Below are 43,832 nucleotides of genomic sequence, written 5' to 3'. Positions count from 1 at the left end.
CCCGGCCGCCGGCGCGCCTGCTGGCCGCCCGCCCCCTGAGGGGGGTGCTTCGCGCATCCGCCGGTGCTTAGCCGATGCACTTCGGACCTCACCTGCTCCTCGCCGCCCTCGAAGGCCTCGTTACCTCCGCCGTGCTGGCGCTGACGGCGCTTGGGTTGTCGCTGGTGTTCGGCGTCATGCGCGTCGTCAATGTCGCGCATGGCGAGTTCTTCATGCTGGGCGCGGTGCTTGCCTGGGCGATCTCTACGGCGATATCCGGCCATCCGGCGCTCGGCTTCCTGGCCGCCCTGGTGCTGGCGCCATTGATCGTCGGCCTGATCGCGCTGGCCGCCGAACGGCTGGTGCTGCGCCGGCTCAACTACAATCCGGAAGCCACCATCGTCGCCACCATCGGCATGCTCTACATCATCCAGCAATTGGCGCTGACCTTATACGGCCCGGAGGCGCGGCCGGTCGAGCCGCCGTTCAGCTACCGCATCGTCCTGCCATGGTTCGGCTATTCCGGCTACAAGCTGTCGATCATCGCCGCGTCGGCGCTGCTGCTGATCGCGACCTGGCTGGTGCTGACGCGCACGAAAATCGGCCTCGTCATGCGCGCTACGCAATATGACAGCGAGACGGCGCAGGCCTTCGGCATCCCGGTGACCAGAGTCTATGCCGGCGTTTTCGCGCTCGGCGCCATGCTGGCGGCTGTGGCCGCCGTGCTGATCGTGCCGATCAGCCAGGCGCATTATCTGATGGGGCAGGACCCGCTGCTGCTCTCGTTCATCGTCGTCATCATCGGCGGCCTCGGCTCGTTGCGCGGCACGGTACTCGCCGCGGTGCTTATCGGCCTGTCCGACGGCATTATCTCGGTGTTCTTCTCGCCGACGCTGGCCAAGATCATAGCCACCTTGCTTGTCGCCATGGTGCTGGTGTTCCGGCCGCAGGGCCTGTTCGGGACAGCATCGCGATGAAGGATGCTTCGCCGGCAAAGCCATATGCGCTGCACCTCGGCGTCATCGCCCTGCTTTTCGGGCTTAGTTTTGTCCTGCCGGAATATCATCACGGCCTGCTCGCCCGCATTATGGTGCTGGCGGTCTTCGCCATGGGCTACAATCTGCTGTTCGGCTATGTCGGGCTGCTCAGCCTCGGCCATGCCATGTTCTTTTCAGCTGGGCTCTACGGCGCCGGCCTTGCCGTCATCCATCTCGGCTGGAGCGTGCCGGCCGCCTTCGCAGCCGGGCTTGCCTGCGGCGCCCTGCTTGCGCTGGTGATCGGGCTGCTGGCGCTGCGCACCTCCGGCGTCGCCTTCATGATCGTCACCATGATGTTCGCTCAGGTATTTTATCTCCTCATTCTTTATTTCGCCGCCTGGACCGGCGGCGACCAGGGCTTGGTGGTGCCGCAGCCGATGCGGGTCCTTGTCTTGGGCAGTACGTCATTCGACCTCACCAACCCGACCGTGCGCTATATGAGTGCGCTGGCACTGTTCTCGATCGTGCTGCTCATAATCCTGGCGATAGTCCGCTCCGGCTATGGCCGTGTGCTGGTCGCCATCCGCGAGAACGAGGAGCGGACCAAGATGCTCGGCTACGACACGTTCTCCAGCAAGCTTGCCGCCGTCGTCATCTCCGGCAGCATCTGCGCGGCTTCCGGCGCCGCCTATGCGCTGCTGTTCGGCTATGTCGGCTCGAGCTTCGCTTCGGTGCAGTATTCCATCCTGCCGCTGCTCTGGGTGCTGCTAGGCGGTGCCGCCACCACGCTCGGTCCGCTGATCGGCACGCTGTTCATGTATTATGTCATCGACATCGCCAGCGGCTACACCTCGGCCTATCTGCTGATCGTCGGCATAGCGCTCATCCTGCTGGTGCTGTTCTTCCCGAGAGGCATTCTCGGCAGCATCCGCCAGCGCTGGCTCGGGTGGTTGCCATGATGCCGCTGCTTACCACCAAAGGCTTGTCGCGCAGTTTCGGCGGCTTGCGCGCCGTCGACGGCGTCGACTTCGCGCTGATGCCGGGCGAGATCCGCGCCATCATCGGCCCCAACGGTGCCGGCAAGACCACCTTCGTCAGCTTGGTCAGCGGCCGCATCCAGCCCTCGTCGGGCATGATCGTCTTCGACGGCGCCGACATCACCAGCCTGCCTGCTTACGCCAGGGTTCGCCTTGGCATCGCCTACACGTTCCAGATCACCAGCGTCTTTGCCAATCTCAGCGCCTACGACAATGTTGCCCTGCCGGTGCAGCGCACGCTGACCGACGGCCGCTCGAAGGGCGCGGTTCACACCGGCGTCATGGCGGCTCTCGAGCGCACCGGCCTTGCCGACCGGGCGCAAATGCCGGCCGGGCAATTGTCCTACGGTCACCAGCGGCTGCTGGAAGTGGCAATGGGACTGGCACTGAAGCCGCGGCTGCTGATCCTCGACGAACCGACGCAAGGGTTGGCCGATAGCGAGATCGACAATTTCATCGAGCTGGTGCGCGAGATCGCCGATAGTGCCACCGTGCTTTTGATCGAGCACAACATGCCGGTGGTCATGCAACTCGCCGACCGCATCACCGTCTTCAACGCCGGCCGGATCTTGGCTGAAGGCACGCCCGAGCAGATCCGCGCCAATGCCGCGGTGCAGGACGCCTATCTGGGGACCACCCATGGCTGAGGTCCAGTCCAAGGCTCAGTCCAAGGCCCAGTCCAAGGCGTTGGCCATATCCGGGCTCGATTGCTTCTATGGCAAAGTCCAGGTGCTCTATGGCTTGGATCTTGTGTTGAACGAGGGCGAGGTGCTCTGCCTGTTCGGCCGCAACGGCGCCGGCAAGACGACGACGCTGAAGGCGATCATGGGCCTGGTGCCGGCAAGCGCCGGCTCGATCCGGCTCGAAGGCCGGGAATTGACCGGTCTGCCGGCACATGAGGTGCCCAAGGCTGGCGTCGCCTACGTGCCGCAGGGCCGGCGGCTGTTCGCCGAGATGACCGTGGCGGAAAACATCGAGATCGGCCTGATGGCCCGCAACAAGGGCAAGGCGACGCGCGAGAACGTGCTCGATCTTTTCCCGCTGCTGCGCCAACGCCTCAGGCAGCGTTCCGGCACGCTGTCCGGCGGCGAGCAGCAGATGCTGGCCATGGCCCGCGCCCTGTGTCTGGAACCGCAGGTGCTCCTGCTCGATGAACCGACCGAAGGGCTGATGCCGTCGATGATCGCCAAGATCCGTGAAACCGTGTCGAAACTGCGAGCGCTCGGCGTGTCGACAATTCTTGTCGAGCAGCGCGTCGATGCCGTGCTCTCGGTCGCAGACCGCGTTTGCTTCATCGAAAACGGCCGCAACCGCGAGACGGTCGATGTCGAGGAACTGCGTGCCGATCCCTCGGCGGTCCGTCGCTATGTCGGCGTCGGCTGATCAGGCAAAAAACAGCAGGCCGGCGAGCAGGAAAGTCGGGATCAGCACGGCGCCCGACCACGCCATATAGCCAAAGAAGCTCGGCATCTTGATGCCGCGATGCCTGGCAATGGCGTAGACCATGAAATTCGGCGCGTTGCCGACGTAGGTGTTGGCGCCCATGAACACCGCGCCTGCCGAGATCGCCGCCAGCGTCGAGGCGAGCTCGGTCATCAGATGCTGCGCATCGCCGCCGGCCAGTTCGAAGAACACCAGATAGGTCGGCGCATTGTCGAGGAAGGATGACAGCGCCCCGGTCAGCCAGAAATACGCGAGATTGTCGGGCGCGCCGGTCGGCGAACTGACCAGCAGCACCAACGGCGCCAGCGCGCCATCGAGGCCGGCCCGCAATATGGCGACGACCGGAACGATGCAGATGAAGATGCTGGCGAACAGCTTCGCCACCTCGGCGATCGGCCCCCAGCTGAAGGCGTTTGCGCCGCGAAACTCCTTCGGCGAGACGACAAGCGACATGAAGGCCAGTATCAGGATGACGGCGTCGCGCACCAGATTCTGCAGCTCGAGGCTGACGCCCTGAAAAGCGAAACTCACTCCCGGCTTCCAGGCAGCAGAAATCAGGATCGCGGCGATTACACCGGCCAGCAGCGGGATGTTGGCCAGGCCGCGGATGCGCACCTTGCTGTCGGGCGTCGGATCCTTGATCTTCGGCGCGCCTTCCTCCCGATGATGCATGATGATGTCGATCGCCAGGAAAACCACCAGCACCACGCCGGCGACGAACAGCGTCTCGGGCAACAGGTGAACTGTCGTCCAGAAGAAATCGACGCCGCGCAGAAAGCCGACGAACAGCGGCGGATCGCCGAGCGGCGTCAGCGAGCCGCCGATGTTGGACACCAGGAAGATGAAGAAGATGACGACATGGGCGTTGAAGCGCCGGTTATCGTTGGCGCGGATGAGCGGCCGGATCAGGATCATCGAGGCGCCGGTTGTGCCGATGATCGAGGCAAGCACCGCCCCGCCCAGCAACAGCCCGGCATTGACCAGCGGCGTGCCGTGTATGTTGCCGGCAACGAAGATGCCGCCCGAAATGGTGAACAGCGCAAACAACAGGATGATGAACGACATGTATTCGGTGAGCAGCGCATGCAGCACCGCCTGCGTGGCCGACGGGATGCCGAAGGCGATTGCCAGCGGCCCGGTCACCAATGCCGCCCAGAAGGCAGCGATCTTGCCGTAATGGTGCTCCCAGGCATGATGGAACAGCAGCGGGCCGGTCGCGATGCAAAGCAACAGCCCGGCAAACGGCAACACCCACCACAGCGACATGGCGGCGCCCGGCAATTCGTGCGCTTCGGCCGCGAGAACCGCTCCTGGAGAAAGGATTGCGGCAGTAAGTGCAGCACTTGCCGTCAACGCCGCAAACCGCATGAAGCCCCTCAAAAGTCCGTCAGGTTCGGCTGGATGACGTTCAAATCAGTGCCACGCCGGCATCGCGCATCCGGCCCAGCATCGTCTCCATGGAGCCGTTGAGATCGATGCCGCGGCAGGCGTCGAGCCGCACTGATGTCGCAAAGCCGAGCTTGACCGCGTCGAGTGCCGAAAAGGCGACGCAGAAATCCGTCGCCAGGCCGACCAGGGTCAGCGTATCGATATTTCGCTCCCGGAGATAGCCGACAAGGCCGGTCGGCGTCGTCCGGTCGTTCTCGAAGAATGCCGAATAGCTGTCGATTGCAGGACGGAACCCCTTGCGGATCACCAGCTCGGCCTTGCTCCAGGCCAAGCCGGAATGGAAGTCCGAACCAAGGCTGCCCTGGATGCAGTGATCAGGCCACAGCGTCTGCTCGCCATAAGGCATGTCGATCGTTTCGAACGGTCGCTTGCCGGGGTGGCTGGAGGCAAAGCTCGAATGGCCGGCAGGGTGCCAGTCCTGCGTCAGCAGGACGTGCTCGGTCCGCCGGATCAGATCATTGACCAACGGCACGATTTCGTCGCCACCGGCCACTTCCAGGGCGCCACCTGGGCAGAAATCGTTCTGCAGGTCGATAATGACAAGCGCTTCGTCGGCCATGGAGCCTCCTTATTTTCTTCGTCCTGAGCTTAGGCTCCAATGAAAACGCGACCGGACGCAGAAACTTGACCAGATGGCCGGCTGCGTCAACCTCTCACGGCATAACAAATGCGTTCCGGGCGCACCGGTGCCAACAGCCGTGCAAACTCTGGCTTTGACAATTCCTGCCGGCTTGATATCATTTGCATACGAATGAATTTCCTGCCTTGAATGCTCGGGAAAGTCTTTCGGCAGGATCCCCTCTCGGGAAGCCCATTCTGGGAAGGCAAAGCGTGATCCGTTACGCAAAACCCACCACGGTCGACGACGCCCTCGCGTTGCTGGGCGAAGGGCAATGGCGCATCCTTGCCGGTGGTACCGATTTCTATCCGGCTCAAGGCAGCAAGCCTTTCCGCGACAATATCCTCGACATCAATGGCTTGGCGGCATTGCGCGGCATTGCCGAAGCCGAGAACCATTGGCTCATTGGCGCCCGCACCGCCTGGACCGATCTCATCCGCCATCCGCTGCCGGCGGCCTTCGATGCGCTGAAGCAGGCGGCGCGGGAAGTCGGCTCGGTGCAGATCCAGAACGTTGCCTCGATTGCCGGCAATCTCTGCAATGCCTCGCCGGCCGCCGACGGTGTGCCGGCGCTGCTGGTGCTCGATGCCGAAGTCGAACTGCGTTCCTCGGTCGCGACCCGGCATCTGCCCCTTGCAAAGTTCATCCTCGGCAATCGTCGCACGGCTCTGCAGTCCGGCGAAATGGTGACGGCAATCCGTATTCCCAAACCTGCGACCGCCGGCGGCTCCGCCTTCGTGAAACTCGGCGCGCGGCGTTATCTCGTCATCTCCATCGCCATGGCCGCCGCACGCCTGGCCGTCGAAGATGGTATCGTCAGGAACGCGGCCGTCGCCGTCGGGTCCTGCTCGGTCGTCGCCAGGCGCCTGGCGAGTGTCGAGGCGGCACTGCGCGGCCTGCCCGTCGGCCCCGCGCTGGCCAGTGCGATCCAATCCGCGCCGATGGACGAGCTGTCGCCGATCGGCGACGTGCGCGGCAGCGCCGAATATCGGCTGGATGCGGCGCGCGAGATCGTTGCCCGTGCTGTGCTTGGTGCGGTGGGCGCAGTCCCTGGGGAAAGGGCGGCGGCCTGATGGGGATGGAGCGCGCCGACATCGCCTTCGAGGTCAACGGCGCCGCCGTTAGCGTTTGCGTGCCGCCGGTGCGGCGGCTGTCCGCGGTGTTGCGCGACGAGCTGCGGCTGACCGGCACCAAGATCGGTTGTGATGCCGGCGATTGCGGCGCCTGCACGGTGCTGGTCGACGGCGAGCCGGTCTGCGCCTGCCTGATGCCCGCGGCTTCCGCCTCGGGCACCGTGGTGACGACCGTCGAAGGTCTCGGCAATGGCAGGCTGTCGGCACTGCAGGCCTCGTTCCTCAGCCATGGCGCAGCACAGTGCGGCGCCTGCACGCCCGGCCTGCTGGTCGCCGCAACGGCACTCCTGGACAGGACGCCTTACCCGAGCGAGGCTGAAACGCAGGATGCGCTCGGCGGTGTACTCTGCCGCTGCACCGGCTACCGCAAGATCGTCGCGGCGGTGATGGATGCCTGGCGCCACGACGGCGGTCTCGATCAGCGCATGCCATCCTCTGGCCATGCCGTCGGCTCCTCCCCGATCCGCCTCGATGGCGTGCCGAAAGTCACTGGCGGCGAAAAATTCGGCGGCGATTCCTTCCCCGCCGATGCGCTGTCCGTGCTGGTGGTCCGCTCACCGCACTATCATGCCGCCTTCAGCTTCGGCGATCTCGGCAGCTGGGTGAAATCCCGTCCCGGCATTGCCGGCGTCTTCACCGCCGCCGACATTCCGGGAAAGAATTGTTTCGGCGTCATCGCGCCCTTCGCCGACCAGCCGGCGCTGGCCGAAGGGGTTTCGCGCTTTCGCGGCGAGGCGGTGGCGCTGGTTGCCGGCGAACGCGAGGCTATCCTCGATCTCGACCTAGCCGATTTCCCTGTCAGTTGGACCGAGTTGCCGCATTTTCTGGAAACTGGCGAAGCGCAGGCCGGCGGCGCGTCGCTGGTCCATGAAAACCGGCCCGCGAACCTGCTCACCTCCGGCTTTGTCGAGCGTGGCGACCCCGAAGCCGCGCTTGCCGGTGCGGCTTTCGTCGTTTCTGGCGCCATCGACACCTCCTATGTCGAGCACGCCTATATCGAACCGGAAGCCGGCTATGCCTTCATGGACGGCGACACGCTGGTCGTCGTCGCCTGCACGCAGGCGCCCTATATGGACCGTGACGACACGGCAAAAGTGCTCGGCCTTACCCCGGAAAAGGTGCGCATCGTGCCGACCGCGACCGGCGGCGGCTTCGGCTCGAAGCTCGACGTCTCGCTGCAACCGCTCATCGGCCTCGTCGCCATGAAAACCGGCCGACCGGCGGCGCTCGCCTACAGCCGCACCGAATCGATGATCTCGACCACCAAGCGCCATCCAGCCCTGATGAGAGCGAGCATCGGCGCCAATGCCGACGGCCGTGTCACCGGCATGGTCTTCGCCGGCGATTTCAACACCGGCGCCTATGCCAGCTGGGGGCCGACGGTCGCCAGCCGCGTGCCGGTGCACGCCTCCGGCCCCTATGCTACGCCGAACTATCGCGCCGAAGGCCGTGCCATCCACACCAACGGCCCGATTGCCGGCGCCTTTCGCGGTTTCGGCGTGCCGCAGGCGACGATCATGCAGGAGACCCTTTATGACGAGCTGGCCGACAAGCTCGGCATGGATCGGCTCGACTTTCGCCTGAAGAACTGCCTTCGGAACGGATCCGAAACAGTTACCGGGCAGCGGCTTGAGTCGGGCGTCGGCATCGCCGACTGCCTGGAGGCCCTCCGTTCACATTGGCAGCGTGCCGTTCGCGATGCCGAAGCGTTCAATGCCGGTAGCGGCATCAAAAAACGCGGCGTCGGCATCGCTTCTTGCTGGTACGGCTGCGGCAACACCTCGCTGCCCAATCCGTCGACCATCAAGGTCGGCATCTCGATATCGGGCGAAGTCGTCCTGCATCAGGGGGCGGTCGATATCGGGCAAGGCTCCAACACCGTCATCGCGCAGATCTGCGCCGACGCGTTGGGTCTGCCATTGGAGATGTTGCGGCTGAAAGGCGCCGATACGGCGATCACCCCCGATGCCGGCAAGACCTCGGCCTCGCGCCAGACTTTCGTCACCGGCAAGGCCGCCGAAAAGGCCGGCCGCGCCTTGCGCGAGGAGATCTTGCGTTTCGCCAATGTCTCGCAAAAGGCGGCGATTGCGCTGGACGGCACAAGCCTGAGCATCAGGGAAGGCGAAGCGACGCGCCGCATCGATCTTTCCTCGCTGAAGGCAGACGCCGAAGGTTTTGTCTTCCGGGCCGAGGAAAGCTACGACCCGCCGACGCAGCCGCTCGATGCAAAAGGTCAGGGCAAGCCTTACGCCGTCTATGGTTATGGCGCTCAGATCGCCGAACTGGAGGTCGACCTCAAGCTCGGCACCGTGAAGCTGGTAAAAATCACCGCCGCCCACGATGTCGGCAAGGCCATCAATCCCTTGCTTGCCGAGGGCCAGATTGAGGGTGGCATCGCCCAGGGCATCGGCATGGCGCTGATGGAAGAGTATATCCCCGGCCGCACCGAAAACCTGCACGACTATCTGATCCCGACGATCGGCGACGTGCCGCCGATCGAGACCATCCTGATAGAAGTTCCGGATCCGGAAGGACCGTTCGGAGCCAAGGGCTTGGGCGAGCATGTGCTGATCCCGACGGCGCCGGCGATCCTCAACGCCATCCGCCATGCAACAGGTGTGCTGGTCACCAAAATTCCGGCGACGCCGACCCGCATCCGCGCCGCCATCCTCGACAAGGAGGCGCGCCGATGAGCGAGCTTGCCGAACGTTTCGAGACACATGATCCCGGCGAGAAGCTGGTGGCCGAGAAGATCCGCTGCGATGCCTGTCCGGTCATGTGCTACATCGCCGATGGCCGCACCGGCGCCTGCGATCGCTACGGCAATGTTGGCGGCAGGATCGTGCGGATGGATCCGCTGACCATCCTCGACCACGCGGCCGAGACCGGCGCCGCAATCGTACCCTTTGCCGAGGAAGGCGAGGCATGGGACGGCGAACTGGTCAACACCGGCCGCCGCTTCGTCACCGCCATCGGCGCCGGCACCACCTATCCCGATTACAAGCCGGCGCCTTTCATCGTCAGCCAGGAGGTCGAGGGCGTCGATCTGGTCACCGTCGTCACCGAGGGCATCTTCTCCTATTGCGGCGTCAAGGTGAAGATCGACACCGATCGTCATATCGGCCCCGAAACGGCGACGGTCCGTGCCCAAGGCGAGGCGATCGGCCATGTCACCACCGGCGAATACGGCTCGCAGATGCTGTCGCTGGGCGGCGTACATCATTTGACCGGCGGCTCGAAGGCTGAAGGGCGCGCCACCTGTGACGCCATGCTCGCCCTGTGCAACCGCAAACCGGTCGAACTCGTCATCGACGGCGGCGCCACCGTCATCGTCGAAGCCGGCAAGCCGCCGGTCATCGACGGCAAGCTCGAACAGCGCATGCGCGTCGGCTGCGGTTCGGCCACCATAGGCATGTTCGCGACCCAATGGCGCGGCCTTGTTGACGAGGTGGTGGTGGTCGATGACCACATCACCGGCGTCGTCTCCGAGCATCAGGCCGGCAAGGTGCTTGGCTGGCAGGATACCGGCATCAAGATCATCGGCCGCCGTTCGACGCCGGGCCGTTATTTCAAGGTGTCGGAGCCCGGCCTCGGCTGGGGCGGCACCAGTATTTCCGACCCGCTGTCGATCCTTGGTGAATGGAACGCCAAAAAGGGTGCGCGCCCCGGCATGTCGCTGCTGATGGTCTCGACCACCGGCGAGCAATTCGCCTATTACGAGCTCGACGACGAATTGAAGCCTGTGCAGAAACCGTTCCCGGAGCGGCTGCGGAAGTCGGTTGAACTGATTGAGGACAATTGCGAGCCGGCGCTCTGCACCGTGCTTTTCGTCGGCGGCGCCGGCGGGTCGCTGCGCGCCGGCGTCACCGAGAACCCGGTCAATCTGACCCGCTCGGTGCAGGGCCTCAAGACCTATGTGACGGTCGGCGGCGCGCCGGTCTATGTCTGGCCGGGCGGCGGCATCACGCTGATGGTCGACGTCACCCGCGTGCCGGAAGGCGCCTTCGGCTATGTGCCAACGCCGGCGCTGGTGGCGCCGATCGAGTTCACCATGCGCCGCGACGATTATGTCAGGCTTGGCGGCTACGAAGCCGAAATCCGCAGCGTCGACGATATCCTGGCCAAGGGCGGCGAATATCTCAATCCGCGCCGCGGCACGGCCGCACCCCTTGACAATCCCTGGCCGCCGCTGGCTCAGTTGCGTCGCGCGGCCGCAAACGGGGCTGGGCGATGAACGGCCCGCAGGCGCATTGGCTCGAGGACGGCCGGAGGCTTCACCTCAATCATGGGCCGATCGACCTGATCGTCGAGGCCTTCGGCGAGGCGAGTGAATGCAGCGCCGCATATCATCAGGCAGTGGCGCGCTTCCAGACAATCCTGGTTGAACTGGTCGAAGAGTTGCCCGAACTGCGGCGCCCGGCCAGCTCGCGGTCACGTGCTTTCGCTGGCCCGACGGCGCGCCGCATGGAAGCGGCGGTCGTTCCGCTAGCGAAACAATTCATCACGCCGATGGCGGCCGTCGCCGGCTCGGTAGCCGACGAAGTGCTCGGGGCCCTGCTTGCCGGCCGCCGGCTCGAGCGCGCCTATGTCAATAATGGCGGCGACAGCGCGATCCATCTCGGCAACGGGCAGTCGATGACGCTTGCCATTGCCGGGACAGGTCATGGGTTGGCAGATCGTCTCACGATCCGCGCCGAAGACGGGATCCGCGGCGTCGCGACCAGCGGCTGGCGCGGCCGCTCCTTTTCGCTCGGCATCGCCGACGCGGTCACGGTGCTGGCGCGGACGGGTGCTGAAGCCGATGCCGCCGCGACCTTGATCGCCAACGCCGTCGACCTGCCCGGTCATCCAGCCGTTAGGCGCGTACGGGCGCGCGATCTCGCGCCTGACAGCGATCTCGGCGACCGTTTGGTGACGCAGGGCGTGGGGCCGCTTTCCGCCGCTGAAATCGCTATTGCACTGGAAGGTGGATTTGCCGTTGCCGAGGAGTTTCGGCGGCGCGGCCTGATTGCCGCCGCGGCGCTTTTCCTCGGCGGTCAGGCGCGCATCGCAGGTCCGATGGGGCTCGCCAATAAAGCTTTAGAGAGGGAAATTGCTCATGCCTGAGTTTCCGATCCGCAAGATCGCCGTGCTGACCGAAGAGATTTTTCACGAGGGCGGGCCGGTGGCGAAGGTGCCGCGGCGCCGCGCCGCGGCTATGGCTGTGGTCAAGAACCCGTTCGCCGGCCGTTACGTCGAGGAACTGCAGAGCGCCATGGAGGATTTGAAGCCGCTCGGGCTGCTGCTCTCGGACAGGCTTATTGCCGCATTGGGCGGCGACGTGAAACAGATCGACGGTTACGGCAAGGGCGCCATCGTCGGCATGGCGGGCGAGCTGGAGCATGGCGCGCTGTGGCATGTGCCGGGCGGCTATGCCATGCGCGAGCGGCTCGGCGACGCCAAGGCGATCGTGCCGTCGGCAAAGAAGGTCGGCGCTTTCGGTGCGCGGCTCGATGTGCCGCTCGGCCACATCAACGCCGCCTATGTGCGCAGCCATTTCGATGCCATGGAAATCGGCATCAGCGATGGCCCGCGTCCCGACGAGATCCTGTTCTGCCTCGCAATGACCTGCGGCCCGCGTGTGCACGACCGCATGGGCGGGCTGGCGGCCAAGGATATCAAGGCATGGGACGGGCTGCGGTGAGCGCCGAAGACAATCTGCTCAAGCTGGTCGAGGCCGAGGAACCTGACGAGAACGACTATCGCTTGCAGGAGCAGGTCGGCTTCATCCTGCGCAAGGCGCATCAGCGCCATGTCTCGATCTTCGCCGCACACATCGCCGATCTGACGCCGCCGCAATTTGCCGCTTTGGCCAAATTGCGCGATGTTGGCGAGACCTCGCAGAACCAGCTTGGCAGCCTGATCGCCATGGATGCGGCGACCGTGAAGGGCGTCATCGACCGGCTGAAAGCGCGTGGCTTTGTCGAACTTAGCAAACACGAAGTCGACAAACGGCGCCTGCTGGTCAATCTGACGGCCGAGGGTCGCGACGCGATCGAGCGGCTGATCCCGCTTGCCCGCGAGATCACGCAGGAAACGCTGGCGCCGCTTTCCGCCAAGGAGGCGGCCATTTTCATGAAGCTGCTGGCCAAGCTGGCTTAATCTGCTGCCTGCCGGCGTTTGATTGTTGTTCCTGCCGGGCGCTGAACGCCCGGCAGGAAGGCCTCGTCTCAGAGGCCGTTGTCCTTCAGTATCTGGGCGGCATTTTCCTTAGTGATCTTCTGCGTCGGCAGGGTGATGGTCTTTTCCACCTTCTCCCCGTTCAGGAACTTGATCGCCTGCCGCAGCCCTTCGGCGCCCGGCGTCACATAAGTGAACGTCGCCGTCAGTTCGCCATTGGCGACCAGCTGCACGCCTTCATTGGGCAGGCCGTCGATGCCGATGAACTTGATGTCCTTCTCACGTCCGACGTCCTTGGCGGCAAGATAGGCACCATAGGCCATCGGATCATTATGGCCGTAGACAAGATCGATCTTCTCGTTGTTGCGCAACGCGGTCGCCATGATGTTGTAGGCCTGGTCCTGCTTCCAGTCGCCCGACTGCTGGTCGAGCAGATATTTTATGCCCGGCTCCTTGTCGGTGAATTCATGGAAGCCGTCATGGCGATCGTGTGCCGGCTGGGTGCCCATGCCGCCCCAGATCTCGACGACGTTGCCGGCGGCCTTGCCCTTGCCCCCAAGCAGCTCGACGGCATATTCACCGGCAGCCCGGCCGATCAGCTTGTTGTCGCCACCGACGAACTGCGTGTAGTCATTGGTTTCGACGTTGCGGTCGAGCACGAAGACCGGGATCTTCGCATCGATCGCCTGCTGCACGACACCGGTCAGACCGGCGGATTCTTTCGGCGATACCAAGAGCGCATCGACCTCCTGACGGATCAGGTTCTCGACGTCGGCCACCTGCTTCTCGGTCTTGTCCTCGCCGTCGGTGATGATCAGTTCGACTTCCGGATGCTTGGCCGCTTCGGCCAGGATGTCCTTGTTGAACTGAGCCCGCCAGGGTTCGATGGTCGTCACCTGCGAGAAGCCGATCTTCCACTTCTTGTCCTGCGCATGGGCGCCGCCGGCAAGCATGGCGGTCGTGGTCAGGAGTGCCGCTGTCAGCCCGGCGAGCTTCAACAATTCACGTCGTTTCATTTCTTGTTTCCTCCAATATTCAGAGACGCGGTCTCTTGCGACGGCCGCTTTGCCGCGGCCGTTTCCTTGTGCGCTTGCCCACCGGGCAGCCGCAGATAGAAGAGAAGATCACCGGCATTGCGCTCCTGTACGAGCACGGTACCGATGATGATCATCCCCTTCAGCACCAGCTGAAGGTTCGAATTGATGTTGTGCAGCTGCAGGATGTTGGAGAGCAGCCCGAAGATCAGCACGCCGCAGAACGTCCCGGTGAGGCTGCCGCGTCCGCCCATCAGGCTGGTGCCGCCGATGACCACGGCGGCAATCGCGTCGAGCTCCAGGCCGGCGCCGGCGTCCGGCTTGCCTTGCCGGTACTGCGCGACATAGAGCACCGCCGCGATGCCGGCCAGCAGCCCTGACACGGCATAGGTGGCGATCTTCACGCGGCCTGCGGCGATGCCCGACAGCCGCGCCGCCTCCTCATTGCCGCCGATTGCATAGACATAGCGGCCGAACGGGGTGAAGCGCAGCACGGCGCCGTAGATCAGGATGGCGCCGAGGAAGAACAGGCCCGGCATCGGGATCACGCCGAATACCAGCGAGCGCAGCATTTCGAAATCGGCCGTGGCGTTCGAGCCGGTATAGACCGGCAGCACCGCATTGTTCTGGCCGGCTGTCAGCCGGGCGATGCCGAGCGCAGTAACCATCATCGCCAGCGTCACGATGAAGGGCTGCAGCCGCCCCGCGACGATGATGAAGCCGTTGAGCGCGCCGAACAGCAGGCCGACGCAAGGCGCCACCAGCAGCACGCCGAGCACGCCGAATTTTGAGCCTACCTGCGGCAGCAGGAACCACAGCACCAGACTGCACAGGATCACCCCGACAATGCCGGGCGTCACCAGCCCGCGAACGCTGTCCAGCCTGATGTCGTGCGTCGCCTGCGCGCCGGCACGGGATTTTTCGACGTTCAGCAGGATGAAACGAGTGACGAGAATGCCGAGGCAAAGGGCTGCCACGGCAACTGTCGGCACCCCAAGCACCACCGCCGGCGTCACGCCGGGGACCGTCAGCAGCATGGCACAGACCACCGTACAGATCGCCATCAGCGAGCCGACGGAAAGGTCGATACCGCCGGTAATGATCACGGCCGTCATGCCGGTGGCAATCAGGCCCGTGGTCGACACCTGGCGCAGCACGTCGAGCAGGTTGCCGTAGGACAGGAAAATGTTGTTGCCCTTGGAGCTGATCGGCGAGCCGAGCACGCCGATCAGGAAGATGGCGATCAGGCCCCAATAGAGCTTCGTCCGGGACAGGATATGCAAAATGCTCATGCGGCAGGCCTCGTCATCGTCCGTCGCGGCGCCGCAAGCCGCATGATGGCCTCCTCGCTGGCTTGCGCGCGGGACAGGATTCCCGTCTGGCGGCCGTCGGCCATGACCAGGATACGGTCGGAAAGATGCAGCAGCTCCGGCAATTCCGAGCTGATGACCGCGATCGCCAGCCCGTCTCGCGCCAGCTTGACGATGAGATCGTAGATTTCCCGCTTGGCGCCGACATCGATGCCGCGCGTCGGCTCGTCGAGCAGCAGCACCCGCGGCCTCGTCGCCAGCCATTTGCCAATGACGACCTTCTGCTGGTTGCCACCGGACAGCGTGCCGGCCGGCTGCTCGACGGTCTCGCAGCGAATGCCGAGCGCCTTGACGGCGTCCCGTGCCAGCCCTTGCTCACCAGCCAGCGAGCGCAGGCCGAACCGCGCCAGCGCACCGACCAGCGGCAGCGCGACATTGTCGGTGATCGAGGCCTCGAGATGCAGGCCTTGCGTCTTGCGGTCTTCCGTGACCAGGGCGATGCCGAGCCGGCGCGCATCGCGCGGCGAACGGATTTCTACCACCTCGCCATCGAGCCTGATCTCACCGCCGGCACGTCCGCCGCTGGACCCGAAGATGGTTTCCAGGATTTCGGTCCGGCCCGAGCCCAGCAGCCCGCCGATACCCAGGATTTCACCTGCGGCAAGATCGAAACTGACGCCGTCGAGCACGGTGCGCCAGCCATGGCGATTGGGCTTCGACAGCGACAGCTCGCTTACGGAAAGGACGGTGTTGACGCCGGGGATGCGGTGCTCCTGGGAGGAAGCAAGCAGGTTTCGCCCGACCATCGCCGAAATTATGGCGTCTTCGTCGAGCTGGTCCATCGCCCGCGTCAGGACGTGGCGTCCATCGCGGAGCACGGTGACCCGGCTGGCCAGATGCATGACTTCGTCGATGCGGTGCGAAATGTAGACGATCGCCACGCCGCTGTCGGCGAGCTGGCGGATGATGCGGAACAGCCGCTGGCATTCGGCTGGCGAAAGCGCCGAGGTCGGCTCGTCCATGATCAGAATGCGTGCCGACATCGACAGCGCCTTGGCGATCTCGACCAGTTGCTGTTCGCCGACGCGCAAGGCACCGACGCGCGCATCCGGATCGAGCTCGATGCCGAGCCTTTGCAGCAGCGCGCCGGCAGCGCGGCTGCTCGCCTTGCGGTCGACGATCAGCCCGGCGATCAGCTTCTCGCGGCCGAGAAAGATATTGTCGGCGACGCTGAGTTCGGGGACGAGATTCAGCTCCTGGTGGATGATGGCGATGCCGGCGCGCTCGGCTTCGCGGACGCCGGCAAAGCGCACCGCATCGCCATCGATACTGACCGTTCCGTTATAGTCCGTATAGACGCCGGACAGGATCTTCATCAGCGTCGACTTGCCGGCGCCGTTCTCGCCCATCAGCGCATGGACCTCGCCGCGCCGCAGTTCGAAATCGACATCGACAAGCGCGGCGATGCCACCGAAGGACTTGGAGATGTGCTCGGCGCTCAGCACGATAGCCGAGCCGTCCGCCATAACGCCTTGCGCAGGGATGGAATTGCCGTGCTGCATCACAAGGACGGCCTCCCTCCGCCGTCACCGAACACCTCAAACGCTAATCTAAACGTTTCGATCATGTCAAGGCAATATCTGGAGTCCGAGATTGATCCATTTCAATTCTTGCACAAAATCGTAAGATTCCGTACGTATTGCTGCCGTGGAGTGGTGAAACGTTTCGAAAATGACAGTGTCAGGACGAAAAAAGCAGCGCAAGTTCACTGCTCCGACCATGCTTCACGTGGCCGAGGCCGCGCGTGTTTCCGTGGCCACCGTATCGGCGCTGATCAACGGCACCGCGACCGTCAGCCCCGAGCTCAGCCAGCGCATCGAACAGGCGATCCGCGACATCGGCTATAAGCGCAACGCCATCGCCCGCAGCCTGAAGATGGGCACCACACGCACCATCGGGCTCACCGTCCCCCACATCACCAATCCGTTCTTCACCGACGTGGTTTCGGTCATCCAGCAGGCTTTCGACAGGGCCGGCTACGCCGTCATGCTGTGCTGCACCGACGAGCACCTGAACACGCAGGACGACCAGATCAGATTGCTGCTCGACCGCATGGTCGACGGACTGATCGTCGCGCGTGTCGGCGACGGCGCGATCCTCAAACGGATTGTCGACGACGCCAATGTGCCGGTCGTGCTGCTCGACCGTGTTTGCCAGGGTGTCGATACCGATGCCGTCGTTCTCGACAATCAGCGCGCGGTGTTCGACGCCATCACCTACCTGATCGATCTCGGCCATCGGCGCATCGGCTACATCTCCGGCTCTTTCGATATCTCGCCGATGCACGACCGCATGGCGGGATACCGCGAGGCCCTCCAGGCCGCCGGCCTGCCGGCCGAGCCCGAGCTCGTCCGCTTCGGCAACTTCCATGAAGTCGACGGCTACAACGCCACCATGCAGCTGCTTTCGCTGCACGACCGGCCGAGCGCCATCTTTTCGGCCAACAACCCGATGGTGATCGGCACGATGAAGGCCATTCGCGATATCGGCCTGTCCTGTCCGGAGGATATTTCGGTCGCCTGCTTCGACGACTTTCCGTGGTCGGATGTGTTCCGGCCGCAATTGACCACGGTCGCACAGCCGGTGCAGGCGATTGGCGAACAGGCGGCCAATCTGCTGCTCGACCGGCTCGCCGGAAACAGGGATGCGCCGCCGCGCAAGCTGACGCTCAAGGGACGCCTGATGATCCGCAATTCATGCCGTCCGCTAGGTGCGACTGCGCAGAGCGTCAGCGCGTAGGGCTCTGTTCAGAAACTTTGCAATGCCGGACGGACCAGCGCTCCCTCTGTCCTGCCGACCCGGGCATTCGCAGCCACTACGGGCGTTCGTCGTTCGAAAACCGAGCAATTGAAGGACGCGGCGCCGATCGAGCCAAGTGCCCAACGATCAGCCAGCCGACAGTCAGGAAAATCTTGGCAATCGAAGCGTGTCGGATTAGGAATATGACGAGATGCGGCTGATCGTTCACACGGGCGCCGGCTTGAGTCATGCGCGTGAAATCGATCCTAATCGGGCTGGTTCTTGCTGGGATGACCGTATTCTTCGGCTGCACTACCGGCGGCGCATTAAAGACTTTCCCCTCGGCCTATGGCGGCCTCACCGACGCCGGTTTTCGCGTTCCGCCGGTTCCGATCTACAAGGTTGACCCAAAGTTCCATCGGCAGACAGTACCTTATGCGACTGAAGAGGCGCCGGGCACCATCATTGTCGATACAGGAGCGAAGTTCCTCTACTACGTGTTGGGAGACGGTCAGGCGCTGCGCTACGGAATCGGCGTTGGCAAGGCGGGCTTCGAGTGGCATGGCACCGCTCACGTTGCGAGGAAGCGCGAATGGCCGGATTGGAGCGCGCCGTCTGCGATGATCGTGCGCGAGCAGAAGCGAGGCCGCATCATACCGGCCCATATGGAGGGCGGACTCATGAACCCGCTCGGGGCGCGGGCGCTCTATCTTTTCAACGAGAAAGGTGACACTGGATATCGCCTGCACGGTAGCCCTGAATGGTGGTCCATCGGCAAAGCTGTGTCGGCGGGCTGCATTCGCCTCATGAACCAGGACATCATCGATCTCTATGACCGCGCCACAATCGGCACCAAGGTGATCGTCATTTAATGGACGCCGCGTTTCCCGCAAACGGACGAGCATGAGGATCGAAAACCTCCGCGTAAAGCGCGCGAAATGTTCGCTGTGTCTTCGCACACCTGTTCGCGAGGTTCCCTGCCCAAGGCCGGCCTCGCCCGCAACTGTGGCAAGTGGCGAACCAACTCTCAGGCAGCTTCCGACAGCGATTTGTGAGCGTCGGCCAGGATCTCGAACGAGCGCACCCGCGCCGCATGGTCGAAAATCTGCGCTGTGACCATCAGCTCGTCCGCGCCGGTGCGGCGCACGAAGGCCTCGATGCCTTGCCTGACCGTTTCGGGAGAGCCGACGACGGCGCAGGAAAGCGCTTGGCCGAGCATGGTCTTGGCCATTGGATCGAGGTCGCGCTCATATCCTTCGACTGGCGGCGGCAATCGGCCGGGCCGGCCGGTGCGCAGATTGACGAAGGCCTGCTGCAGCGAGGTGAACAGCAGCCGCGCCTCGGCATCGGAAGGAGCGGCGAAGACATTGAGGCCGAGCATCACGTAGGGCCTGTCGAGCTGCTCCGAAGGCTGGAAACGCGAGCGGTAGATCTCCAGCGCATGGTCGAGCTCGGCCGGCGCAAAATGCGAAGCGAAGGCGTAGGGCAGGCCGAGCATGGCGGCAAGCTGCGCGCCGTAGAGGCTGGAACCGAGAATCCAGATCGGCACCTTTTCGCCCTCGCCGGGCACCGCGCGGATGCGTTGGCCGTCTTCGGCCGGCTGGAAGTAACCCATCAGCTCGACGACGTCCTGCGGGAAATTGTCGGCGCCAGCATCGAGGTTGCGGCGCAGCGCCCGTGCCGTGGCCATGTCGGTGCCGGGCGCCCGCCCGAGGCCGAGATCGATGCGACCGGGATGCAGAGCGTTGAGCGTGCCGAATTGCTCGGCGATGACCAGCGGCGAATGATTGGGCAGCATGATGCCGCCGGCGCCGACGCGTATCGTCTTGGTGCCGCCGGCCACATGGGCAATGACCACCGAGGTGGCGGCGCTGGCGATGCCCGGCATGTTGTGATGCTCAGCCAGCCAGTAGCGCTTATATCCCAGCCGCTCGGCATGGCGGGCGAGATCGAGCGAATTGGCGAGTGACTGCGAAGCGTTGCTGCCTTCGACGATCGGCGACAGGTCGAGAACGGAAAGAGCGGTCATCGGCGCGGGGTTTCCTGTGGGCCGAACGGATGTAGGAAGCCGTTGCCGAGGCGGCAAATTCAAAATGTTGATTGAGCACTGCAGGCACAACGGACGTGCCACCGATGCAAGGTCGTGATCCGCCCCAATCGGGGGACGTTTTTGACCTTAAGCCGCTACTTTTTCGCCTCGTGAATTTCTTCGTCCTCGATCACCGCCGTATGCTGCGCCGCGAGGAAATTGCCGACATGACTGAGGCCGTCGAAATGATCGCAGAACACCTTGATGACGACCAGCAGCGGCACCGCCAGCAAGGCGCCGACGAAACCCCACAGCCACGACCAGAAGGCGATGGCGATTAGGATCGCCACAGCGTTGATCTCGAGACGGCGGCCGACCACCGTCGGCGTCACGAACTGGCCTTCGACGACATCGCACATAAGGACGAAGGCCGGCGCCAGCAGCGCATAGGAAATCGTGTCGAAGCTGATCAGCGCGATGATCGTGACCAGCGTGATGGTGGTCAGCGCCCCGATATAAGGCAGGAAATTGAGCAGAGCCGCTGCCGCGCCCCAGACCTGCGCGTTGGGCACGCCGAGCGCCCAAAGGCCGAGCCCGATGACAATGCCGAGACATGTATTGATGACCGTGACGGTAAGCAGATAATGCGAGATTTCACGTTCGACGTCGTAGACGACGCGCAGCGCCCGCTTCTTTTCGCTGAGACTGGGGAAGGACTGGACGATCTTTTCATAGAACATCGTGCCCGAGGCGAGCAGGAACAGCGACAGGACGAAGACGATGGTAACGCTGACGCCAGCCGACAGCACATTGCCGGCCGCCTGCGAGAGAATACCGGATGGCGCCATCGCCACCCTCTGAACGCCCGGCTCCTGGGAAGTCTGTGTCAGGCCCTCGATCTGGCGCGAAATCTCCACGATCCGTTCGAACGGACGGCGCAATTGTGCCAGACGTTCGGTAAGCTGCTGGCCGATCGTGGAGGTGTTGTTGATGAGGTCGATGACCGGGCCGCTGAGCAGATATCCCGCGACGGCGACGAGGCAGAACGAAAGCAGCACCAGCAGTGTCGCCGAAATGACATCGGGCATGCCATGCTTGCGCAGGAAGCGAACGATCGGCGTCAGCGTCAGCGCCAGCAGGAAAGCCAGAATGACCGGCATGAAGAAGGCGCGGGCGAAGTAAAGCGCGTAGATCGCCATAAGGATGAAGATGCCGACGAGCAGCGAACGCATCAGATGCGCATCCGCCCGTGCCTCGACGCGCGGATCCGGGCTTTCGGCAGCGCTTGCGCCCGAAGCGGCGGGTTCGGCTTTCATTCTGACCCTCGGCGGCACACCGCGATTGGTGCAGACCGTTGGCGAAAACGCCTCTGTCGCTTCAAGGTTCCGTTAGCCGGCGTCACCGGCAAGGCCGCCTCGCGGCCTTGCCAATGAATCAGGTGACTGGGAATCAGGCAACCGGTGCCGCCACGGCGGGAACGGCCCTCGCAGTTTCCCGGCGCACGATCGGCGCCACCTGGGTGCCGTAGAGTTCGATGGCCTTCATCACCTTGGCGTGCGGCATGGTGCCGATCGCCATTTGCAGCAGGAAGCGGTCGTTGCCGAATATCCTGTGCTGGGCAATGATCTTCTCGGCCACCTGTTCTGGATTGCCGACGAACAGCGCGCCGTTTGGGCCGCGCGATTGGTCGAAATGCGCCCGCGATGTCGGCCCCCAGCCGCGCTCGCGGCCGATACGGTTCATCACCTCGGCCTGCGGCCCGTAAAAATCGTCGGCTGCCTGGTCCGTGCTGTCGGCGATGAAGCCGTGCACGTTGAGACTGGTGGCAAGGCTTGCCGGATCGTTGCCGGCGCGTCTGGCTGCATCCCTGTAGATGTCGAACAGCGGTGCGAACCGCGCCGGCTCCCCGCCGATGATCGCCAGCGCCAGCGGCAGCCCGAGCACGCCGGCGCGAGCGACGGATTGCGGTGTTCCACCGACGGCGATCCAGATCGGCAATTTGTCCTGCAAGGGCCGGGGATAGACGCCGCGATCATTGATCGGAGCGCGCAGACTGCCCGACCAGGTCACCCTGACATGATCGCGGATGGCGAGCAGCAGGTCGAGCTTCTCGGCAAAGAGCTCGTCATAATCTTCGAGATTGTAGCCGAACAGCGGAAACGACTCGATGAACGAGCCGCGCCCGGCCATGATCTCCGCCCGGCCGCCGGACAGAAGGTCGAGGGTGGCAAACTGCTGGAAGACGCGCACCGGATCGTCGGACGACAGCACGGTCACAGCGCTGGTCAGCCTTATGCGCCTGGTTCGTTCGGCCCCCGCCGCCAGTGCCACCGCCGGAGCGGAGGCAGCGTAGTCGGGACGGTGGTGCTCGCCGAGACCAAAGACGTCCACCCCGACCTGGTCGGCGAGCTCGATCTCCTCGATCAAATTGCGCAGCCGCTCGTGCGCACCGATCGCACAGGGACCCGGTTCCGGGCTTACGTCGGCGAAAGTGTAGAGACCGAGTTCCATAGTGTGTCATCCCAGCGTTTGTCCTGGCGCTGCAGGTAGCGATCAGTCCGCCGCCCCGCCAGATGCCTAGATGGTGAACAGTGCGGGTGCCTTTCAGCCGAATTCAATCGAAATGGCGTCTCCCGGCTGCAACAGATCAGAATTTCATGGCTGGCATACCGTTTTGGCGCTTGAACTCTCGGTTTTCACGCGTATGTAAGCCTCGCAAATTGACTTCAGGGAAGTGGACTTGGCTATCTATAGGGAAAAAGACGTTTTCGAGCGGCGCAATGCCGCGAACGAGGCAAAGAAGGCGCTTCTGGAGCGCTTCAAGGCAAAGCCGGCGGCAGATGATCCAGCGGTGCTGGCACGACAGGCCGAGCGCAAGGCGATCCTCGAGGCCCGCGCGATACGCGAGGCCGAAAAGGCCAGGCTGAAGCAGGAAAAGCTGGCGCGCGAAGCGGCCGAAAAGGCCGAGCGCGAGGCAGCCGCCGAAGCGGCACGCATCGCCGCCGAAGAGGCCGCACAGGCCGAAGCGAAGATCCGGGAAGCTGAAGAGAACGAGCGCATCGCCCGTTTTCTTGCCGACGAGGCCGAACGCAAGGCCAAGCGTGACGCACGCTATGCCGCGCGCAAGCAGCGCACCGGCAGGACGCCGCCCGGCTTCTCCGCGCGATAACGCCTCCGGCACTGATTCAAGCCATCGGAACGCTCCGTTTCGATGGCTTTCGGCCGATTTCTTGAATGCGTGAAATCTGTCTTCGCCGCATCGATAGGGGACGCGCGCGAGCTTAATGAACAATCATGCCGGCCGCGTTTGCGGCCGGTCGAAATAAGCCGAAACGGCCCTACTTGTCCTTCAGCTTCATCGCCTTCACCGGCGGTGCCTTCAGGGCCGGCGCCGGAGCGGGTTTCTTCGCGTCCTTCTTCGGCTTGCGGGCTTCCTTGCCTGCCTTCATCGCACCCTTAGCCATGATTCGTTCCTCCAGTTGATGTCTGGCGAAGTGAAACAAGAGAACGCGCTCGACTGCAAGAGGCCGCTGCCGTGCAGTCGCCCTGGCCGATGGCTGTCAACCGGTTTCTAATTCCCTCGTAAACCGCAGCGGTCCGTGCCAAGGTCTTCTTCGCACTGCAGCATCAGCCCTCGCGTTTCGCCGGCTGATGATCAGGCAGGCCGGTCAGGGACGACAATGCGGATCCACATCGGTTGCCAGATGAGCTTCGACTTCCCGCAGGAAACACCGCTGATCGCGATGCTAAATGTCCATTATTCGCGCGCATCCGATCTTGAGCGGCCGGACTTCCTGACGTCGAACCCGCCGGTGCCGATCGAGAGCTACCGCGACAGTTTCGGCAATTGGTGCAACCGTCTCGTTGCGCCGGCCGGGCGCTTTGCCTTCGGCACCGACGCGGTCATCCGCGACCCCGGCTCCTTCGAGACGCGCGAGCTGACGGCGTGGCAGCACGAGGTGCGCGATCTGCCGTCGGAGACGCTGCTGTTCCTGCTGCCCAGCCGTTATTGCGAGAGCGACGTGCTGTCGAATGAAGCGTGGCGGCTGTTCGGCAGCACCCCGCTCGGCATTCCGCGCGTCCAGGCGGTCTGCGACTTCGTCCATAACCACATCGTCTTCAACTATTTCAATGCACGGCCGACGCGCACCGCCGCCGAGGCCTATCGCGAGCAGAGTGGTGTGTGCCGCGACTTTGCTCACCTCGCTGTTGCCTTCTGCCGCGCCCTGAATATTCCAACCCGCTACTGCACCGGCTATATCAGTGACATCGGCCTGCCAAAGCCGTGGTCGGACATGGATTTCGCCGCCTGGATGGAGGTCTATCTCGGCGGCCGCTGGCACGCGTTCGACCCGCGCAACAACGCGCCGCGCATCGGCCGCATCCTGATTGCTTCCGGGCGCGATGCCGCTGATGTGCCGCTGACCCACATTTTCGGGCCGGGCGCGCTGGCTGGCTTCAAGGTCTGGACGGACGAGGTCGTCGAATAGCCCCGCGCCGCCCTTTTGGATAACTGACCTCGTGAACAACTCGGCGCTTCAGGCGTTGTGAGAGCTGTGGAGCGTGGGCGGGCGCTCCGCCAATCTCGGTGCATCAACCAAGGCAGCACACCGTGGCGGCGCATGGCGGGTCGAAAAAAGTGATCTATGCGGCGCTCGCCGGAAATCTTGCGATCGCACTGACCAAATTCGCCGCTGCCTTGTTCACGGGCAGCTCGGCAATGCTCTCGGAAGGCGTCCACTCGCTCGTCGATACCGGCAATGGCAGCCTGCTGCTTTACGGCATGCACCGCGCCGCGCGCCCGGCCGACCGTACGCATCCGCTCGGCCATGGCCGCGAGCTGTACTTCTGGAGCTTCATCGTTGCGCTCCTCGTTTTTGCACTGGGCGCCGGCATATCGTTCTACGAAGGCGTGACGCACATCATGACGCCGGAGCCGATTGCCAACGCCAAGGTGAACTACGCTGTCCTTGGCCTTTCCTTTCTCTTCGAAGGCACCTCTTGGCTGGTGGCGCTGAAGGAGTTCCGCCACCAAAAAGGCAGCCACGGCTGGCTCGAGGCGGTGCAGCTCAGCAAGGATCCGAGCGTCTACACCGTACTCTTCGAGGACAGCGCGGCACTTCTCGGCCTCGTTGTCGCCTTCGCCGGCATATCGGCGGCGGAACTGCTGGACATGCCGAAGCTCGACGGCGCCGCGTCGATCGGCATCGCGCTGATCCTGGGCGCAACCGCGATCTTCCTGGCGCGCGAAAGCAAAAGCCTGCTGCTCGGCGAGCCGGCTTCGCCCGAGGTGCAAATGAAAGTATTGGACATCGTCCAGCAGGACCCGGCGGTGCAGCGGGCGAATGGCGCGCTGACGCTGCATATGGGTCCGCAGGAGATCGTCGCCGCTCTGAGCATCGAGTTCGAGGACCACTTGTCGGCGCCCGAGATAGAGACCTGCGTCGAACGCCTTGAGACGCGGCTGAAAGCGGAGATGCCGGAGGTGACGCGGCTGTTCGTCAAGCCTCAGACCACCGGCACCTGGGAACGCCGGAGCAAGGCCTTGGCGGGGGCATCCGGACAAGAACCGGCCTAAGGAAAATGGCTTGAGGAAATCGATGCGCCGTCGGGCAGTCCCGGCTATGATCGCAGGCAAAAGCTCGGGAGGAACGAAGATGAAAATCGACGGCGGGTGTCATTGCGGCGCCATCACTTACGAGGCCGAGGTTGATCCGGAAAAGACCACCATTTGTCACTGCATCGATTGTCAGAAGCTAACCGGAACGGCCTTTCGCGTCACCGTGCCGACGTCCGAGGACAATTACAGGATCACCAAGGGCAAGCCGAAAATCTACATCAAGACCGGTTCGAGCGGCGCCAAGCGCGCCCAGGCGTTTTGCGGTGAGTGTGGCTCGCATCTCTACGCCACGTCGGCGGGCGAGGGACCGAAGGTTTACGGCATCAGGGTCGGCACGGCACGGCAGCGCGAGCAACTGGTGCCGAGAAAGCAGATCTGGCATCGCTCGGCGCTGCATTGGCTGCCGGAATTCGAAGGCACCACCATCATCGAGGAGCAGTAGCGCCAGACCGGGGCGAAGCGCTCGCCTCCGGTTCCGGCGTAGCTCTCAATCGTCGCCTTCGACGACCCTTAGCCTCAATTGCCCGGTTTTCGAATCGGCGACACGCGCGCTGCTTTCCGCTTTTGCTCCGCTGCCATTCGAACCAGCGGTATCCTCCGCCGGCTGCACGCCAAACTCCAGCGCCTCGATCTTTTGTCCGCGCCGGGTCACCTTCGATGTCGAGACAAGGATGTCCTCGATATCCTTGGCCGATTGACCGAAATGCGTCTGCAATTTGCGCACCCGCTCGTCGAGCCGGGAAACATCTTCCATCAGCCGGATGACTTCGCCCTGGATCAGGTGCGCCTGCTCGCGCATGCGGGCATCCTTGAGGATTGCCTGGATGACCTGGATCGACAGCATCAAAAGCGATGGCGAGACGATGACGATCCGCGATCGATGCGCCTTTTGGACAACGGCCTCGAAATTCTCATGGATTTCGGCGAACACCGATTCCGAGGGCACGAACATGAAGGCGGTGTCCTGCGTCTCGCCCTGGATCAGGTATTTTTCGGAAATATCGCGGACATGCACCTCGATGTCGCGGCGGAAAGCCTGTGCGGCGGACTTCTGCAGGTCGGCCCCTTCGGCGGCACGGATGGCGTTCCACGCCTCGAGCGGAAACTTTGCGTCGATGGCAAGTGACGGCGCGCCGTTCGGCATCTTCACCAGGCAGTCGGGCCGGCTCCCATTCGACAAGGTCGCCTGGAATTCATAGGCGCCGTGCGGCAATCCGTCGGCGACGATGGCCTCCATGCGCGACTGGCCGAAGGCGCCGCGCGTCTGCTTGTTGGAAAGGATCGCCTGCAATTGCACGACCTGGCCGGCCAGCGACTGGATATTGCCTTGCGCGATATCGATAACCGCCAGCCGTTCCTGCAGCTTGGCGAGGCTCTCATGCGTCGATCTCGTCTGCTCGGTCATGGTCTGGCCCAGGCGGCCGGTCATGGCATCGAGGCGCTGGCCGATCGACTGGGTCAGTTCCGCCTGGCGCGCCCCGAACACTTCGGCGATGGCGCCCATGCGGCCCTGCATTTCCGCCTGGCTTGCCAAGATGCCGGCCATCCGCACCTCGGCGTCACGGGCGTGGTCGGCGGCTTCGGCGGCCGCCACTGCACGCGCCTTGGCCGATCGCCAGAGCGCAACGACGAGCGCCACGAACAGTCCAAGGAACAGCATTGCGCCGAAACCCAGGGCTTGGCCGAGCGTGAGCGTGGTGGCGCCGAGGCGGGCGACAGGTTCGGACAGGATGGTGGCCAGATCGTTCATGCCAACAGCATAGATGATTCGGTCTGCCGGCACAGATCAAAACGTGAACGACCCGACCCCGTCCCGGTTGACGCTTTTCCTGCGAGGTCTTAGGTGAGACGCCATGTCGATCAAGCCTCTTATCATCCTCCCCGATCCCGTCCTGCGCCAGGTTTCAAAACCGGTCGAGCGTGTCGATGGCGATTTGCGCAAACTGGCCGGCGACATGCTGGACACTATGTATGACGCGCCCGGCATCGGCCTCGCAGCGATCCAGGTCGGCGAACCCTTGCGCATGCTGGTGATCGACCTCGCCAAGGAGGACGAGACGCCGGCACCGCACGTCTTCATCAATCCCGAAATCCTTGAAAGCTCCGACCAGCGTTCGGTCTATGAGGAAGGCTGCCTGTCGATCCCCGATTACTATGCCGAAGTCGAGCGCCCCGCCGCGGTGCGGGTGAAGTATCTCGATCGCGACGGCAAGCTGCAGGAGATCGAGGCCGAGGGGCTGATGGCGACCTGCCTGCAGCACGAGATCGACCATCTCAACGGCGTGCTGTTCATCGACCACATCTCAAAACTGAAGCGGGACATGGTGGTCAAGAAGTTCAAAAAGCTCGCCAGGGACAAGGCGCCGGGCAAGATGGTGGGATAGGGGTCGACGAATGCCCCTGCGTGTCATCTTCATGGGTACGCCCGAATTCTCCGTGCCGACGCTGCGGGCGATTGCCGGGGCCGGGCACGGGTTGACCGCCGTCTACACGCAGCCGCCGCGCGCCGGCGGCCGGCGCGGGCTCGAGTTGACGCCGTCGCCGGTGCAGCGCGAGGCGGATCAGTTGGGCGTCGAGGTGCGGACGCCGGTGTCGCTGAAGGGCGAGGCGGAGCAGGAGGCGTTCCGCGCCTTGCACGCCGACGTCGCCGTGGTCGTCGCCTACGGATTGCTTCTGCCCAAACCCATTCTCGAGGCGCCGCGGCTCGGTTGCCTCAATGGCCACGCATCGTTGTTGCCGCGCTGGCGCGGCGCTGCCCCTATCCAGCGCGCCATCATGGCCGGCGACACCGAAACGGGCATGATGGTGATGCGGATGGAGGAAGGCCTCGACACCGGGCCGGTGGCAATGGTTGAAAAATGTCCCATTGGACCCGACATGACGGCCGGCGATCTGCACGACCGGCTGATGGCCCTCGGTGCTGCGCTGATGGTGCAAGCGCTGGAGCGGCTGGAGCGAAATACGCTGACATTTACCACACAGGCGGAGGTGGGGGTGACCTACGCCAAGAAAATCGATAAATCGGAGACTCGCATAGCCTGGCTGCGACCTGCTGGCGACGTGCACAACCAGATTCGCGGCCTGTCGCCCTTTCCCGGTGCATGGTGCGAGGCCGAAATCGGCGGCCGTGTAGAACGGCTGAAACTGCTTCGCTCGACGCTCTCGCAAGGCGCCGGCGAACCGGGAGGAATTCTCGATGACCGGCTGACGGTCGCCTGCGGGTCAGGCGCGATCAGGCTGGTCGAAGTTCAACGTGCGGGCGCAAGGCCCATAGCCGCGCAGGAGTTTCTGCGCGGGGCCAAGCTCGAAAAAGGAATGAAATTGTCATGAGCATGATGTCCATACGCGCGGCGACGCCGCGGGACCGCGAGGCGATCCGCCTTGTCGAAGAACACGCATTCGGCCAGCAGACGGAGGCCGGACTGGTCGACGCGCTGGTCACCGGCGGTGATGCCGTCGTCGAACTGGTGGCGGATGAAGACGGGCAAGTGGTCGGGCATATCCTGTTTTCACGGCTTTTCGTGCAGAATGGCGGCAAGAGCTTCCCGGCGGTGGCTTTGGCTCCTTTGGCGGTCGAGCCGTCGTTCCACGGCACCGGCATCGGCGGTGCGCTGGTCCGCGAGGCGCATATCCGCCTGAAGGCTGCTGGCGAGACGCTCGCCGTGGTGCTCGGCGATCCCGCTTACTATGGACGTTTCGGTTACAGCCGCGCCCGTGCAGCGAAGTTCGAGAGCGAGTACCAAAGCGAGGCTTTGCAGGCGCTTGCCTGGGGCGAGGCGCCGGAGACCGGCAGGCTGGTCTACGCCTCGGCCTTCGGCTCAGCCCTCGCCGCCTGATTTCGCTTCGATCCGGGAATGCCGCGTTTTCGCCTCGACATCGAATATGACGGCAGTCTCTTCGCCGGCTGGCAGCGCCAGGCCAACCAGCCTTCGGTGCAGCAGGCGATCGAGCAGGCGATCGAGAAGTTCTGTGGCGAGCAGGTTTCGCTGCGCGCCGCCGGCCGCACCGATGCCGGCGTCCATGCGACCGCTCAGGTGGCGCATGTCGATCTGATCAAGGCATGGCCCGGCGACAAGGTGCGCGACGCCGTCAACGCGCATCTGCAGGCGGCCAAGGTGCGCATCGCCATCCTGAAGGCCGCCTCCGTGCCGGATGGTTTCGATGCGCGTTTCTCGGCGATCGGCCGCCATTACCTCTACCGCATCGTCAATCGCCGCGCGCCGGCGGCGCTCGACAAGGGCAAGATCTGGTGGGTACCGAAGCAGCTCGATGCCGGGGCCATGCACGAAGCGGCAAAGGTGCTGCTTGGCCGGCATGATTTCACCACCTTCCGCTCGACCCAGTGCCAAGCCTCCAGCCCGGTCCGCACACTCGACCGGCTGGATGTCAGCCGGGCGGGCGATTTCATTGAGGTCCGCGCTTCGGCGCGCTCATTCCTGCACAACCAGGTGCGCTCTATGGTCGGCTCGCTCAAACGCGTCGGCGAAGGCGGCTGGACTGTTGCCGACCTCAAGGCGGCGCTTGAGGCGCGCGACCGTGCGGCCTGCGGTCAGGTGGCGCCGCCCGACGGGCTGTTTCTCGTCGGCGTCGACTATCCGACGCCTGGCTGATCCGGAACGCTGATCCCGAGCAGCGCCTGCAGTCCGAACAGGACGATCAGCGAGGCCACGAACATGCCGGCAAAAACGGCGCTGCCGACGGCCGCACCCCTGCCGATCGCAACGTTGGTCATCCGCCAGGTCAAGACCATCGACAGCGCGAACAACAGCAGCGACACGAGTCCGGAGACTTCGTTGGCCGACGTCAGGAAAAGCCGGATCAACGCCGATGGCAGCATCATCCAGGCGATGATCGCCGAGGCCCAGTTGCTGGCCACGACATAATGGACGAAACGGCCGCCGACGCCGACCCGCGGCGCCACCAGCGCGAGGCCTATGAGCGGCAGCACCCAGGCGCCGATATCGACGGTGGCCAGGCGGATCAACATGCTGAAACGGCCGACGAATGCGTTGGGGTCGCCGATCTCGTTGGCAATACCGACCCAGCCGACGATCAGTGCCGGCGCCGCGACGACGATGGCAAAAAAGGAGTTCCAGAATCCGTCCGCCGAAAGGTCGAGCAGGCGAAATCCGTCGGCCTTGCCGAGCATCAGCCGCCAGGCACCGGCAAGCGAAGCGTAGGTTTCATCCGCTGAAAGCATCACTAGGATATGTCCTGCGCAAACCAGTCTTCAACGAAGCGCAGATAAATCTGCGTCAGCGTCTCGAGGTCGGCAATCGCCACGCGTTCGTCGACCATGTGCATGGTCTTGCCGACAAGGCCGAATTCGACCACCGGACAATAATCCTTGATGAAGCGGGCATCGGAGGTGCCGCCGGAGGTGGAGAGCGCAGGCTTCCTGCCGGTCACCGCCTTGATCGAGCCGCCAAGCGTCTCGATCAACCTGTCGTCGCGTGTCAGAAAAACGTGGCTCGGTCCGTCGCGCCAAGCGATCTCGTAGTCGACGGGCGTCGCCTTGCCGGCGCGGTATTTCTTGCGTTTCGCCGCCCGGTCGAGGCGGTTGTGGATCTCGGCCTGGATCGTCTCGGCGGTCCATGTGTCGTTGAAGCGAATATTGAAGGTAGCCGCCGCCTTCGCCGGGATGACGTTGGTGGCAGGATTGCCGACATCGATGGAGGTCACCTCAAGATTGGTCGGCTGGAAATCCCTTGTTCCGTTGTCGAAGACGGGGTGAAGCAAGGCGTCGACCAGCGTCACCAGGCCGCGCACCGGGTTGTCGGCCAGCTGCGGATAGGCGGCGTGTCCCTGGCGGCCGTTGACGACGACCGTGCCCGATAGCGAGCCGCGCCGGCCGATCTTGATCATATCGCCGAGCACGTCGGGATTGGTCGGCTCGCCGACGATCGCAGCATGCCATTTCTCGCCTTTGGCGGCCGCCCATTCGAGCAGTTTCGTCGTGCCGTTGATCGCCGGACCTTCCTCATCGCCGGTTATCAGCAGCGAGACCGACCCCTTCGGGCCGCCCTTCTGCGCGATGTGTCGCGCTACCGCCGCGACGAAACAAGCAATGCCGCCCTTCATGTCGACGGCGCCGCGGCCGAACATCTCGCCATGGGCGATGTCGGCGGCAAAGGGGGGGTGCGTCCAGGCTGTTTCATCGCCCACCGGCACGACATCGGTATGGCCGGCAAACATCAGATGCGGGCCGTTGCCGGAACGCCGCGCGTAAAGGTTCTCTATGTCAGGTGTGCCGGATTCGGAAAACACCGGGCGCTCGACGGCAAAGCCGAGCGGCTTCAACATTTCTTCCAGCGCGCTCAGCGCACCGCCTTCGGCGGGCGTCACGGAAGCGCAGCGGATGAGAGCAGCCAGATTTCTGGTCGGATCGGTAGGCAGCGTCATGGGCAAAAGCGATAGTCGAAAGCGCAGGGACTGTCACGGCCAGACATAAGGGCCAGACATGCCGCCGACATTATGGTTTTCACGTCGTATGATTGCGGCAAGGCCTCTCGACCAGGGCAGGGCCATCGCATGATCACGCATGGCAAGACAATCGTAATCGCCGGTGCCGGCAGTATCGGCTGCTACGCCGGCGGCTGCCCGATACTTGCCGGGCGAAAAATGGTTTTGCTGGCGCGGCCGCGCATCGAGAAGGCGCTGCAAGCAACGGTCAAGAGCGGCGCGATGCAAGGCATGGCCGGCCGGGCAGGAGAGAAGCGGATCGCCCTGCCTGTCGCCGGAAGCCGTCGCCGTCAGATGGTAGCCCGCACAGGTGCCCAGTAACGGCCCTTGCCGGTGCGCTTGGCTTCGTAGAGCGCATGGTCGGAACAGGTGAGCAGGATTTCCGGATCGCCGCCGTCGGCGGGTGCGAAGGCGCTGCCGACGCTCAGGCCGACATGGATGGCGGAACCGACCCCGAGGTCGAAAGGCACCGAGACCTTTTCGATGGCCCGCTTTGCCAGGTAGGTGGCCTCGATCTCCGAGGTTGCGGGCAAAAGGATGACAAATTCATCGCCACCAATGCGGAAGACAACGTCCCCCGGACGGAAGCCGCGCTTCAATCGTTCGGCCACCTTGCGCAGCAGCACGTCGCCGACGGCGTGGCCAAAACGGTCGTTGACCTGTTTGAAACCGTCGAGATCCATACTGAGCACTGCAAACGGCTTGCCGCCATTGGCGGCCGGCGCCGCAAGCTCGCGGCACATGTCGCGCAATTTCTCCTGCAGGAAGATGCGGTTTGGCAGGCCGGTCAGCGCGTCCTTGATGGCCAGGTCGCGATTGTCCAGTTCGGCGCGGATCATGCGGGCATTGATTGCGTGGTTCTGAAGCAGCACGATGATGACGCCGGCCACATAGAACGGCGTTTGAATTCCGACGATCGGCATTCCGGGCGCCGCAGAAAACAATGCACCGACCACGTAAGGCAGGCTTACGGCCAACATGACGAATATGGCGAAGCGCGGGGTCGCCGCATTGCGTGACGACACCACGCCGACGACGCCTGCGACATTCAAGGCGGCAAGTACGGAAAGCGCCATATTCCCGCTGGCAACACAGCCATAGCAGCCGAGGCCGAAGACGACCGACCAGACGCCGCTGGCTGCCATCAGGCCCGCCAGCGGCCCTTTCGAGCCGCGCGTGCGGGCCTGCTCGCATTCCCGCATCAGCAGAACGCGGACGGTGAAAAGCATCAGGTCGGCGGCAATCCAGACGTAGGGCCACCAATCCCCGGTGGCGAGAGCGGCGCTGACCGCAACCAACAGAACGCTGATGGTGCCGAACAGGACTGCGAATTTGCGGTCGAAGGTGGTGTCGAGAAGCCGGGCGCGGACAGCTTCCGGTTCCAATTTCATTGGCGAAGAGAACCAGGCAAACAGGCGAGCGGCGGCGCTCCACGTTTTGCGCGGCTCCTCGGTGATCAGGGATAGGTCGCTTGCCAGTCGAGCGCTCCGTGCCGGTCGACACAGTCTTCGCCGGCATGCTGGGCCAGGGTGATTAACATTCGCTTAGAGCATCCGGCGCAAAACCGGGCTTTCGGAACTCCCCGCTCTGCCGCTCTAGCGGATCTGCCGCCGGGTCGCCGGTTTTAGCTTGCCGGCCCCGGTCGTCTGCGGATTGCAGGCCGACGCGGCGGACCCGGCTCGGGATCGGTCTTCGCCGCACGTGCCGGCTGCCCATGAGGGGTTTCGATCAGCGTGATCTTCTGCCAGATCTTTCGCGAGAGGTTCGAAGCCAGTTTCTCGATGTCGTTGACGCCGTCGATGACCACGGCGTCATTCACCGATTGCGCGAACAGCGCGGCGATCTTGCCGGTGATCGACAGCATTTCGGAGCAGTAGTCGAGATAGCGGGCAAGGTCGGCGGCGTTGGTGATGCGGGCTGGCGAATGGGCAGTCGGCTTGAAACTGGGTGAAAGTGCGGCCGGATCCTTGGTCAGCTGGTGCATGTCGATGACATGGATCAGCGACCGCAACCCGTGGAGCTGGCGAAACACCCGCTTGCGCTTGATCCGCTCCTCGGAGCGAATCAGGGCCAGGAAGCCCAGCACCGCGAGGATGATCACGTTGAGGGAGGCTTCGATTCCTTGCACCGACTGGAAGGCATCGTGGTTTCCCGAGATGCGGCCAAGCGGCAGGATTGTGCCGACGAACAGGAACATCAGCGCTCCGGCGACGAAGGCGGCGATGATGAGGCCGCGCAGCCACCAGATCGGCGCCTCCAGCGCCTTGGCTGCCTTTGCCAGATCGCGCGACAGCGACACCAGCTCGGCGGCGACGCCGCGCAAGCCTGCATCGGGAAAGCGCTCGGCGATGCGCCCTTCCAGCCGTTCGGCGGTTTCGAGGATCAGTTTCGGATCAAGCGAGCGGTAGCGCATGACGAAATGTCCGATCGGCGCTCAGGGTTCAGCCGGGGCATTGGTGCGCTTGCCGTAGCGGTTGGGGCCGGGTTGCCCTGGAAACAGGCAAAGCACCAGGAAAGCGATGATCGAGACAACCGGCACGAAAAGCACCAGCGCCGCAACGCCCGGCTTGTCGAGGTCGTGCAACCGCTTGACCGCCAGCACCACGTTCGACCAAAGCGAGGCAATGAAGGCGATGAAGAAAATAAACGACCACATGTTGCTCTCGGTGGTGCCTTCCGGCACCAGCGTGAAACGGTAGAGCGGGAAGGCCTGTATGATGGCCACCAGCAATCCTCCAAGAAAATAGGCCGCGCGGCTGACGCGGCCCGAAGCTTTGAAGAAAAGCCAGATGAGGTCTGATCTATCAGGCAAGCGAATTCCGTCCGTATTCGTTGAGAAAGATCAATCGCGCAGCAATTCGTTGATCGAGGTCTTGGAACGGGTCCTGGCGTCGACCCGCTTGACGATGACGGCGCAGTAGAGGCTGGGGCCGGGCTCGTTGTTTGGAAAAGGCTTGCCGGGCAGCGAGCCGGCGACGACGACGGAATTAGGCGGCACCTCGCCGTAGAAGATCTCGCCGGTGGCGCGGTCGACGATCTTGGTCGACTGGCCGATGAAGACGCCCATGCCGAGCACCGAGCCTTCGCGCACAATGCAGCCTTCGACCACTTCGGAACGGGCGCCGATGAAACAGTTGTCCTCGATGATGGTGGGACCCGCCTGCATCGGCTCCAGCACACCGCCGATGCCGACACCGCCCGACAGATGCACATTCTTGCCGATCTGGGCGCAGGAGCCGACCGAAGCCCAGGTGTCGACCATGGTGCCGCTGTCGACATAGGCGCCGACATTGACGAAGGACGGCATCAGCACGGCGCCCGGCGCGACATAGGCGGAGCGGCGCACGATCGACGACGGCACGGCGCGGAAGCCGGCCTTCTCGAAATCGACGGCGCTCCAGCCGTCGAACTTCGAGGGCACCTTGTCCCACCAAACCGCCTGACCAGGACCACCCTTGATGATCTCCATCGGGTTGAGCCGGAAGGACAGCAGCACCGCTTTCTTCAGCCACTGGTTGACGTGCCATTTGCCGTCGGCCTGCCGCTCGGCGACGCGGGCGACGCCCCGGTCGAGCAGGTCGAGCGCCGATTGGATGGCCTCGCGCGTCTCGCCGCGGGTTGCGGTCGAAATCGTGTCGCGTTCCTCGAAGGCGTTCTCGATGATCTCCTCGAGGCTCGCGAGATCGTGCTTCGACATGAATTCGCTCCATTACCAAGCTGTTAAGGGCCGGCGCCTTAACCTGTTTGAAAGTCGCGCGGACCCTATGTGAAGGCTTGGGGAGGGTCAATCGCGGCAGCGTCACGGGACGGCGCAAGTGAATGATTGGACGGGTAAAGCAAATATGACTCCCATGGAAAAGGCGGGATGGACGCCGCTGCCGCATTCGGACGAGGATCTGGAGCGGTCGAGAAGCGTGCCGGACACGCCGCAAACGCGCGCGGAGACATATCGGCTGGCCTGGAACGACCCCGATTTCATGACGCGGCGCGAGTTGCGCGCGGTCAGGCTGCAGCTCGAACTGCTGAAACCGGAGATGATCCTGGCCGAGCGCGGCATCCAATCGACCGTCATCCTGTTCGGCGGCGCCCGCATTCCCGAGCCCGGCGGCGAAGCCTGGGCGGCCAAGAACGAGACGCAGAAGAAGAACCTCGAGCAAAACAGCAAATATTACGAGGAGGCGCGCAAATTCGCCCGCCTCTGCTCACAGCAGTCGGCCACCTCGTACTATCGCGAATTCGTCGTGGTGACCGGCGGCGGGCCGGGCGTCATGGAGGCCGGCAATCGTGGCGCCGACGATGTTGGCGCGCCGTCGATCGGTCTCAACATCGTGCTGCCGCACGAGCAGGCGCCAAACGCCTACGTGACGCCGGAACTCTGCTTCAACTTCCACTATTTCGCGGTCCGCAAGATGCATTTTGTCATGCGTGCCAAGGCCGTTGCGGTATTTCCCGGCGGCTTCGGCACGATGGACGAGTTCTTCGAAACGCTGACCCTGATCCAGACCGGCCGCATGGAACGCGTGCCGGTCATTCTGTTCGGCAAGGCTTTCTGGGAAAGGGCAATCGACCTCGATTTCCTCGCCGAGCAAGGCACGATCACTCCCGGCGACCAGGATATCATCGATTTTGTCGAGACCGCCGACGAGGCCTGGGGGATCGTCAGCCGCTTCTATAAACTTTGACAAGCAAGCAGGACTTGAAGCGCGCAGGCTGCCTCAAGCAGGGACTTCGACGATCGCCGTGAGAAAGCCGGCGAGATCGTCGGTGACGAAGTCCACATCATCCTCGTTGGCCGGGTCGCGTTCCCAAATTTCCGAGAAGGTCGGCTCGAAATTGCGCGGCACCACCAGCACCGTGGTCATGCCCAGCGATTTCGGTACCGACAGGTTGCGGGCGAGATCTTCGAACATCACCGCATTTTGCCCGGTAACGGCATGGAGTTCGGCAAATCTCTCATAGGATTGCCGCGCCGGCTTGGGGTTCAGTCCGGCTGCGACGATATCGAAAATATCGTCGAAATGCTCGAGAATGCCCAGCTGCCGCGCGGTGCGTTCGGCATGCCGGCGATCGCCATTGGTGAAGATGAATTTACGGCCGGGAAGCTGGCGAATGGCGGTGCCGAGGACGGGATCGGGCACCAGCCAAGAATAATCGATGTCGTGCACTTTCTCGAGAAAATCGTCGGGGTCGATGCCGTGGCGCGTCATCAATCCGTTCAGTGTCGTGCCGTATTCGCGGTAGAGCTCCTTTTGCAGCTTGCGTGCTTCCTCGCGCGGCAGCGTCAGCAATTCTCCGACGTAGGCGGTCATCTTCACATCGATCTGCGAGAACAGATTCGAATGGTGCGGGTAAAGCGTGTTGTCGAGATCGAACACCCAGTCGGTGACATGGGCAAAGCGGGCGGGGTCGGGAAGTGTGGTCATACCGTCCTTATGGCACGAAACGATCTTTCTAACAGGAGGTTTATCCACAACCTATGCGCGCCAAGAGTGGTGAAAATGGCGAAACGATTAACATTTTAAGCATCGCCGAAAGGTGGCATTCAGCGCTTGCTGACACCAAGACGGAGCAGTGGGAGCCAGCGATGAATCACATATTTCTAAAGTCTGCCGCCATCGCTTTCGCCTCCGTCGCCGCCTCGCTTCTGCTGACGCTGATCGTTGTGCCGGCGATGGGATTTTCGATCAATCGCACCATCTGGCTGGCATCCACCCTGTGCCCACTCGTTCTGGCCTGGGGCGCCGGCGCCTATGCATTCTGGCAAAGCGAAAGGGTGAAGAACGCGCACCGCGACCTTGCTCGCAATCATGCCCAGCTTGCAGCCGCGCACCGGCGCCTGGCGGACAAGGCGAGCCGCGACGACATGACCGGCATGCTCAACCGCGAAAGTTTCTTTGCCGCCCTCGACGGCTCTCGGCGTAAGTCCGATCGCGGGGCATTGCTGATCGTCGATGCCGACCATTTCAAGACCATCAACGACAGCTACGGCCATCTGATCGGCGACGATGCGCTGCTCCTGATCGCAAAGGCGATAGAGCGTGGCGTGCGCAGCGGCGACGTGCTTGGGCGCATCGGCGGCGAGGAATTCTGCGCCCTTCTGATTGGTGCCACCGAACACGAGGCCAGGCGCGTCGCCGATCGCATCCGCCGTGAGGTCGAGCGTATCCGTTTCCGGCCCGTCGACGAACGAACGGTTCCGCTGACAGTCAGTATTGGCGGCATCACCTGCGGCAGGGACGCCGCAGTGTCGGAGCTGATGCGCGCCGCCGACCAGCGGCTTTACGAGGCCAAGCATCGCGGCCGCAATCTGTCGATCATCGACCGCGATATTTCCGAAGCCGCCTGAGTTCGGCCCTGAGCCTTCCGCTGGGAGAGTTCCACCCTGTCTGCATTCAACCGCGCCGTGGCCAGACTGTCAAAATCCGAGTATGGCGATGCGGAACAGCAGGGCGGCGGCCGCCAGTGCGACCAGAGCGATGCCAAGGCCAATGGGAGAGCCCCAGCCATACCACTCCATCGCCAGCTTGGCGTATTTGAACTCCTCAGCCGGTGTGAGTAAGCCGCGCGTCGGGGTCTGATTCATTTTTCACTCCCTGCAGGCTGCGATAGGCCTTGCCTTGTGCCCGATGCAGCACATTACTATAATAGCCATAATGTTAGGCGGATTGATAGTTAGATGATCGAAATAAATTCGTCAAGCATGAATCGGGCAGACATGAAGACCGCTATCAGCCTTGCCATTATGGGTTGGCAGGACGCGACGCAGGCTTATGACGACGCAGTGGGCGATAGGCTTGGGCTGAGCATGGCGGAACGCCATTGCTTGGCGCTGCTCTATGGCAGCCCGCGATCGGCTGGCGAGGTCGCGGCCGCAACAGGGTTGACGCCGGCTGCGGTCACCGCGCTGATCGACCGGCTGGAAGCGCGCGGCCTGCTGACACGAACGCGCAGCCTCGAGGACAGGCGCAAGGTGGTCATAGAGGCGACGGAACTCACGCGAGAACTATCGACGCGCTATTATGGCGCGATCGCGCAGGAGGGGGAAAAGGTGATCGCCACATTCAGCGACATTGAACTCGCCACGATCCTGCGCTTCGTCACGGCATCCCTCGACCTTCAGCGCGACCAACTGGCCCGGCTGAAGGCCGAGGCGTTGGAAACAACCGACACCCTATAGGCTCGCCGGGTCGAGCGCTGGCTCGCCTTTGCGGCGCGCCACGATCGCCGCAAGATCGGCGGTCTCGAAAGCATCACGCAGGGCGTCGAACGACGGCAGCACGAAATAGGCACGCTGGAACTTGTCGATCTCGTAGCCGGTGCGCATTACGGTTTCCAAGTCGAAGGGAACATGGTGCGCCTCGCCGCCTTCGACCGCGAACTGAAGCTCTGTGAAGGATGACATCAGCCCAGCGCCGAAAGCCTTCAGCGGCTGGCCCGGCTCGCGTATCAGGCCGTATTCGACCGTGTACCAGTAAAGCCTGGTGATCATCTCGTCGCCGCCGAGCGCAATCACGCTATCGGCCTTCTTGCCATACATCTGCATGAAGTCGGCAAAGACCGGCTGCGTCAGGATCGGCACGTGACCGAAGAAATCGTGGAACATGTCGGGCTCGACAATGTAGTCGAGCTCCTTTTGGGTTCGCAGCCAGTTGGTGACCGGGAAGCGGCGGTTGGCGAGATGGTCGAAGAACGGCTGGGCGGGGATGAGCCCCGGCACGGCGACGATCTCCCAGCCGGTGAACTTGCGCAGCTTCTCGCTGACCGCACCGAAATCCGGGATCTTGTCGAGAAGGCCGAGTGCCGCGACGCCGTCGAGGTAGGAGTGGTGGGCCAGCTTCCTGGTCAGCTTCGTCTGGCGGTCGCACAGCGTGCGCCACACCGCCTGTTCTTCGTCGCTATAATTGTAGCCCTGCGCCACGGTGAAATCGGCACGGCAGACGGAATAATCGCCGCGAAGGCCTCGCGCCGCGCATTCGCGGGCATAGTCGGCAACATTCATTGTCATGGCTTGCTCTCCCTGGAAATCATGACCAGCGAATTGCCGGAAATTCTAGCCGGATCGCGCGAGGCAAATCAGCTTTGATGGTGGCTCAAATGCAGGGTTGGAGGTAAAAGACTCCACGATCGAGCTTTGGGAGAGTGAAAATGCCTCAATTTGACGAATTCGAGATCAAGATGCTCGACATCCTGCAGCGCGACGGGCGCAAGCCGGTATCGGAATTGGCGCAGCAGATCGGCCTGTCGACGACACCTTGCGCGCGGCGCTTCGAGGCTCTTCAGCAGGCGGGCATCATAAAAGGCTTCGCCGCGGTGCTCAGCCGCCGCGCCGTCGGTCTGATGGTCGAAGTGTTCATCCAGGTGCGCCTCGTGACCCACAGCGACGGCTCGCCCGAAACCTTTATCGCCGCCGTGCAGCGCATGGACGAGGTGTCGTCGTGCTGGACGATGACTGGAGACTACGATTTCCTGCTGCATGTCATGGTGCCGTCGGTCGACGAACTCAATGCCTTCGTCATGCACCGGCTGATGCGGCTCGAAGGCGTGCGCGACGTCCACACGCAGCTTGTGCTGCAGAACATCAAGGGACCCGGCCATGTGCCGTTGGCACATCTCAGACGATAGGCATTTCTGCGGAAAAGCTGCACACAAATTGCTGAAGCGAGCCAATCTCCGGAACTAGATCGCCGACTACGACATGCGGACCGCGATCGCATAAGGCCCGCCATGAAAATCGTCCTGATCAACCCGCCGCATACCGCCATCGGCAGCCGTGTGCCGGACGACCATCTGCCGCCGCTCGGTTTGCTGGCACTGGGCGGTCCGCTGATCGACGCGGGACATCAAGTGCGGCTTGTGGACGCCGAATTCGGGCCGATGGCGCTTGCCACGCTGGTCCGGGACGCCTTGAGCGACCATCCCGACTGCATTCTGATCGGCCATTCCGGCTCGACCTCTGCGCATCCGACAGCCCTGCTGATCGCCGGCATGGTCAAGGACATCCAGCCAGCGACAATCCTGATCTATGGCGGCGTGTTTCCGACCTATCATTGGCGCGACATACTGGCTGAAACGAATGTTTTCGACTTTATCGTGCGCGGCGAGGGCGACGCGACCATCGTCGCGCTGGTCGAAGCGCTTGAGAAACGCAAGCCGCTGTCGGATGTGGCGGGCATCGCCTTTCCTGACGATTTGCGCCAGCCCTTTGCAACCCGGCCGGCAAGAACGATCATTAGCCTAGACGACTACCGCATCGGCTGGGAACTGATCGACTTCAGTCGCTACAGCTATTGGGGAGGCAAGCGCGCGGTGGTCATGCAGTTCTCGCGAGGCTGTCCGCATCTGTGCAACTATTGCGGCCAGCGCGGCTTCTGGACGCGCTGGCGGCACCGCGACCCCATGAAATTCGCGCGGGAGATTGCCTGGCTATACCGCGAGCATGGCGTCGAGCTGATCAACCTTGCCGACGAGAACCCGACGTCGTCCAAACAAGCCTGGCGCGCCTTTCTCGACGCGATGATCGCCGAAAATGTGCCGGTGCTGATCGTCGGCTCCACCCGCGCCGACGACATCGTCCGCGACGCCGACAGCCTGCATCTCTATCGCCAGGCCGGCGTCATCCGCTGGCTGCTTGGCATGGAAAATACCGACCAGCAGACGCTTGCATTGATTCGCAAGGGCGGCAGCACCTCATCCGACCGCGAGGCGATACGGCTGCTGCGCCTCAACGGCATCTTGTCGATGGCGACCTGGGTGGCCGGTTTCGAGGACGAAAGCTTGCGCGACCTCTGGCGCGGCTTCCGCCAGCTGATCGCTTATGACCCCGACCAGATCCAGGCGCTCTATGTGACGCCGCATCGCTGGACGCCGTTCTTCAGGATTGCCAGGGACCGCAAGGTGATCCAGCTGGACGCCCGCCTGTGGGACTACAAGCACCAGGTGCTGCAGATGACCCGCCTCAAGCCGTGGATGTTGTTCTTCGCCGTCAAGCTGATCGAACTGGCGGTGCAGTCGCGGCCCAAGGCCTTGGCGCGTATCCTGTTCCACAAGGATCCGGAGCAACGGCATTCGATGCGCTGGTACACCAAAATGGGCCGCCGCGTCTGGTTCCGCGAAGTCTGGGGCTTTCTGGTCCGCGACCGCCGCCTGAAACATGGCCCGACGCTCGCCGAATTCTGGGGCTCGCCGCAAGACGAGGAAGAGGAATCGATGGTTGTCGAACGCCTGCAGCGTCAGTCCGTGACCGCTATTTTGCCAAACGCTTGAGCCCCTCAGACACCCGGCCTCACGGCACGATCAGCGTGCCGGCGCCGTGTTCGGTGAACAGCTCGAGCAGCACCGCATGCGGCGTCTTGCCGTTAAGGATGACGACGCCTGCGACGCCGCGCTCGATTGCCTCGATGCAGGTCTCGACTTTGGGGATCATGCCGCCCGAGACCGTGCCGTCCTTGATCAGGGCCTTGGCCTCGGCCACGGTCAGCTCGTCGATCAGCTTCTTGTCCTTGTCGAGCACGCCGGGCACGTCGGTAAGGAACAGCAGGCGCGTCGCCTGGCAGGCGCCGGCGATGGCGCCGGCAAAAGTGTCGGCGTTGATGTTGTAGGTATGGCCGTCGCGGCCGGGCGCTACCGGCGCTAGCACCGGGATCATTTCGGACCGCGCCAGGAGGTCGAGCAATGTGCGGTCGACCTCGACAGGCTCACCAACGAAGCCCAGGTCGAGCACCCGCTCGATGTTGGAATCCGGATCGATCATGGTCTTGCGCGCTTTTTCGGCAAACACCATGTTGCCGTCCTTGCCGCACAGGCCGATCGCCCACTCGCCCTCGGCATTGATCAGCGCGACGATCTCCTTGTTGATCGACCCGGCCAGCACCATCTCGACAATCTCGACGGTCTTCTGGTCGGTGACGCGCAAGCCGCCCTCGAATTTGGATTCGATGCCCATCTTGCTGAGCATGGCGCCGATCTGCGGCCCACCACCATGCACGACGATTGGGTTGACGCCGGATTGTTTCAAAAGTGCGATGTCGCGGGCGAAAGCCTTGCCGAGCGCGATGTCGCCCATCGCGTGGCCGCCATATTTCACCACGACCGTCTTGTTCTCGTAGCGCTGCATATAGGGCAGCGCCCTTGAAAGCAGCGCGGCCTGCATTTCGGCGGTGGCGGCAACATCCGTCATCGGCGTGGTTCCCAGCTTGGCATGAACGGCGGCGTCTTAGCGGGAATTGGACGAGGGGGCAAACGGCTTTGCTGTCATGATCGATCAAATCGGTACTACTATTTGTTTGACCATGATCTTGTCCGAAAACCGGTTCCCACCTTTCGGGATCATGGTCTATGCCGGCACCTGCAGCGGCGCCCGCCGTCCCAGCCAGCCCGAGATCTTTTCCATCTGCGCGGCGAACGACAAAAGCGTTTCCTCGTCGCCGGGGCGGCCGGCGGCCTGGACGCCGAGCGGCAGGCCGGCATCGGTGACGTAGACCGGAAGCGTGATCGACGGTTGCCCGCTGACGTTCTGGATCGCCGGCCAGTGGGTGAACCAGAGGCTCTTGTCCATCAGCTGGCCAAATAGCGGCTTGAACTTCAGCAGGCCGGCGAGGCGCAGTCTGTCCAGGACATTCTCGATGAACTCGTCGACGCCTTTCGGGTCCATGGTGCCGCAGGCGAGCGGCGGGTGCGCGATGACAGGCATCAGCACCGCATCATAGCGCGCGGTTTCGGTGATAAGCCGGCGCGAGGCGGCGTGCAGCCGCTGCAGGCCGGCGTAGATTTCGCCGGCCGAGAG

At 63.4% G+C, this 43,832-nt stretch carries 47 protein-coding genes (1 of these 47 only partly in view); 26 read left to right on the top strand and 21 right to left on the bottom strand.

Translation table 11 applies throughout. The features are described 5' to 3' along the window. Nucleotides 1–74: 74 nt before the first annotated feature. From NKH17_RS26210 to NKH17_RS26195, 4 genes are read left to right on the top strand one after another with little or no spacing between them, the layout of a single operon-like run. Nucleotides 75–956, top strand: a complete 882-nt coding sequence (locus tag NKH17_RS26210) for a branched-chain amino acid ABC transporter permease (RefSeq protein ID WP_352899540.1) — start codon at nt 75–77, stop codon at nt 954–956. Further along, nucleotides 953–1,915, top strand: a complete 963-nt coding sequence (locus NKH17_RS26205) for a branched-chain amino acid ABC transporter permease (protein WP_352808109.1) — start codon at nt 953–955, stop codon at nt 1,913–1,915. The genes NKH17_RS26210 and NKH17_RS26205 overlap by 4 nt, the downstream gene beginning before the upstream one ends. Further along, nucleotides 1,912–2,640: an ABC transporter ATP-binding protein gene (locus NKH17_RS26200; protein ID WP_352506045.1), complete on the top strand. Its 729-nt coding sequence runs from the start codon at nt 1,912–1,914 to the stop codon at nt 2,638–2,640. The genes NKH17_RS26205 and NKH17_RS26200 overlap by 4 nt, the downstream gene beginning before the upstream one ends. Next, nucleotides 2,633–3,376 carry an ABC transporter ATP-binding protein gene (locus tag NKH17_RS26195; RefSeq protein WP_352899537.1) on the top strand — a complete coding sequence of 248 codons (744 nt, stop codon included), beginning with the start codon at nt 2,633–2,635 and terminating at the stop codon, nt 3,374–3,376. The genes NKH17_RS26200 and NKH17_RS26195 overlap by 8 nt, the downstream gene beginning before the upstream one ends. On the opposite strand, the gene NKH17_RS26190 is transcribed toward NKH17_RS26195, so the two are convergent. Continuing rightward, nucleotides 3,377–4,804: a sodium:proton antiporter gene (locus tag NKH17_RS26190; RefSeq protein WP_352808107.1), complete on the bottom strand. Its 1,428-nt coding sequence runs from the start codon at nt 4,802–4,804 to the stop codon at nt 3,377–3,379. Nucleotides 4,805–4,844: 40 nt separating this feature from the next. After that, entirely contained in the window at nt 4,845–5,444 is a 600-nt protein-coding gene (gene pncA / locus NKH17_RS26185) for a bifunctional nicotinamidase/pyrazinamidase (RefSeq protein WP_352808106.1), read from the bottom strand. Nucleotides 5,445–5,716: 272 nt separating this feature from the next. Here pncA and NKH17_RS26180 point away from each other — a divergent pair, with 272 nt between their 5' ends. Genes NKH17_RS26180 through NKH17_RS26155 form a run of 6 tightly spaced genes read left to right on the top strand, consistent with a single transcriptional unit; the run spans nt 5,717 to nt 12,778 of the window. Next, the gene (locus tag NKH17_RS26180) at nt 5,717–6,577 is read left to right on the top strand and encodes an FAD binding domain-containing protein (protein ID WP_352808105.1); all 861 of its coding nucleotides are present in this window, start codon (nt 5,717–5,719) and stop codon (nt 6,575–6,577) included. Then, the gene (locus NKH17_RS26175; protein WP_352808104.1) at nt 6,577–9,330 is read left to right on the top strand and encodes a molybdopterin-dependent oxidoreductase; all 2,754 of its coding nucleotides are present in this window, start codon (nt 6,577–6,579) and stop codon (nt 9,328–9,330) included. Before NKH17_RS26180 ends, NKH17_RS26175 begins: the two co-directional genes overlap by 1 nt. Then, nucleotides 9,327–10,871, top strand: coding sequence for a 6-hydroxynicotinate reductase (locus NKH17_RS26170; RefSeq protein WP_352647835.1), 1,545 nt, complete (start codon nt 9,327–9,329; stop codon nt 10,869–10,871). Before NKH17_RS26175 ends, NKH17_RS26170 begins: the two co-directional genes overlap by 4 nt. Next, nucleotides 10,868–11,743, top strand: a complete 876-nt coding sequence (locus NKH17_RS26165; RefSeq protein WP_352899532.1) for a UPF0280 family protein — start codon at nt 10,868–10,870, stop codon at nt 11,741–11,743. The genes NKH17_RS26170 and NKH17_RS26165 overlap by 4 nt, the downstream gene beginning before the upstream one ends. Next, the gene (locus tag NKH17_RS26160; protein ID WP_352467809.1) at nt 11,736–12,320 is read left to right on the top strand and encodes an amino acid synthesis family protein; all 585 of its coding nucleotides are present in this window, start codon (nt 11,736–11,738) and stop codon (nt 12,318–12,320) included. The genes NKH17_RS26165 and NKH17_RS26160 overlap by 8 nt, the downstream gene beginning before the upstream one ends. Next, the gene (locus tag NKH17_RS26155; RefSeq protein WP_023718174.1) at nt 12,317–12,778 is read left to right on the top strand and encodes a MarR family winged helix-turn-helix transcriptional regulator; all 462 of its coding nucleotides are present in this window, start codon (nt 12,317–12,319) and stop codon (nt 12,776–12,778) included. The genes NKH17_RS26160 and NKH17_RS26155 overlap by 4 nt, the downstream gene beginning before the upstream one ends. A 68-nt stretch (nt 12,779–12,846) precedes the next feature. Here the strand turns inward: NKH17_RS26155 and NKH17_RS26150 are convergent, their stop codons facing one another. From NKH17_RS26150 to NKH17_RS26140, 3 genes are read right to left on the bottom strand one after another with little or no spacing between them, the layout of a single operon-like run. Further along, nucleotides 12,847–13,812: a substrate-binding domain-containing protein gene (locus tag NKH17_RS26150; RefSeq protein ID WP_254815861.1), complete on the bottom strand. Its 966-nt coding sequence runs from the start codon at nt 13,810–13,812 to the stop codon at nt 12,847–12,849. After that, nucleotides 13,809–15,122 (bottom strand): ABC transporter permease, encoded by a 1,314-nt coding sequence (locus NKH17_RS26145; RefSeq protein WP_352477019.1) that lies wholly within the window; start codon nt 15,120–15,122, stop codon nt 13,809–13,811. Before NKH17_RS26145 ends, NKH17_RS26150 begins: the two co-directional genes overlap by 4 nt. Further along, nucleotides 15,119–16,702: a sugar ABC transporter ATP-binding protein gene (locus tag NKH17_RS26140; protein WP_352808102.1), complete on the bottom strand. Its 1,584-nt coding sequence runs from the start codon at nt 16,700–16,702 to the stop codon at nt 15,119–15,121. The genes NKH17_RS26145 and NKH17_RS26140 overlap by 4 nt, the downstream gene beginning before the upstream one ends. A 217-nt stretch (nt 16,703–16,919) precedes the next feature. Between NKH17_RS26140 and NKH17_RS26135 the strand changes: the two genes are divergently transcribed. Both NKH17_RS26135 and NKH17_RS26130 read left to right on the top strand, forming a co-directional pair. Next, complete coding sequence (locus NKH17_RS26135; protein WP_254815864.1) at nt 16,920–17,939, top strand: LacI family DNA-binding transcriptional regulator; 1,020 nt, start codon at nt 16,920–16,922, stop codon at nt 17,937–17,939. A 248-nt stretch (nt 17,940–18,187) separates the two neighbouring features. Next, the gene (locus tag NKH17_RS26130) at nt 18,188–18,811 is read left to right on the top strand and encodes a L,D-transpeptidase (RefSeq protein ID WP_352477021.1); all 624 of its coding nucleotides are present in this window, start codon (nt 18,188–18,190) and stop codon (nt 18,809–18,811) included. A 155-nt stretch (nt 18,812–18,966) separates the two neighbouring features. On the opposite strand, the gene NKH17_RS26125 is transcribed toward NKH17_RS26130, so the two are convergent. From NKH17_RS26125 to NKH17_RS26115, 3 genes are all read right to left on the bottom strand, one after another. After that, complete coding sequence (locus NKH17_RS26125) at nt 18,967–19,968, bottom strand: LLM class flavin-dependent oxidoreductase (RefSeq protein ID WP_254815866.1); 1,002 nt, start codon at nt 19,966–19,968, stop codon at nt 18,967–18,969. A gap of 155 nt (nt 19,969–20,123) precedes the next feature. Next, nucleotides 20,124–21,284, bottom strand: a complete 1,161-nt coding sequence (locus NKH17_RS26120) for an AI-2E family transporter (RefSeq protein WP_352477022.1) — start codon at nt 21,282–21,284, stop codon at nt 20,124–20,126. Between the two features lie 133 nt (nt 21,285–21,417). Then, nucleotides 21,418–22,479, bottom strand: coding sequence for an LLM class flavin-dependent oxidoreductase (locus NKH17_RS26115; protein WP_352972643.1), 1,062 nt, complete (start codon nt 22,477–22,479; stop codon nt 21,418–21,420). A 229-nt stretch (nt 22,480–22,708) separates the two neighbouring features. On the opposite strand from NKH17_RS26115, the gene NKH17_RS26110 reads away from it, so the two are divergent. Next, nucleotides 22,709–23,137: a DUF6481 family protein gene (locus NKH17_RS26110; RefSeq protein ID WP_023718183.1), complete on the top strand. Its 429-nt coding sequence runs from the start codon at nt 22,709–22,711 to the stop codon at nt 23,135–23,137. Between the two features lie 169 nt (nt 23,138–23,306). On the opposite strand, the gene NKH17_RS26105 is transcribed toward NKH17_RS26110, so the two are convergent. Next, nucleotides 23,307–23,432 carry a hypothetical protein gene (locus tag NKH17_RS26105; protein ID WP_013528464.1) on the bottom strand — a complete coding sequence of 42 codons (126 nt, stop codon included), beginning with the start codon at nt 23,430–23,432 and terminating at the stop codon, nt 23,307–23,309. A gap of 216 nt (nt 23,433–23,648) precedes the next feature. Here NKH17_RS26105 and NKH17_RS26100 point away from each other — a divergent pair, with 216 nt between their 5' ends. The 3 genes from NKH17_RS26100 (at nt 23,649) to NKH17_RS26090 (ending at nt 26,030) form a co-directional block, all read left to right on the top strand. Then, nucleotides 23,649–24,458, top strand: a complete 810-nt coding sequence (locus NKH17_RS26100; RefSeq protein WP_254815869.1) for a transglutaminase-like domain-containing protein — start codon at nt 23,649–23,651, stop codon at nt 24,456–24,458. A gap of 122 nt (nt 24,459–24,580) precedes the next feature. After that, nucleotides 24,581–25,546: a cation diffusion facilitator family transporter gene (locus tag NKH17_RS26095; protein ID WP_352477025.1), complete on the top strand. Its 966-nt coding sequence runs from the start codon at nt 24,581–24,583 to the stop codon at nt 25,544–25,546. A 79-nt stretch (nt 25,547–25,625) separates the two neighbouring features. Continuing rightward, a complete protein-coding gene (locus NKH17_RS26090) occupies nt 25,626–26,030 on the top strand; it encodes a GFA family protein (RefSeq protein ID WP_352477026.1) in 405 nt (134 codons plus the stop codon). 45 nt (nt 26,031–26,075) lie between these two features. On the opposite strand, the gene NKH17_RS26085 is transcribed toward NKH17_RS26090, so the two are convergent. Next, nucleotides 26,076–27,338, bottom strand: coding sequence for a DNA recombination protein RmuC (locus NKH17_RS26085; protein WP_352477027.1), 1,263 nt, complete (start codon nt 27,336–27,338; stop codon nt 26,076–26,078). 103 nt (nt 27,339–27,441) lie between these two features. On the opposite strand from NKH17_RS26085, the gene def reads away from it, so the two are divergent. From def to truA, 4 genes are read left to right on the top strand one after another with little or no spacing between them, the layout of a single operon-like run. Continuing rightward, the gene (gene def / locus NKH17_RS26080) at nt 27,442–27,972 is read left to right on the top strand and encodes a peptide deformylase (RefSeq protein WP_352477028.1); all 531 of its coding nucleotides are present in this window, start codon (nt 27,442–27,444) and stop codon (nt 27,970–27,972) included. A gap of 16 nt (nt 27,973–27,988) precedes the next feature. Continuing rightward, a complete protein-coding gene (gene fmt, locus NKH17_RS26075) occupies nt 27,989–28,918 on the top strand; it encodes a methionyl-tRNA formyltransferase (protein ID WP_352477102.1) in 930 nt (309 codons plus the stop codon). Further along, on the top strand, nt 28,915–29,424 hold the full coding sequence (locus tag NKH17_RS26070; RefSeq protein ID WP_254815873.1) for a GNAT family N-acetyltransferase: 510 nt from the start codon (nt 28,915–28,917) through the stop codon (nt 29,422–29,424). Before fmt ends, NKH17_RS26070 begins: the two co-directional genes overlap by 4 nt. 18 nt (nt 29,425–29,442) lie before the next feature. After that, a complete protein-coding gene (truA, locus tag NKH17_RS26065) occupies nt 29,443–30,198 on the top strand; it encodes a tRNA pseudouridine(38-40) synthase TruA (RefSeq protein WP_352477029.1) in 756 nt (251 codons plus the stop codon). Here the strand turns inward: truA and NKH17_RS26060 are convergent. Together NKH17_RS26060 and dapE are read right to left on the bottom strand one after the other, a co-directional pair. After that, nucleotides 30,180–30,788, bottom strand: a complete 609-nt coding sequence (locus NKH17_RS26060) for a transporter (RefSeq protein ID WP_254815875.1) — start codon at nt 30,786–30,788, stop codon at nt 30,180–30,182. The two genes, truA and NKH17_RS26060, sit on opposite strands and share 19 nt — an antisense overlap. Before the next feature lie 2 nt (nt 30,789–30,790). After that, the gene (gene dapE / locus NKH17_RS26055; protein WP_352899521.1) at nt 30,791–31,990 is read right to left on the bottom strand and encodes a succinyl-diaminopimelate desuccinylase; all 1,200 of its coding nucleotides are present in this window, start codon (nt 31,988–31,990) and stop codon (nt 30,791–30,793) included. A 129-nt stretch (nt 31,991–32,119) separates the two neighbouring features. Between dapE and NKH17_RS26050 the strand changes: the two genes are divergently transcribed. Then, entirely contained in the window at nt 32,120–32,371 is a 252-nt protein-coding gene (locus NKH17_RS26050) for a hypothetical protein (protein WP_352477031.1), read from the top strand. Here NKH17_RS26050 and NKH17_RS26045 read toward each other — a convergent pair. The 4 genes from NKH17_RS26045 to dapD all read right to left on the bottom strand — a co-directional run bounded on the left by NKH17_RS26045 (nt 32,341) and on the right by dapD (nt 35,747). Continuing rightward, entirely contained in the window at nt 32,341–33,441 is a 1,101-nt protein-coding gene (locus NKH17_RS26045; protein ID WP_352477032.1) for a GGDEF domain-containing protein, read from the bottom strand. The two genes, NKH17_RS26050 and NKH17_RS26045, sit on opposite strands and share 31 nt — an antisense overlap. A 233-nt stretch (nt 33,442–33,674) precedes the next feature. Continuing rightward, nucleotides 33,675–34,463: a hypothetical protein gene (locus NKH17_RS26040; protein WP_352899518.1), complete on the bottom strand. Its 789-nt coding sequence runs from the start codon at nt 34,461–34,463 to the stop codon at nt 33,675–33,677. A gap of 21 nt (nt 34,464–34,484) precedes the next feature. Further along, nucleotides 34,485–34,862 carry a DUF805 domain-containing protein gene (locus NKH17_RS26035; protein WP_352455974.1) on the bottom strand — a complete coding sequence of 126 codons (378 nt, stop codon included), beginning with the start codon at nt 34,860–34,862 and terminating at the stop codon, nt 34,485–34,487. A gap of 30 nt (nt 34,863–34,892) precedes the next feature. After that, entirely contained in the window at nt 34,893–35,747 is an 855-nt protein-coding gene (dapD, locus tag NKH17_RS26030) for a 2,3,4,5-tetrahydropyridine-2,6-dicarboxylate N-succinyltransferase (protein WP_352506026.1), read from the bottom strand. A gap of 145 nt (nt 35,748–35,892) precedes the next feature. Between dapD and NKH17_RS26025 the strand changes: the two genes are divergently transcribed. Continuing rightward, on the top strand, nt 35,893–36,732 hold the full coding sequence (locus NKH17_RS26025) for an LOG family protein (RefSeq protein ID WP_352477036.1): 840 nt from the start codon (nt 35,893–35,895) through the stop codon (nt 36,730–36,732). A 33-nt stretch (nt 36,733–36,765) separates the two neighbouring features. On the opposite strand, the gene NKH17_RS26020 is transcribed toward NKH17_RS26025, so the two are convergent. Continuing rightward, nucleotides 36,766–37,473, bottom strand: coding sequence for a pyrimidine 5'-nucleotidase (locus NKH17_RS26020; protein ID WP_352477037.1), 708 nt, complete (start codon nt 37,471–37,473; stop codon nt 36,766–36,768). 161 nt (nt 37,474–37,634) lie between these two features. Here NKH17_RS26020 and NKH17_RS26015 point away from each other — a divergent pair, with 161 nt between their 5' ends. After that, complete coding sequence (locus tag NKH17_RS26015; protein ID WP_352477038.1) at nt 37,635–38,396, top strand: GGDEF domain-containing protein; 762 nt, start codon at nt 37,635–37,637, stop codon at nt 38,394–38,396. Nucleotides 38,397–38,465: 69 nt separating this feature from the next. On the opposite strand, the gene NKH17_RS26010 is transcribed toward NKH17_RS26015, so the two are convergent. Further along, complete coding sequence (locus NKH17_RS26010; RefSeq protein WP_352899515.1) at nt 38,466–38,633, bottom strand: hypothetical protein; 168 nt, start codon at nt 38,631–38,633, stop codon at nt 38,466–38,468. Between the two features lie 93 nt (nt 38,634–38,726). Between NKH17_RS26010 and NKH17_RS26005 the strand changes: the two genes are divergently transcribed. Further along, nucleotides 38,727–39,227, top strand: a complete 501-nt coding sequence (locus NKH17_RS26005; protein ID WP_352899512.1) for a MarR family winged helix-turn-helix transcriptional regulator — start codon at nt 38,727–38,729, stop codon at nt 39,225–39,227. Here the strand turns inward: NKH17_RS26005 and phhA are convergent. Further along, complete coding sequence (phhA, locus tag NKH17_RS26000) at nt 39,222–40,055, bottom strand: phenylalanine 4-monooxygenase (RefSeq protein WP_254815886.1); 834 nt, start codon at nt 40,053–40,055, stop codon at nt 39,222–39,224. The genes NKH17_RS26005 and phhA overlap by 6 nt on opposite strands. 140 nt (nt 40,056–40,195) lie before the next feature. On the opposite strand from phhA, the gene NKH17_RS25995 reads away from it, so the two are divergent. Both NKH17_RS25995 and bchE read left to right on the top strand, forming a co-directional pair. Then, nucleotides 40,196–40,672 (top strand): Lrp/AsnC family transcriptional regulator, encoded by a 477-nt coding sequence (locus NKH17_RS25995; RefSeq protein ID WP_352506020.1) that lies wholly within the window; start codon nt 40,196–40,198, stop codon nt 40,670–40,672. A 102-nt stretch (nt 40,673–40,774) separates the two neighbouring features. Further along, complete coding sequence (bchE, locus tag NKH17_RS25990) at nt 40,775–42,313, top strand: magnesium-protoporphyrin IX monomethyl ester anaerobic oxidative cyclase (RefSeq protein ID WP_352899509.1); 1,539 nt, start codon at nt 40,775–40,777, stop codon at nt 42,311–42,313. A 19-nt stretch (nt 42,314–42,332) separates the two neighbouring features. On the opposite strand, the gene argB is transcribed toward bchE, so the two are convergent. Both argB and NKH17_RS25980 read right to left on the bottom strand, forming a co-directional pair. Beyond that, nucleotides 42,333–43,226, bottom strand: a complete 894-nt coding sequence (argB, locus tag NKH17_RS25985) for an acetylglutamate kinase (protein ID WP_023677482.1) — start codon at nt 43,224–43,226, stop codon at nt 42,333–42,335. Between the two features lie 156 nt (nt 43,227–43,382). Beyond that, nucleotides 43,383–43,832 carry the 3' portion of an amidase gene (locus NKH17_RS25980; RefSeq protein ID WP_352899507.1) on the bottom strand. It continues 1,047 nt past the right edge of the window, so 450 of the gene's 1,497 nt are visible here — the last part of the coding sequence; its start codon lies off the right edge, out of view — the gene reads right to left on this strand; its stop codon occupies nt 43,383–43,385.

Origin of the sequence: Mesorhizobium sp. M1334 (genome assembly GCF_040317995.1) — a bacterium.
GTDB lineage: Bacteria > Pseudomonadota > Alphaproteobacteria > Rhizobiales > Rhizobiaceae > Mesorhizobium.
The sequence above is the reverse complement of the archived record's forward strand: the minus strand, read 5'-3'. Positions and strand labels throughout refer to the sequence as shown.

Bases quoted from the DNA above. Each gene is read 5' to 3' on its own strand.
- NKH17_RS26210 (WP_352899540.1), top strand. From the start codon at position 75: ATGCACTTCGGACCTCACCTGCTCCTCGCCGCCCTCGAAGGCCTCGTT.
- NKH17_RS26205 (WP_352808109.1), top strand. From the start codon at position 953: ATGAAGGATGCTTCGCCGGCAAAGCCATATGCGCTGCACCTCGGCGTC.
- NKH17_RS26200 (WP_352506045.1), top strand. From the start codon at position 1,912: ATGATGCCGCTGCTTACCACCAAAGGCTTGTCGCGCAGTTTCGGCGGC.
- NKH17_RS26195 (WP_352899537.1), top strand. From the start codon at position 2,633: ATGGCTGAGGTCCAGTCCAAGGCTCAGTCCAAGGCCCAGTCCAAGGCG.
- NKH17_RS26190 (WP_352808107.1), bottom strand. From the start codon at position 4,804: ATGCGGTTTGCGGCGTTGACGGCAAGTGCTGCACTTACTGCCGCAATC.
- pncA (WP_352808106.1), bottom strand. From the start codon at position 5,444: ATGGCCGACGAAGCGCTTGTCATTATCGACCTGCAGAACGATTTCTGC.
- NKH17_RS26175 (WP_352808104.1), top strand. From the start codon at position 6,577: ATGGGGATGGAGCGCGCCGACATCGCCTTCGAGGTCAACGGCGCCGCC.
- NKH17_RS26170 (WP_352647835.1), top strand. From the start codon at position 9,327: ATGAGCGAGCTTGCCGAACGTTTCGAGACACATGATCCCGGCGAGAAG.
- NKH17_RS26165 (WP_352899532.1), top strand. From the start codon at position 10,868: ATGAACGGCCCGCAGGCGCATTGGCTCGAGGACGGCCGGAGGCTTCAC.
- NKH17_RS26160 (WP_352467809.1), top strand. From the start codon at position 11,736: ATGCCTGAGTTTCCGATCCGCAAGATCGCCGTGCTGACCGAAGAGATT.
- NKH17_RS26150 (WP_254815861.1), bottom strand. From the start codon at position 13,812: ATGAAACGACGTGAATTGTTGAAGCTCGCCGGGCTGACAGCGGCACTC.
- NKH17_RS26145 (WP_352477019.1), bottom strand. From the start codon at position 15,122: ATGAGCATTTTGCATATCCTGTCCCGGACGAAGCTCTATTGGGGCCTG.
- NKH17_RS26140 (WP_352808102.1), bottom strand. From the start codon at position 16,702: ATGCAGCACGGCAATTCCATCCCTGCGCAAGGCGTTATGGCGGACGGC.
- NKH17_RS26135 (WP_254815864.1), top strand. From the start codon at position 16,920: ATGCTTCACGTGGCCGAGGCCGCGCGTGTTTCCGTGGCCACCGTATCG.
- NKH17_RS26130 (WP_352477021.1), top strand. From the start codon at position 18,188: ATGCGCGTGAAATCGATCCTAATCGGGCTGGTTCTTGCTGGGATGACC.
- NKH17_RS26125 (WP_254815866.1), bottom strand. From the start codon at position 19,968: ATGACCGCTCTTTCCGTTCTCGACCTGTCGCCGATCGTCGAAGGCAGC.
- NKH17_RS26120 (WP_352477022.1), bottom strand. From the start codon at position 21,284: ATGAAAGCCGAACCCGCCGCTTCGGGCGCAAGCGCTGCCGAAAGCCCG.
- NKH17_RS26115 (WP_352972643.1), bottom strand. From the start codon at position 22,479: ATGGAACTCGGTCTCTACACTTTCGCCGACGTAAGCCCGGAACCGGGT.
- NKH17_RS26105 (WP_013528464.1), bottom strand. From the start codon at position 23,432: ATGGCTAAGGGTGCGATGAAGGCAGGCAAGGAAGCCCGCAAGCCGAAG.
- NKH17_RS26100 (WP_254815869.1), top strand. From the start codon at position 23,649: ATGCGGATCCACATCGGTTGCCAGATGAGCTTCGACTTCCCGCAGGAA.
- NKH17_RS26090 (WP_352477026.1), top strand. From the start codon at position 25,626: ATGAAAATCGACGGCGGGTGTCATTGCGGCGCCATCACTTACGAGGCC.
- NKH17_RS26085 (WP_352477027.1), bottom strand. From the start codon at position 27,338: ATGAACGATCTGGCCACCATCCTGTCCGAACCTGTCGCCCGCCTCGGC.
- def (WP_352477028.1), top strand. From the start codon at position 27,442: ATGTCGATCAAGCCTCTTATCATCCTCCCCGATCCCGTCCTGCGCCAG.
- NKH17_RS26070 (WP_254815873.1), top strand. From the start codon at position 28,915: ATGAGCATGATGTCCATACGCGCGGCGACGCCGCGGGACCGCGAGGCG.
- truA (WP_352477029.1), top strand. From the start codon at position 29,443: ATGCCGCGTTTTCGCCTCGACATCGAATATGACGGCAGTCTCTTCGCC.
- NKH17_RS26060 (WP_254815875.1), bottom strand. From the start codon at position 30,788: ATGCTTTCAGCGGATGAAACCTACGCTTCGCTTGCCGGTGCCTGGCGG.
- dapE (WP_352899521.1), bottom strand. From the start codon at position 31,990: ATGACGCTGCCTACCGATCCGACCAGAAATCTGGCTGCTCTCATCCGC.
- NKH17_RS26050 (WP_352477031.1), top strand. From the start codon at position 32,120: ATGATCACGCATGGCAAGACAATCGTAATCGCCGGTGCCGGCAGTATC.
- NKH17_RS26045 (WP_352477032.1), bottom strand. From the start codon at position 33,441: ATGAAATTGGAACCGGAAGCTGTCCGCGCCCGGCTTCTCGACACCACC.
- NKH17_RS26040 (WP_352899518.1), bottom strand. From the start codon at position 34,463: ATGCGCTACCGCTCGCTTGATCCGAAACTGATCCTCGAAACCGCCGAA.
- dapD (WP_352506026.1), bottom strand. From the start codon at position 35,747: ATGTCGAAGCACGATCTCGCGAGCCTCGAGGAGATCATCGAGAACGCC.
- NKH17_RS26025 (WP_352477036.1), top strand. From the start codon at position 35,893: ATGACTCCCATGGAAAAGGCGGGATGGACGCCGCTGCCGCATTCGGAC.
- NKH17_RS26020 (WP_352477037.1), bottom strand. From the start codon at position 37,473: ATGACCACACTTCCCGACCCCGCCCGCTTTGCCCATGTCACCGACTGG.
- NKH17_RS26015 (WP_352477038.1), top strand. From the start codon at position 37,635: ATGAATCACATATTTCTAAAGTCTGCCGCCATCGCTTTCGCCTCCGTC.
- NKH17_RS26010 (WP_352899515.1), bottom strand. From the start codon at position 38,633: ATGAATCAGACCCCGACGCGCGGCTTACTCACACCGGCTGAGGAGTTC.
- NKH17_RS26005 (WP_352899512.1), top strand. From the start codon at position 38,727: ATGATCGAAATAAATTCGTCAAGCATGAATCGGGCAGACATGAAGACC.
- phhA (WP_254815886.1), bottom strand. From the start codon at position 40,055: ATGACAATGAATGTTGCCGACTATGCCCGCGAATGCGCGGCGCGAGGC.
- NKH17_RS25995 (WP_352506020.1), top strand. From the start codon at position 40,196: ATGCCTCAATTTGACGAATTCGAGATCAAGATGCTCGACATCCTGCAG.
- bchE (WP_352899509.1), top strand. From the start codon at position 40,775: ATGAAAATCGTCCTGATCAACCCGCCGCATACCGCCATCGGCAGCCGT.
- argB (WP_023677482.1), bottom strand. From the start codon at position 43,226: ATGACGGATGTTGCCGCCACCGCCGAAATGCAGGCCGCGCTGCTTTCA.